The 57,671-nt window shown below is 74.1% G+C and carries 50 protein-coding genes and 1 pseudogene (2 of these 51 running past the window's edge); 17 read left to right on the plus strand and 34 right to left on the minus strand.

The annotated features are described in order from the left end of the window. Window positions 1–379, plus strand: partial view of a glutathione S-transferase C-terminal domain-containing protein gene (locus EV376_RS02145; protein ID WP_130320471.1) — the 3' portion only. 683 nt of this gene lie to the left of the window's left edge; the window shows 379 of its 1,062 coding nt (coding positions 684–1,062); its start codon lies beyond the left edge, outside the window; it ends in the stop codon at window positions 377–379. Between the two features lie 20 nt (window positions 380–399). On the opposite strand, the gene EV376_RS02150 is transcribed toward EV376_RS02145, so the two are convergent. Further along, a complete protein-coding gene (locus EV376_RS02150; protein ID WP_130320472.1) occupies window positions 400–1,362 on the minus strand; it encodes a complex I subunit 1 family protein in 963 nt (320 codons plus the stop codon). A 350-nt stretch (window positions 1,363–1,712) separates the two neighbouring features. Beyond that, window positions 1,713–2,312, minus strand: a pseudogene (locus tag EV376_RS30650) (NADH-quinone oxidoreductase subunit C); the annotation flags it as partial. Between the two features lie 112 nt (window positions 2,313–2,424). Between EV376_RS30650 and EV376_RS02160 the strand changes: the two are divergent. Continuing rightward, window positions 2,425–3,471, plus strand: a complete 1,047-nt coding sequence (locus tag EV376_RS02160) for a glucose 1-dehydrogenase (protein ID WP_130320474.1) — start codon at window positions 2,425–2,427, stop codon at window positions 3,469–3,471. A gap of 25 nt (window positions 3,472–3,496) precedes the next feature. Here the strand turns inward: EV376_RS02160 and EV376_RS02165 are convergent, their stop codons facing one another. The 5 genes from EV376_RS02165 to EV376_RS02185 all read right to left on the minus strand — a co-directional run bounded on the left by EV376_RS02165 (window position 3,497) and on the right by EV376_RS02185 (window position 8,883). After that, window positions 3,497–4,804: a DUF2252 domain-containing protein gene (locus EV376_RS02165; protein ID WP_130320475.1), complete on the minus strand. Its 1,308-nt coding sequence runs from the start codon at window positions 4,802–4,804 to the stop codon at window positions 3,497–3,499. 42 nt (window positions 4,805–4,846) lie between these two features. After that, entirely contained in the window at window positions 4,847–5,428 is a 582-nt protein-coding gene (locus EV376_RS02170) for a NuoB/complex I 20 kDa subunit family protein (RefSeq protein WP_130320476.1), read from the minus strand. Window positions 5,429–5,597: 169 nt separating this feature from the next. Continuing rightward, window positions 5,598–7,061: an aminotransferase class V-fold PLP-dependent enzyme gene (locus tag EV376_RS02175; protein ID WP_130320477.1), complete on the minus strand. Its 1,464-nt coding sequence runs from the start codon at window positions 7,059–7,061 to the stop codon at window positions 5,598–5,600. Beyond that, complete coding sequence (locus EV376_RS02180; protein WP_130320478.1) at window positions 7,058–8,536, minus strand: MFS transporter; 1,479 nt, start codon at window positions 8,534–8,536, stop codon at window positions 7,058–7,060. Before EV376_RS02180 ends, EV376_RS02175 begins: the two co-directional genes overlap by 4 nt. A 20-nt stretch (window positions 8,537–8,556) precedes the next feature. Next, entirely contained in the window at window positions 8,557–8,883 is a 327-nt protein-coding gene (locus EV376_RS02185) for an MGMT family protein (protein ID WP_130320479.1), read from the minus strand. A 13-nt stretch (window positions 8,884–8,896) separates the two neighbouring features. Between EV376_RS02185 and proB the strand changes: the two genes are divergently transcribed. After that, window positions 8,897–10,054, plus strand: a complete 1,158-nt coding sequence (gene proB, locus EV376_RS02190; protein ID WP_130320480.1) for a glutamate 5-kinase — start codon at window positions 8,897–8,899, stop codon at window positions 10,052–10,054. A gap of 65 nt (window positions 10,055–10,119) precedes the next feature. Continuing rightward, complete coding sequence (locus tag EV376_RS02195; RefSeq protein WP_130320481.1) at window positions 10,120–11,361, plus strand: glutamate-5-semialdehyde dehydrogenase; 1,242 nt, start codon at window positions 10,120–10,122, stop codon at window positions 11,359–11,361. Between the two features lie 76 nt (window positions 11,362–11,437). Here the strand turns inward: EV376_RS02195 and EV376_RS02200 are convergent, their stop codons facing one another. The 6 genes from EV376_RS02200 to EV376_RS02225 form a co-directional block, all read right to left on the minus strand. Then, complete coding sequence (locus tag EV376_RS02200; RefSeq protein WP_486482493.1) at window positions 11,438–12,325, minus strand: prenyltransferase/squalene oxidase repeat-containing protein; 888 nt, start codon at window positions 12,323–12,325, stop codon at window positions 11,438–11,440. Between the two features lie 62 nt (window positions 12,326–12,387). Next, complete coding sequence (gene moeZ / locus EV376_RS02205; protein ID WP_207228009.1) at window positions 12,388–13,608, minus strand: adenylyltransferase/sulfurtransferase MoeZ; 1,221 nt, start codon at window positions 13,606–13,608, stop codon at window positions 12,388–12,390. Window positions 13,609–13,684: 76 nt separating this feature from the next. Next, window positions 13,685–14,473, minus strand: a complete 789-nt coding sequence (locus tag EV376_RS02210) for a DUF3152 domain-containing protein (protein WP_130320483.1) — start codon at window positions 14,471–14,473, stop codon at window positions 13,685–13,687. Window positions 14,474–14,544: 71 nt separating this feature from the next. Further along, complete coding sequence (locus EV376_RS02215; RefSeq protein ID WP_130320484.1) at window positions 14,545–15,336, minus strand: DUF3152 domain-containing protein; 792 nt, start codon at window positions 15,334–15,336, stop codon at window positions 14,545–14,547. Window positions 15,337–15,635: 299 nt separating this feature from the next. Beyond that, window positions 15,636–16,610, minus strand: coding sequence for an alpha/beta fold hydrolase (locus EV376_RS02220; RefSeq protein ID WP_130320485.1), 975 nt, complete (start codon window positions 16,608–16,610; stop codon window positions 15,636–15,638). Between the two features lie 54 nt (window positions 16,611–16,664). Continuing rightward, complete coding sequence (locus EV376_RS02225; RefSeq protein WP_486482853.1) at window positions 16,665–18,620, minus strand: hypothetical protein; 1,956 nt, start codon at window positions 18,618–18,620, stop codon at window positions 16,665–16,667. A gap of 1,126 nt (window positions 18,621–19,746) precedes the next feature. Between EV376_RS02225 and EV376_RS02230 the strand changes: the two genes are divergently transcribed. Beyond that, entirely contained in the window at window positions 19,747–20,385 is a 639-nt protein-coding gene (locus tag EV376_RS02230; protein ID WP_130320487.1) for a TetR/AcrR family transcriptional regulator, read from the plus strand. A 64-nt stretch (window positions 20,386–20,449) separates the two neighbouring features. Beyond that, window positions 20,450–20,677, plus strand: coding sequence for a DUF3107 domain-containing protein (locus EV376_RS02235; protein WP_130320488.1), 228 nt, complete (start codon window positions 20,450–20,452; stop codon window positions 20,675–20,677). 49 nt (window positions 20,678–20,726) lie between these two features. On the opposite strand, the gene EV376_RS02240 is transcribed toward EV376_RS02235, so the two are convergent. After that, the gene (locus EV376_RS02240; RefSeq protein WP_130320489.1) at window positions 20,727–21,386 is read right to left on the minus strand and encodes a ferritin-like fold-containing protein; all 660 of its coding nucleotides are present in this window, start codon (window positions 21,384–21,386) and stop codon (window positions 20,727–20,729) included. A gap of 295 nt (window positions 21,387–21,681) precedes the next feature. On the opposite strand from EV376_RS02240, the gene EV376_RS02245 reads away from it, so the two are divergent. From EV376_RS02245 to EV376_RS02255, 3 genes are all read left to right on the plus strand, one after another. Further along, window positions 21,682–23,337: a DEAD/DEAH box helicase gene (locus EV376_RS02245; RefSeq protein ID WP_130320490.1), complete on the plus strand. Its 1,656-nt coding sequence runs from the start codon at window positions 21,682–21,684 to the stop codon at window positions 23,335–23,337. Between the two features lie 167 nt (window positions 23,338–23,504). Beyond that, the gene (locus EV376_RS02250) at window positions 23,505–24,683 is read left to right on the plus strand and encodes a class I SAM-dependent methyltransferase (RefSeq protein ID WP_130320491.1); all 1,179 of its coding nucleotides are present in this window, start codon (window positions 23,505–23,507) and stop codon (window positions 24,681–24,683) included. A gap of 159 nt (window positions 24,684–24,842) precedes the next feature. Continuing rightward, window positions 24,843–25,259, plus strand: coding sequence for a helix-turn-helix domain-containing protein (locus tag EV376_RS02255; RefSeq protein WP_130320492.1), 417 nt, complete (start codon window positions 24,843–24,845; stop codon window positions 25,257–25,259). A 4-nt stretch (window positions 25,260–25,263) separates the two neighbouring features. Here the strand turns inward: EV376_RS02255 and EV376_RS02260 are convergent, their stop codons facing one another. After that, window positions 25,264–26,211: a hypothetical protein gene (locus tag EV376_RS02260; RefSeq protein WP_130320493.1), complete on the minus strand. Its 948-nt coding sequence runs from the start codon at window positions 26,209–26,211 to the stop codon at window positions 25,264–25,266. Between the two features lie 199 nt (window positions 26,212–26,410). Continuing rightward, window positions 26,411–28,564, minus strand: a complete 2,154-nt coding sequence (locus EV376_RS02265) for a DEAD/DEAH box helicase (RefSeq protein WP_130320494.1) — start codon at window positions 28,562–28,564, stop codon at window positions 26,411–26,413. 150 nt (window positions 28,565–28,714) lie between these two features. On the opposite strand from EV376_RS02265, the gene EV376_RS02270 reads away from it, so the two are divergent. Then, window positions 28,715–29,509, plus strand: coding sequence for a hypothetical protein (locus EV376_RS02270; RefSeq protein ID WP_130320495.1), 795 nt, complete (start codon window positions 28,715–28,717; stop codon window positions 29,507–29,509). 49 nt (window positions 29,510–29,558) lie between these two features. Here EV376_RS02270 and EV376_RS02275 read toward each other — a convergent pair whose 3' ends face one another. From EV376_RS02275 to EV376_RS02300, 6 genes are all read right to left on the minus strand, one after another. Continuing rightward, window positions 29,559–30,305 (minus strand): SDR family oxidoreductase, encoded by a 747-nt coding sequence (locus EV376_RS02275; protein WP_130320496.1) that lies wholly within the window; start codon window positions 30,303–30,305, stop codon window positions 29,559–29,561. Between the two features lie 128 nt (window positions 30,306–30,433). Further along, complete coding sequence (locus EV376_RS02280; protein ID WP_130320497.1) at window positions 30,434–31,552, minus strand: branched-chain amino acid ABC transporter permease; 1,119 nt, start codon at window positions 31,550–31,552, stop codon at window positions 30,434–30,436. Beyond that, a complete protein-coding gene (locus tag EV376_RS02285) occupies window positions 31,549–32,439 on the minus strand; it encodes a branched-chain amino acid ABC transporter permease (protein ID WP_130320498.1) in 891 nt (296 codons plus the stop codon). Before EV376_RS02285 ends, EV376_RS02280 begins: the two co-directional genes overlap by 4 nt. Continuing rightward, window positions 32,439–33,167, minus strand: coding sequence for a branched-chain amino acid ABC transporter ATP-binding protein (locus EV376_RS02290; protein ID WP_130320499.1), 729 nt, complete (start codon window positions 33,165–33,167; stop codon window positions 32,439–32,441). Before EV376_RS02290 ends, EV376_RS02285 begins: the two co-directional genes overlap by 1 nt. Next, on the minus strand, window positions 33,164–33,907 hold the full coding sequence (locus EV376_RS02295; RefSeq protein WP_130320500.1) for an ABC transporter ATP-binding protein: 744 nt from the start codon (window positions 33,905–33,907) through the stop codon (window positions 33,164–33,166). The genes EV376_RS02290 and EV376_RS02295 overlap by 4 nt, the downstream gene beginning before the upstream one ends. 5 nt (window positions 33,908–33,912) lie before the next feature. Continuing rightward, entirely contained in the window at window positions 33,913–35,118 is a 1,206-nt protein-coding gene (locus tag EV376_RS02300) for a substrate-binding domain-containing protein (protein WP_130320501.1), read from the minus strand. 1,608 nt (window positions 35,119–36,726) lie between these two features. On the opposite strand from EV376_RS02300, the gene EV376_RS02305 reads away from it, so the two are divergent. Together EV376_RS02305 and EV376_RS02310 are read left to right on the plus strand one after the other, a co-directional pair. After that, window positions 36,727–38,061, plus strand: coding sequence for a potassium transporter TrkG (locus EV376_RS02305; protein WP_130320502.1), 1,335 nt, complete (start codon window positions 36,727–36,729; stop codon window positions 38,059–38,061). Further along, the gene (locus EV376_RS02310) at window positions 38,051–38,719 is read left to right on the plus strand and encodes a potassium channel family protein (RefSeq protein WP_130320503.1); all 669 of its coding nucleotides are present in this window, start codon (window positions 38,051–38,053) and stop codon (window positions 38,717–38,719) included. The genes EV376_RS02305 and EV376_RS02310 overlap by 11 nt, the downstream gene beginning before the upstream one ends. Before the next feature lie 11 nt (window positions 38,720–38,730). Here the strand turns inward: EV376_RS02310 and EV376_RS02315 are convergent, their stop codons facing one another. From EV376_RS02315 to EV376_RS02345, 7 genes are all read right to left on the minus strand, one after another. After that, window positions 38,731–40,377 carry a serine/threonine-protein kinase gene (locus EV376_RS02315; RefSeq protein ID WP_130320504.1) on the minus strand — a complete coding sequence of 549 codons (1,647 nt, stop codon included), beginning with the start codon at window positions 40,375–40,377 and terminating at the stop codon, window positions 38,731–38,733. A gap of 71 nt (window positions 40,378–40,448) precedes the next feature. Then, complete coding sequence (locus EV376_RS02320) at window positions 40,449–42,002, minus strand: fused MFS/spermidine synthase (RefSeq protein WP_130320505.1); 1,554 nt, start codon at window positions 42,000–42,002, stop codon at window positions 40,449–40,451. Window positions 42,003–42,038: 36 nt separating this feature from the next. Continuing rightward, window positions 42,039–43,040 (minus strand): VldE C-terminal domain-containing protein, encoded by a 1,002-nt coding sequence (locus EV376_RS02325; RefSeq protein WP_130320506.1) that lies wholly within the window; start codon window positions 43,038–43,040, stop codon window positions 42,039–42,041. A gap of 179 nt (window positions 43,041–43,219) precedes the next feature. Then, on the minus strand, window positions 43,220–44,032 hold the full coding sequence (locus EV376_RS02330) for an inositol monophosphatase family protein (protein ID WP_130320507.1): 813 nt from the start codon (window positions 44,030–44,032) through the stop codon (window positions 43,220–43,222). Further along, the gene (locus EV376_RS02335; RefSeq protein WP_130320508.1) at window positions 44,025–44,477 is read right to left on the minus strand and encodes a response regulator; all 453 of its coding nucleotides are present in this window, start codon (window positions 44,475–44,477) and stop codon (window positions 44,025–44,027) included. Before EV376_RS02335 ends, EV376_RS02330 begins: the two co-directional genes overlap by 8 nt. Then, entirely contained in the window at window positions 44,474–46,258 is a 1,785-nt protein-coding gene (locus tag EV376_RS02340; RefSeq protein ID WP_130320509.1) for a sensor histidine kinase, read from the minus strand. The genes EV376_RS02335 and EV376_RS02340 overlap by 4 nt, the downstream gene beginning before the upstream one ends. Beyond that, on the minus strand, window positions 46,255–47,505 hold the full coding sequence (locus EV376_RS02345; RefSeq protein WP_207228011.1) for a fused response regulator/phosphatase: 1,251 nt from the start codon (window positions 47,503–47,505) through the stop codon (window positions 46,255–46,257). Before EV376_RS02345 ends, EV376_RS02340 begins: the two co-directional genes overlap by 4 nt. 263 nt (window positions 47,506–47,768) lie before the next feature. Between EV376_RS02345 and EV376_RS02350 the strand changes: the two genes are divergently transcribed. Next, on the plus strand, window positions 47,769–50,180 hold the full coding sequence (locus EV376_RS02350; protein WP_130328491.1) for a M28 family peptidase: 2,412 nt from the start codon (window positions 47,769–47,771) through the stop codon (window positions 50,178–50,180). Window positions 50,181–50,243: 63 nt separating this feature from the next. Here EV376_RS02350 and EV376_RS02355 read toward each other — a convergent pair whose 3' ends face one another. Together EV376_RS02355 and EV376_RS02360 are read right to left on the minus strand one after the other, a co-directional pair. Further along, window positions 50,244–51,137, minus strand: a complete 894-nt coding sequence (locus EV376_RS02355; RefSeq protein ID WP_130320510.1) for a hypothetical protein — start codon at window positions 51,135–51,137, stop codon at window positions 50,244–50,246. A gap of 203 nt (window positions 51,138–51,340) precedes the next feature. After that, entirely contained in the window at window positions 51,341–51,595 is a 255-nt protein-coding gene (locus tag EV376_RS02360) for a Smr/MutS family protein (RefSeq protein ID WP_130320511.1), read from the minus strand. Window positions 51,596–51,698: 103 nt separating this feature from the next. Here EV376_RS02360 and EV376_RS02365 point away from each other — a divergent pair, with 103 nt between their 5' ends. Continuing rightward, window positions 51,699–52,436 (plus strand): class I SAM-dependent methyltransferase, encoded by a 738-nt coding sequence (locus EV376_RS02365; protein ID WP_130320512.1) that lies wholly within the window; start codon window positions 51,699–51,701, stop codon window positions 52,434–52,436. Between the two features lie 58 nt (window positions 52,437–52,494). Here EV376_RS02365 and EV376_RS02370 read toward each other — a convergent pair whose 3' ends face one another. Together EV376_RS02370 and EV376_RS02375 are read right to left on the minus strand one after the other, a co-directional pair. Next, a complete protein-coding gene (locus EV376_RS02370; RefSeq protein WP_130320513.1) occupies window positions 52,495–52,857 on the minus strand; it encodes a tetratricopeptide repeat protein in 363 nt (120 codons plus the stop codon). A 92-nt stretch (window positions 52,858–52,949) separates the two neighbouring features. Next, window positions 52,950–53,711, minus strand: a complete 762-nt coding sequence (locus EV376_RS02375; protein ID WP_130320514.1) for an ROK family protein — start codon at window positions 53,709–53,711, stop codon at window positions 52,950–52,952. A 151-nt stretch (window positions 53,712–53,862) separates the two neighbouring features. On the opposite strand from EV376_RS02375, the gene EV376_RS02380 reads away from it, so the two are divergent. Together EV376_RS02380 and EV376_RS02385 are read left to right on the plus strand one after the other, a co-directional pair. Further along, window positions 53,863–55,500, plus strand: a complete 1,638-nt coding sequence (locus tag EV376_RS02380) for an ABC-F family ATP-binding cassette domain-containing protein (protein ID WP_130320515.1) — start codon at window positions 53,863–53,865, stop codon at window positions 55,498–55,500. 150 nt (window positions 55,501–55,650) lie between these two features. After that, window positions 55,651–56,376: a BON domain-containing class I SAM-dependent methyltransferase gene (locus EV376_RS02385; protein ID WP_130320516.1), complete on the plus strand. Its 726-nt coding sequence runs from the start codon at window positions 55,651–55,653 to the stop codon at window positions 56,374–56,376. Window positions 56,377–56,433: 57 nt separating this feature from the next. Here EV376_RS02385 and EV376_RS02390 read toward each other — a convergent pair whose 3' ends face one another. After that, a complete protein-coding gene (locus EV376_RS02390; RefSeq protein WP_130320517.1) occupies window positions 56,434–57,456 on the minus strand; it encodes a LacI family DNA-binding transcriptional regulator in 1,023 nt (340 codons plus the stop codon). Window positions 57,457–57,605: 149 nt separating this feature from the next. Here EV376_RS02390 and arfA point away from each other — a divergent pair, with 149 nt between their 5' ends. Further along, window positions 57,606–57,671 carry the start of an arabinosylfuranosidase ArfA gene (arfA, locus tag EV376_RS02395; protein ID WP_130320518.1) on the plus strand. The gene runs 1,449 nt beyond the window's last position, so only the first 66 of its 1,515 coding nucleotides appear in the window; it begins with the start codon at window positions 57,606–57,608; its stop codon lies off the right edge, out of view.

Consider the following 57,671-nt stretch of genomic DNA (forward strand, 5'->3'; position numbering starts at 1 on the left):
GGTCGGCGACACGATCACCGAGGCGGACGTGCGCCTGTTCACGACGCTGGTCCGCTTCGACCCGGTCTACCACGGCCACTTCAAGTGCAACCGGAACAAGCTGACCGAGCTGCCGGTGCTGTGGGCGTACGCCCGGGACCTGTTCCAGACTCCCGGCTTCGGCGACACGATCGACTTCGACGACATCAAGCGGCACTACTACGAGGTGCACCGGGACATCAACCCGACCGGCATCGTCCCGCTCGGCCCCGACCTGTCCAACTGGCTGACCCCGCACGGCCGCGAGGACCTGGGCGGTCGCCCCTTCGGCGACGGCACCCCACCCCCGCCACCCCCGCCGGCGGAACGCGTCGACCCGGCACACACCCCGCTGGGCTGACCACCCGCACCCGGCGACGGTCAGAGGGCGACGCGGACCGCTGCCGTGAGGACGAGTTGCGCCAGCGACGCGGGGACCAGGACCAGCCAGCAGAGGCGCTGGAGCTGGTCCTCGCGCAGGCGCGGGTAGGTCACCCGGAGCCAGATGATCACGAAGCTGACAGCGGCCACCTTGAGCAGCGTCCACAGCCAACCGAGCTGGGCGTCGGCGAACGGGCCCTGCCAGCCGCCGAGGAACAGCACCGTGGTGAGCGCGGCGATCACCACGATGCCCACGTACTCGGCGAGCAGGAAGAACGCGAACCGCAGCCCGGTGTACTCGGTCAGGTACCCGAACACCAGCTCCGAGTCCGCGATGGGCATGTCGAACGGGGGACGCCGGATCTCGGCCAGCCCGGCGACGAAGAAGACGACCATCGCCGGGGCCTGCCAGAGCAGCCACCACGGCTCCCACGCCTCGACGATGCCGGGGAGGCTCAGCGTGCCGGCCGCCATCGCCACCGACGCGGCGGCGAGCACCAGCGGCAGCTCGTAACCGAGCAGCTGGGCGGCGCCGCGCAGCCCGCCGAGCAGGCTGTACTTGTTGGCCGACGCCCAGGCCGACATCAGCACGGCCACCACGCCGACGCCGACCACGGCCAGCACGAAGAACAGCCCGATGTCCAGTGGTTGCGCGACCAGGTCGCCCGGCCCGAGCGGGATCACCAGCAGCACCAGCAGGTAGGGCACCAGGGCGACGACGGGGGCCAGCCGGAACACCGGGCGGTCCGCCTGCCGGGGCGTCACGTCCTCCTTCTGCACGAACTTCACGCCGTCGGCGACGAGTTGGGCCCAGCCGTGGAAGGCGCCGGCGTACATCGGGCCGAGCCGGCCCTGCATGTGCGCCATCACCTTGTGCTCGGCCTGGCCGACCAGCAGCGGCAGGGTCAGGAAGGCGACCAGCACGCCACCCACCCGCAGCAGCAGCTCCAGCCAGAGCGGCATCAGGACGCACCTCCGTCGTCGTCGGCCCGCTCGGTGGCCGCCGGGCCGCGGGCCGACGGCCGGTCGGCCGGCGGACCCGAGCGGGCCGGACCGTCGCCCGGCCCGCCGGTGGCGCCGGGCAGCGGACCGGTGCCCGGCGCGGCCGGCCGGTCGCCGCGCGCGGCCGGCTCGGCCTGCGACCCGGCGTCGGGGGGACCGGCCGCCGCGTCGGCCCGACGCGGGTCGGCCGGTGCCGGCCCGTCGGCGGTGTCGGTCGGGCGCGGGGTACGCGGCGGGCGGGCGCCCGGAGCGGGTCGGGCGGGCCGTTCCCGGGCCGGCCGGGCCGGCACCCCGCCGCGCGGGCCCTCTCCGGCGCCGGCGGCTCCGGCCGGTGTGGGCGTCGTGCCCCACTCGCCGGGGGCGGGTACGCCGGGCGGGCGGATCGGGCGGCGGCCACCACCGGCCTCGGACTCGCCGGGCTCCTTCGCGCCCGGCCACGGCTTGGCCACCCGGGAGGCCAGGACGAACTCCTTGCGCAGCGGGTGTCCCTCGAACTCGGGGGGCAGCAGCAGCGGCTTCAGGTCGGCGTGCCCGGCGAAGTCGATGCCGAACATCTCGTGTGTCTCGCGCTCGTGCCACGCCGCGCCGGGGTAGACCCCGACCACCGAGGGGACCGTCGGCGTCTCGCGGGGCACCCGGGTGCGCAGCAGCAGGCCGTGCCGGTGCGTGGTGGACCACACGTGGGCCACCACGTCGAAGCCGCCGGCCAGCTCGTCGACGGCGGACAGCCAGTCGAAGAAGTCGCACGCCAGGTCGCCGTCGTCGCGGGCCGCGCGCAGCGCCTCGACCCAGCTCGCCGCCGGTACGTCGACGGTGGCGCGGGCGTGCGCCTGGCCACCGGAGACCGACGTGGTGACCTCGGCCGGTGCGAGCAGCGCGGCCAACCGCTGGCCGACCTCGTCCGGAGTCATGCCGCTGATCCTACGGACCCGCCCGGCGCCCGGCCCGGGCCCGGAGCCTCCGGTCGGCGGGATCTCGCCCATTCGCCGTCGCCGGGTCCGCGCGCGGGCGAAGATGAGAGCCGTGCGGGCTGTGACTGTCACCCCTGGCGTGGCCGACTCCCTGCGGCTGGTCGAGGACCATCCGGAGCCGGCGCACGAGGAGGGCGCGATCCTGGTCGAGTCGCTGGCGGTGGGGATCTGCGGCACCGACCACGAGATCATCGAAGGCCACTACGGCGAGGCGCCGCCCGGGACCGACCAGCTCGTGCTGGGCCACGAGTCGCTCGGCCGGGTGCTGGAGGACCCGACGGGCACGCTGGAACCCGGGGACCTGGTGGCGGCGATCGTCCGCCACCCGGACCCGGTGCCCTGCCCGAACTGCGCGGTGGACGAGTGGGACATGTGCCGCAACGGACGGTTCACCGAGCACGGCATCAAGGCGCTGCCGGGCTTCGCCCGGGAACGGTGGCGGGTCCAGCCCCGGTTCGCGGTCGGGCTGGACCCGGCGCTGTCGCGGGTGGGCATGCTGCTGGAGCCGACCAGTGTGGTCGCCAAGGCCTGGGACCACATCGACCGGATCGGGCACCGCGCCGAGTGGCAGCCGCAGAGCGTCCTGGTCACCGGCGCGGGGCCGATCGGGCTCCTGGCCGCCCTGCTGGCCAGCCAGCGCGGCCTCGCCGTGCACGTGCTCGACCTGGCCACCGAGGGTCCGAAACCGAAGCTGGCCACGGCGCTCGGTGCCACGTACCACTCGACGCCGGTCAACGACCTCGACTTCGAGCCGGACGTCGTCCTGGAGTGCACCGGCGCGCCGTCCGTCGTCCTCGACGTGATGTGCAAGGTCGGGCCGAACGGTGTGGTGTGCCTGACCGGCGTCTCCAGCGGCGGCCGGAAGATCACCTTCGACGCCGGCGCCCTCAACCGCACCCTCGTGCTGGAGAACAACGTGGTCTTCGGGTCGGTGAACGCCAACCGCCGGCACTGGGACCTGGCGGCCGCCGCGCTGGGCAAGGCCGACCCGGCGTGGCTGAGCTCGCTGGTCACCCGCCGGGTGCCGGTCGACGCGTACGCCGAGGCGTACACCAACCAGCCGGACGACATCAAGGTGGTGCTCGAGTTCGCCTCCTGAGCGTGCCCGCCCGCCCGTCCCTCCGTCACAGCCGTCCGTTGCGGAACACGTCCACGAAGAGCTGGTGGTCGGCCCGGGTACGGGCGCCGTACGTGTGCGCGAAGGCGACCAGGTGCTCGACGAACCCGTCGGTGTCGTCCCCCACCGCGGCGACGATCGCCTCCTCGGTGGAGTAGTCGACCAGGTCGTGGCTGGACTCGTCGTCGGCCACCGAGTGCATCCGGGCGACCGCGTGGCCGAGGTGGCCGAGGACGCCGGCCAGCTCCTCCGGCTCGTTGACGTCGGCCCAGTCCAGGTCCGCGGCGTACGGGGAGACCTCGGCGACGAGCTGCCCCACCCCGTCCAGCTCGGTGAAGCCCAGCCACGGGTCCGCGTACGCCTGGAGGGCCCGCTGCGACTCGGCCGTGCGGTGCCCCTGGTGCCGGAAGTAGCCACGGACCGTCTCGTCGGTGATGTGCCGCGCCACGGCCGGCACCTGCGCCTGCTTCATGTAGAGAACGACGTCGTTCTCCAGGGCCTGGGTGTGCCCCTCCAGCAGCAGGTTGTAGGAGGGCAGCCCGGCGGAGCCGATGCCCACCCCCTTGCGGAGCACCACGTCCTTGATCTGGGCGGCCACCGGGCGCAGCTGCGCGGCCGACGGCGGCCGGGTGGACAGGTACGCCTCGTAGGCGGCACAGACCCGGTCCCGGGTGTCCCGGTCGATCTCGAAGACACCGTCGCCCAGGGAGAACCGCCGCTCGTAGTTGTCGATGGTGGTCTGTGCGGCCAGCAGCTCCACCCGGGTGTTGAGCCGGGCCTGCTGGAGCACCCGCAGCAGCACGCCGTCGGCGGTGTCCAGCGTGATCGAGCCGATCGCGTCGTCGCCGCCGGTGGCGATGCCGCGCAGCTCGGCCAGGTAGCACCGGGCGAACACGCCGACCAGGTCGCTGATCGCCGCGTCGGAGAGCGCCTTGGCGTAGCCGAGCAGCGCGACGCTCGCCGCGAAGCGCTTCAGGTCCCACGAGAAGGGACCGACGTACGCCTCGTCGAAGTCGTTGACGTTGAACACGAGCTGCCCGGAGGCGTTCATGTAGGTGCCGAAGTTCTCCGCGTGCAGGTCGCCGTGGATCCACACCCGGCTGGTCCGCTCGTCCAGGAACGCGCCGTCGGCGAAGTCGCCGCGCTGGTCGGCGTAGAAGAGCGCGGCGCTGCCCCGGTAGAAGGCGAACGGTGACGCCGCCATCTTGCGGAACTTGCGGCGGAACGCCGCCGGGTCGGCGGCCATCGACTCACCGAACTCCCCGGTGAGCACCTCGACGATGAAGGCGGAACGCTGCTCCGCGGCTTGGGTCATGGAGGGCACGCTAGCGCCCGCGCACCACCCGGACGTCGGCCGTCAGGACGAGGCGGGCGGACGGATCGGCGGGGCGGTGAGCGACTCCGCGGAGCGTGGCGCGGGCCCGTCGGCGGGCGGCGCGGCCACCGGCGGCGCGAGCCCGTCCGGGCGGGAGACGCCACCGATGCCGGACCCCTCGGCGGCGATCTTCTCCTGCAGCCGCAGGATGCCGTGCAGCAGCGCCTCCGGGCGGGGCGGGCAGCCCGGCACGTACACGTCGACCGGGATGAGCTGGTCGACACCCTTGGTCACCGAGTACGAGTCCCAGTACGGACCGCCGCAGTTGGAGCAGGCGCCGAACGAGATGACGTACTTCGGCTCCGGCATCTGGTCGTACAGGCGCTTGATCGCGGGCGCCATCTTGTCGGTGACCGTGCCGGAGACCACCATGAGATCGGCCTGCCGGGGGCCGTGTGCGAACGGGATCACGCCGAGACGCATGAAGTCGTGCCGGCTCATGCTGGTGGCGATGAACTCGATCGCACAGCAGGCGAGGCCGAAGTTGAAGACCCAGAGCGAATAGCGCCGGCCCCAGTTCAGCACGAACCGGATCGGCTCGCCCAGCACCGCCGGCAGCTGCACCTCGGGCCTCCCTCGCCTGTCTCCGATCAGACAGTCAACCACAGCGGACCGGCGACAACCCGCGCAACCGCCCAGGGCATCGACGCGGGTGAGGGAGGTCGGGCCGGGTGGCGGTGGTCAGGGCGTAGACCGGGCGGCGGTGGTCAGGGCGTAGACCGGGCGGCGGCCGTCAGGGCGCGGACCAGGTCGGGCGCTGGAGCAGGCCGACGAACTCGACGAGCAGCCGTTCGCGTAGCGCGGGCGGGGCGGCGTCGAGGAGCGTGTTCACCGTCGCCATCCGGTCCGGAAGCGGTCCGCCGCCGCCGAGGCCGAGGCCGGCGGCGAGCCCGGCGACCAGGTCCGGGGTGAGCGCCTCGGGGGTCAGCGAGCCGGCGAGGGCGCGCAGCTCCGGGGGGAGCACGACCGGACCGGCCGCCCGGGTCGCGGCGACGGCCTCGGCCAGGTCCGGACCGAAGCCGGCGACCTGCGGCGCGACCGACGCGGTGACCGTGAGGTGCACGCTCGGCGGCAGGTCGGCGTACGACAGCTGCGGCTGGGTGTGCCAGCCCCGGACCGCCAGCTCGTCGACGAGCACGAACAGGTCGAGCTCCGGATCGGTGGTGGTGAAGCAGACCACGCTGGATTCCGGCTCGGCCATCAGCCGCAGCCCGGGGACGCCCCGCACGGCGTCCGCCAGCCCGGCCACCGCGTCCCGGGTCAGCCTCGCCAGCCGCAGGTACCCGTCCTCGCCGAGGTGACGCAGGGTGGCGTACGCGGCGGCGATCGGCCCGCCGGACCGGGTCGAGGCGATCACCGGGTTGATCATCGTGTAGCCGGGCCAGTCGGCGTACGCGAAGTACTGCGGCGCCCGCAGCGCCGGGTCGCGGTGCAGCAGGACCGAGACGCCCTTCGGGGCGTACGCGTACTTGTGCAGGTCCACCGAGATCGAGGTGACCCCGGGGACGGCGAAGTCGAACGGCGGCACCGGTTCGCCGAGGCGACGCAGCCAGGGCAGGGTCCAGCCGCCGAAGCACGCGTCGACGTGGCAGCGCACCCCGGCGCGGGCGGCGACCTCGGCGATCCCCTCGACCGGGTCGACGACGCCGTGCGCGTACGACGGCGCGGAGGCGGCGACCAGCACGGTCCCGGGCCGGATCGCGGCGGCGACGGCGGCCGGGTCGGGGCGCAGCGTCTCCGCCGACACCGGCACGGTGTCCACGGCCACCCGCAGGTAGTGCCCGGCCTTGGCGAACGCGGCGTGGGCGCTGGCCGGCAGGACGATCCGGGGTTCGGTGATCTCCGGGTGGGCGTCGCGGGCCGCCTTGACCGCGAGGATCAGCGACTCGGTGCCGCCGCTGGTGACGCTGCCGACCACGTCCGGCGCCGTGGTGCCCGGCCCGCCGCCGAGCAGCCGCGCGGCGGCGCCGACCAGCGCGTTCTCCATCGCGAGCAGGGACGGGAAGGCGGTCGGGTCGAGCCCGTTGACGTGGGCGCTCAGGGCGTGCGCAGCGGTGGTGAGCTCGTCCAGCCCGGGCACGGCCGGGTCGTAGACGTACGCGAACAGCCGCCCACCATGAGTCGGCCGGTCCGCCCCCCGCAGCCCCCGGATCTCTTGAAGCACCCGCTCGGCGGGCACCCCGCTCTCGTCGATCATGGAGTTGTGGTGCCCTTTCTGGGACGATCAGCGGCTTCCGTCCCCACCACGACTCCATGATCGTCGGGAGCTGGGGTGGGGGTTGGGGCGGTGGGGGTCAGGTTGTAGGGGCGGAGGAGGAGGGTGGCTGTCGCCACCAGGAGGGCCGGGAGGACCGTGAAGCCGAGGAGGATGCCGAGGCGGGCGCTGTCCGGCTGGGCCGCCGCCAAGCCGGTGTCGGAGGAGACGTAGCCGGAGACCTGGAGCACGAGACCGAAGATGCCCGGCCCCAGCGCCAGGCCGAACGTCTCCCCCGCCGTCCACACGCCGGTGAACACGCCCGCCTGCCGCCGTCCGGTGCGCGCCTCGTCGTACGCGATGCAGTCGGGGAGCATGGCGAGCGCGAAGACCTGCTGGCCCGCGTACCCGACCCCGATCAGCGCGACCAGCAGGTAGATCCCGACGGCCGGGAGCACCTCGGCGGCGACCAGGGCCAGCGCGCCGACGGCGAAGATGAGTGACGCGGCGACCAGGCCGGCGAGCTTGCCGAACCGCCGCCCGACGCGGCTCCACAGCGGCATGACCAGCAGCGCCGGCCCGACGAAGCAGACGAACAGGACGGTCGGCCCGCCCTCCGGGTCGCGGAGGATCTGGGTGGCGAAGTAGTCCACCCCGGCCAGGATCGTCGCCACCCCGGCGGACTGGATCACGAAGCAGGCCAGCAGCGCCCGGAACGCCCGGTTGCGCCCCGCGACCGCGAGCTGCGCCCGCAGCGTCGGCTCGTTCTCGGTCACCGTGCCGGTCGGTGCGGAGCGGGTGCCGAGGAACGCACCGACCGCCCCGAGCACGATCAGCCCGGCGACGAAGAGGCCCATCCAGCGGTGCCCCGCGAGGCCGCCACCGCCCGCGTCCCGGACCAGCGGGGCCACCGCGCCGGAGACCAGGATGGCCAGCGCCAGCACCGCGATCCGCCAGGTCATCAGCCGGGTACGTTCGGCGTAGTCCCCGGTCAGCTCGGCCGGCATCGCGACGTACGGGACCTGGAAGAAGGCGAACGCGGTGGCGGTGACGAGGAAGGCCAGCGCCACGTACAGGCCGGCCGCGGGACCGCTGCCGAACGGCGCGGCGAAGATGGCCGCGAAGAGCAGGCCGAGCGCCAGGCCGGCACCCAGCAGGTACGGCCGGCGGGCACCCCACCGGGAGCGGGTGCGGTCGGAGATCCGGCCGGCGACCGGGTTGACCAGCACGTCCCACGCCTTCGGCAGCAGCACGAGCAGGGCCGCCACGCCGGCGGCCACGCCCAGGGTGTCGGTCAGGTACGGCAGCAGGAGCAGCCCGGGGACGGTGCCGAAGGCGCCGGTGGCGAAGGAGCCGAGCGCGTACCCGCCGTGCACCCGGCGGGGCAGCCCACCGGCCGGCACGGGCTTCCCGGCGAGCGCGGGGCCGCCGGACGGGCCGGCGGCGATCGGACCGGTCCCAGCCGGCGGCGCGTCCATGGCGCCGAATGTTACTCACGTTATGGCGGGGGCCACATCCCCTCTTCCGGCGACCAGCTCGCCACCCGCATGTCCACGCCGCCGCCGCGCAGCGGCGTCCCCTCGGCGAGCAACCGGGCCCGCGCCTCCCGCTCGTGACCCGGCGGCAACCGCCCGGCGGAGTTCACCACCCGGTGCCAGGGCACCCCGCCGCCGTGCCGGGCCATGATCGAACCGACCAGCCGCGCCGACGCCCGCCCCGAGCGCTTCGCGAGCGCGTCGGCCACCGCCCCGTACGACATCACCCGGCCGGGCGGGATGCGCTCGACCAGCTCCAGCACCGCCTCGACGTACTCCTCCGGTCCCACGACCCGCCACGATATGGGAACGCGGCCGGGCACCGCCGGAGCGACCACGCAGAATGGGCGGGTGCGCGACATGGTGACGACGGCCCGGCGGGTGGTCGTCAAGATCGGATCGTCCTCGTTGACCACCGCCACGGGCGGCCTGGACGACGGGCGGGTCGACGTGCTCGTGGACACCCTCGCCGCGCTCGCCGGCCGGGGCCGGGAGGTCGTGCTGGTGTCCTCCGGCGCGATCGCCGCCGGGCTCGCCCCGCTGGGGCTGGCCCGCCGCCCGCGCGACCTGGCCACCCAGCAGGCCGCCGCGAGCGTCGGGCAGGGGCTGCTGATGGGGCGGTACACGGCGGCCTTCGCCCGGCACCGCCGCACCGTCGGGCAGGTCCTGCTCACCGTCGACGACGTGACCCGGCGGGCGCACTACCGCAACGCCTACCGGACGCTGCGCAAGCTGCTCGACCTGCGCGCGGTGCCGATCGTCAACGAGAACGACACGGTCGCCACCGAGGAGATCAGGTTCGGCGACAACGACCGGCTCGCCGCCCTGGTGGCCGCCCTGGTCCACGCCGACCTGCTGGTCCTGCTCTCCGACGTCGACGCGCTCTGGAGCGGCGATCCGACCCGCCCGGGCTCGACCCGGATCACCGAGGTACGCGACGAACAGGACCTGGTTGGGGTGGCGATCGGCGGCGCCGGCCGGGCCGGCGTCGGCACCGGCGGCATGGTCACCAAGGTCGAGGCGGCCCGGATCGCCACCGGCTTCGGGATCCCGGTGGTCCTCACCTCCGCCGGGTTGGCCGCCGAGGCGCTGGCCGGAGCCCCGGTCGGCACCCTCTTCCACCCCAGCCGCCAGCGGCCCGCCGCCCGGCTGTTCTGGCTCGCCCACGCCACCGCGCCCCGGGGCCGGCTGCACCTGGACCCGGGGGCCGTGCAGGCCGTGGTGGGGCGCCGCAAGTCGCTGCTGCCCGCCGGGATCACCGCCGTGGACGGGGCGTTCACCGCCGGCGACCCGGTCGACCTGGTGGACACCGAGGGCGCGCCGGTCGCCCGGGGACTGGTCAACTACGACGCGGTGGAGCTGCCGGGACTGCTCGGCCGCTCCACCGCGGAACTCGCCGCGGCCCTCGGCCCGGCGTACGAACGGGAGGTCGTCCACCGCGACGACCTGGTGCTGTTGTAAGCAGGGGCCCCTTCTCGACGCCGGGCGTTGGGAAAGGGACCCCTCCTGACCCCGAGGAGTGCAGGATGAGCGTCGTCGAGCAGGCACGACGGGCCCGGACGGCGGCGGAGACCCTGGCGGTCGCCACCCGTACGGTCAAGGACGCCGCGCTTCACGCGATGGCCGACGCGCTGGTGGCGCGTACCCCGGAGATCCTCACCGCGAACGCCGCGGACCTGGCGGCCGGACGCGCGGCCGGGCTGAGCGCGGCGGTCCTCGACCGGCTCGCCCTCGACGAGGCGCGGGTGGTCGGCATCGCCGACGCGCTGCGCCAGATGGCCACGCTGCCGGACCCGGTCGGCGAGGTCGTCCGGGGCTCGGCCCTGCCGAACGGCCTGGAGCTGCGCCAGATCCGGGTGCCGTTCGGGGTGGTCGGCATCATCTACGAGGGCCGGCCGAACGTCACCGTGGACGCGGCCGGCATCTGCCTGAAGTCCGGCAACGCGGCGCTGCTGCGGGGCTCCTCCACCGCCGCGAACTCGAACGCCGCGCTGGTCGCGGTGCTGCGGGACGCGGTCACCGGCGCCGGCCTGCCGGCGGACGCGGTGCAGCTGCTCGACGCCTCCACGCGCGACTCGGTGAAGGAGCTGATGCGGGCCCGGGGCCTGGTCGACGTGCTGATCCCGCGCGGCGGCGCGTCGCTCATCCGCACCGTGGTCGAGGAGTCGACGGTCCCGGTCATCGAGACCGGCGTGGGCAACTGCCACGTCTACGTCGACGCCGCCGCGGACGTGTCGAAGGCCGTGTCGATCACGCTGAACGCCAAGACGCAGCGCCTCTCCACCTGCAACACCGCCGAGTCGCTGCTGGTGCACGCCGCCGTCGCGGACGCGTTCCTGCCGCCGATGCTGGCCGCGTTCGCCGAGGCCGGGGTGACCGTGCACGGCTCCCCGGAGGTGGCGCGGCACTCGGCTGCCGTCGTGCCGGCCACCGACGAGGACTTCGCCACCGAGTACCTGTCCGCGGACATCTCGGTCGCCGTCGTCGATTCGCTGGACGCGGCGGTCGCGCACATCCGGCGGTACGGCACGGGACACACCGAGGCGATCGTCACCGACTCGCAGGCCGCCGCCCGGGAGTTCGTGGCCCGGGTGGACGCGGCGGCGGTGATGGTGAACGCCTCCACCCGGTTCACCGACGGCGGCGAGTTCGGCTTCGGCGCCGAGATCGGCATCTCCACCCAGAAGCTGCACGCCCGGGGCCCGATGGGGCTGCCGGAGCTGACCAGCACGAAGTACGTGGTGACCGGCGACGGCCATCTGCGCTGAGGACGCGCGCCGGCCCGGTGGCCGAGGTCGCACGCCGGCGCCGCGCGACGGCCCCGTGCGCCGAGGTCGCGCGGCGTCAGCGGCAGGCGCGGATCGCCGTCAGCGTCGCGTGGACGTCGAACTGATGCCCGTCGTCGCTCTCCCAGCCACCGTCGCTGCGCTGGGTCTCGGCCAGCCGGCGGCGGGCGCGGACCAGGATCCAGTCCTGATCGTCGACCCCGACCCGGCGCAGCGTCGCGGCCAGCCACGCCACGTCGGTCGGGGACATGTCGGCGATCCGCTCGGCGAGCGCCACCTGGATCCGGGCGGACTCCTGGAACATCTCCTGGCGGAACAGCACCGCCGCGCTCAACCAGCCGGCGGCCAGGAACGACGGCCAGGTCCCGTCCGGGTTCAGCCGGCTGACCAGGGACTGCGCGGCGGCCTGCACGACGCCCGCGTACACCCCGCCGACCCGGTGGTCCAGCGGCCCGGCGGCGCGCGCGTCGAGCCCGGCGACGGTCAGCCAGAACGCCGCGTTCGCCGTCAGGAAGAAGCCGGCCTCCGGGTCGCCCGGGCGGGCCCACTCGGGGGCGGTGTCCGCCAGCGCGGCGTCCTCCTCCCAGCCGCCGTCGGGCAGCTGGCGGAAGGCGAGCCAGTCGAGCGCCCGCCGGGCCGCGGGCCGGCCGAGCGCGCCGAGGTCGTCCAGCTCCGCGAGGCGGAAGCAGGTGGCGTCGACGGACGGCACCTTCCCGTCGAGGTACGCGGGCCAGCCGCCGTCCGGCAGTTGACCGCTCTCGGCAACCTCGATCACGTCCTCCGTCGGCGACGTGCCGGTGCGCAGCCGGGAGAGCCGGGCACGGTCCACCACGTCACCGTGCGCCACCACGAAGCCGATCGCGGCGTCGATGTCCACCACGGCGGACACGCTACCTGTGCAAACGTGCCTTCGCCTCGGTGGATCGGCCACCCGACGCCACCCCACCGCACAGGCGCGGGACGTGTTAAGAAGGGGCCCCGCCGCTACCGGAGGGGCCCCTTCTCACGTCAGTACGCGGGGAGGGACGGGTCGATCTGCTTGATCCAGGAGAGCACGCCGCCCTGGACGTGCACGGCGTCCCGGAAGCCGGCCGCCTTCAGGGCGGCGAGCGCCTCGGCGGAGCGGACGCCGGACTTGCAGTGCAGCACGACCTGCTTGTCCTGCGGGAACCTCGCCAGCGCCTCGCCGGAGATGATCTCGCCCTTGGGGATCAGCGTGGCGCCCGGGATGCGCACGATCTCGTACTCGGCCGGCTCGCGGACGTCGACCAGGAAGATCTCCTTGCCGGCGTCCTGCCACTCCTTCAGCTCCAGCGCGGTGATCGTCGATTCGACCACCGCCTCCTGGGCCTCCACCGACACGGCGCCGCAGAAGTCCTCGTAGTCCTCCAGCAGGTCGGTGACCGTCGGGTTCTCGCCGCAGAGGACGCAGTTCGGATCCTTCCGGACCTTGATCTTGCGGTAGCTCATCTCCAGGGCGTCGTAGACCATGAGCCGGCCGACCAGCGGCTCGCCGATGCCGGCGAGCAGCTTGATCGCCTCGTTCACCTGGATCGAGCCGATCGACGCGCAGAGCACGCCGAGCACGCCGCCCTCGGCGCAGGACGGGACCATGCCGGGCGGCGGGGGCTCCGGGTAGAGGCAGCGGTAGCAGGGGCCGTGCTCGGCCCAGAACACCGACGCCTGGCCGTCGAACCGGTAGATCGAGCCCCAGACGTACGGCTTGCCGAGCAGCACCGCGGCGTCGTTGACCATGTACCGGGTGGCGAAGTTGTCGGTGCCGTCGACGATCAGGTCGTACCGGGCGAAGATCTCGCGGACGTTGTCCCGGTCCAGCGAGGTGTTGTGGATCTCCACGTTGACCAGCGGGTTGATCTCCCGGATGCTGGCCGCGGCCGACTCCGCCTTGGAGCGGCCGACGTCGGAGACGCCGTGGATGACCTGGCGCTGGAGGTTGGACTCGTCGACGGTGTCGAAGTCGATGATGCCGAGCGTGCCGACGCCGGCGGCGGCCAGGTAGAGGAGGGCCGGCGAGCCGAGGCCACCGGCGCCGACACAGAGCACCCGGGCGTTCTTCAGCCGCTTCTGGCCCTCGACCCCGACATCCGGAATGATCAGGTGGCGCGAGTAGCGGCGGATCTCGTCAACGGTCAGCTCGGCGGCGGGCTCGACGAGCGGGGGCAGCGACACGGTGGACTCCCCGGGATCGGCGGTGGCGAACCGCGCCATTGTCGCTCGCCCGGAGGCCCATCGGCCATGAGGAGTGACACGTCGCCCGAACTGCGGGAGCGGGAATAACGGCGGCTCAGGTGCCCGGCACCGGCTCGCCCGCGTACCGCCGCCCGTCCAGGTACGGCCAGGGGTTGGCGACGCAGCCGTCCAACCCGTACGTCTGCTGCTGCATGACCGGTGCGGGCAGCCCGGGCTCCGGGCAGGCCTCGTGCCACTCCCCGAGCTCGTGCCCGACCTCGTGGTTGATCACGTAGGTGCGGTAGACGGAGACCGGCGCCCCGTAGTCCGGCACCGCCTCCGTCCAGCGCGCCAGGTTGATGACCACCTGACCGGGGAGCCGGCACGAGGTGTAGCCCTCGGTGCTGAGGCCGCCCTCCGCGCACATCCGCTCCGACGTGTCCGGGGTGGCCAGGTACAGGGTGAAGTCGGCGCGGTCGGCGTCGTCGACCCGCTGGACGCGCAGGTCGCCGGAGCCGATCCAGCTGCGGCGGTCGCCGAGCACCTCGTCGACGGTCGCGGCGACGGCGGCGGGGTCCTGGCCGGTGCCGCGCTCCACGGCGACCCGGTACCGGCGCAGCGGTCCGTCGTCGCCGCGTACGTCGGTCTCGCCGGCGGCGGTGACGAAGCTGCCCGATCCGGCCCGCGGGTGGACACCGGCCCTCGGGTAGGCGCCGGCCTGCGGCCGTTCGGCCGCCCCGTACGCCGTGCGGCCCGGCGGATCCGGGCGATCGCCGGCGCGGGCCAGCGCCACCGCGCCCGTCGCGGCGAGCAGCAGCACCGGAGCGAGCAGCAGGGCGGGCCGGCGCCGGATGCGGGCGAGGATCGACCGCAGTGCCGGGCCGGGAGGGGACAAGCTGGCCATGCCATCAGCATCTCAGACCAATCGGGCAATACGCCGCGATTGCCCGCGCAACGCCTGGGGCCCGCCTGATCTCAGACCGGCGGGCCGGAGTACCGCCGTCCGTTCCGGTACGGCCACGGGTTGGCGACACAGCCGTCCAGGAAGAGCGTCTGCTGCATCATCACCGGCGCCGGCCGCCCCCGACCGGGGCAGCGCTCGTGCCGGTTACCCAACTGATGGCCGACCTCGTGGTTCACCACGTACAGCCGGTAGACCGAGAGCGGCACCTTCAGCGTCACGAAATGCGGGACGGACAGCCGCCACCGGTCCAGGTTGACGATGACCTTCCCGGGTGCCCGGCAGGAGGTGTACGGCCGGCCGCCGACCCGGATGTTCACCCCGCCGGCGAGACACATCCGGCCCGCCGTCTGCGCGGTGGCCAGATAGATCGTGAAGTCGTGGGCGGAGTCACCCGGCACCTGCTGCAGCCGCAACCGGCCGCTGTCCACCCAGCTCCCCGGCCCGGCGAGCGCCGCCTCGACGGCGGCGCCGAACTCGGCCGGATCCTCCTCCGCCCCGGCCTCCACGGCGACCCGGTAGCGGCGCAGCACCCCCGCCTCCCCCAGCACCGGGCCGATCCGGTCGTCGTACCCGAAGGTGCCCCGCCCCGCCAACGGCACCGGCCCGGCCAGCTTGAGCACCGGGGGTGCCGACGGCGTGGCCGTCACCGCCGACGGCGAAGGGGACGGGGACGGGGACGCGCTCGGCGCGGCGGACGTCGGCGCCGGCTCGGCCGCACTCGTGACCACCTCGGCGCCGACATCCACGCCCCGGTGGTCCACCACCACCGCCATGGCCGCGACGACCGCCAGCACGAGCGTCATCGCCTCCACCACCCGGCGGGCACGGTTCCGTCGGCGCCGGTGCCGGCCGCTCGCCTCCCCGGCCAGGCCGGGCCGCACGGACCCGGCGGTACGCCCACGGGGAGCCGGTACCCGACCACCGGACCGGGCCGGCTGCACCACGGCTCGCCCGGCGGGCCGGGCCGGGCGCACCACAGCCCGACCACCCGACCGCGCCGCCGGCGGCACCGCCGCGCGGTCGTCGGCAGCCCGGGGCGCCGGAGCGGAGGTATGCGGGTGCGTCGAGTAGCTGGCGTCGTTCCGGGCGCGGGGCATCGGGCTCAGCCTGCCATGTCGGCCTGCTTCGCACCGTCCCCCGTTCCGGTGACCAGCGGCAGCACGGCGCGCGCCACCAGGCGCGGAACCTCCAACTGGGCCACATGGCCGACCCCGTCGAGCAACAGCAGCCGGCTGTCCGGGATGACCCGCGCGGTCTGCGGCGCGACCCGCACGTCGACCAGGCGGTCGTCCCGCCCGCCGACCACCAGGGTCGGTGCCCCGACCATGCCGGCCAGCCGCCACAGCGACCCGGAGCCGGGCAGGTACGACCGCAGGAAGCTGGAGACCAGCCCGCGGAACGTCCGCACGTAGGCGGCGGCGTAGTGCTCGGCCTCGTAGCGGACCCGGATCTCCTCCAACGCCTCCTGCCGGCGCTGCTCGCTGATCCGGCTCAGGTCCGCGACGCACGCCTCCATGACCTGCTGGGCCATCACCTCCGGCGCGAGCTGGGCCAGCCGCCAGGCGGCCAGCCGCTCGCCCCGGGGGATCGCCAGCAGCGGCAGCATCCGGCCCTGCAACGACCGCCGGAAGTCGAGGAACGGCAGGGCCGGCGAGATCAGGGTGAGCGTACGGACCAGGTCCGGCCGCAGCGCCGCCACCTGGACCGAGATCGCCCCGCCCAGCGAGTTGCCGAACAGGTGCACCGGCCCGCGGTCGGAATGCTCGATCCAGCGGATCACCCGTTCGGCGAACGAGGGGATCGTGTAGCGCCGGCCCGGCTCGCTGCGGCCGAAGCCGGGCAGGTCGATGGCCTGCCCGTCCAGCCGGTTGGCCAGCAGGCCGGCCAGGTCGGTCCAGTTCTGCGAGGATCCGCCGAGGCCGTGCACGTAGAGCGCCGGCTCCGCGCCGGGTGCGGTGGCCGGCGTCTCCCGGACGTACGTGACGGTGCCGTCGAGGCGTACCTCCCGGCCGGGCCAGGGCGGCGGGACGGAGTGCGGGGGAAGCAGGTCGTCCGGCCAGAGGGTGGCGCGCTTCATGATCCCAGTCTGCCCCGGGGTGCCGCGGGCCGGCAGCGCGTCCGGTGGCACGGATCAGGCGAGCAGCGCCTCGAGACGGCGGTTCACCGCAGCCAGGGTCGCCCGGACCACCGCCTGCCGTGGGTCGCCGGCGACCAGCGCGGAGCCGGCGAGCTGCTCGACCCAGCCGTCGCAGACCAGCAGAACCACCACCGTGGCCACCTCGCAGTTGCCGAACGGCACCACTGCGGCGTGCTCGACGAAGCAGCGCCCCCGGTCGGGCTCCGGTCCGGGGCCGCGCAGCAACTCGTCCACCGCGGCCGCGGCGGCCACCGCGCACAGGCGCAGCACGTACCCGTCGACGGCCGGCCCGGTCGCGTAACCGGTCGCCGGCGCGCCGGCGGAGATCAGCCGGACCTCCACGGTGGCGTCGAGCCCGAACGTGCTGACCTGCACGTGGTCGAGGACCACCCGCGGCCCCGGCCGGCCGCCGGTGTCGAGCGGGCGGGACGGCGCCGTCTCCGTGGAGGTGACCTGCCCCCCGGTGTACGACGCGCCGAGCGTCGCCGGGCTGCCGGTGGCCCCGGCCGGCGCGGCCGGGAGCGTCGCCGGGCCGTCCACGGTGGCCCGGCCCCGGTGCGGCCCACCGGACTGCCGCCGCCGGCGCGGGGTCTCCGGCACGGCCGTGTCCCGGCGCTCGGTGCGCGACGGGAGTGCCTCCGGCCGGCCGGCCGGAGACCGGGCACCGGACTCGACGCCCGACCGTCCCTCGGCGGGCCGGGGCTCGCCGCCGGCCGGCTCGGCGGCCCGTCGACGGACCGGCGGCACCGGCTCGGCGGGCAGGCCGGGCACGTTCTGCGGGGCGGCCGCGAGGCCCATCCGCTCCTGGAGGAGCCGGGCGACGTGCCGGCTCACCTCGGCCGGGTCGGCGCCGTCGGAGAGGTCCAGCCGGAGACTGTGCGCTCCGGCGGGAGTACGGCGCAGCTCGGCGTCGCGGACGCCGGCCACCCCGCGTACGGCAGCGAGGATGGCGGCCACGTCGAAGCCCTCGGGGCGGTCGCGGAGCGGGGCGGCGGGCTCGTCGTCCCGGCGCAGGTGGGTGGCGATGCGGGCGAGTTCCGGGGTCTCGGCGGGTGGCTCCACTGCTGGCGGCTCCGGCACGACTGGCACGTCCGGCTCGGCGGGAACGCGCTGCGGCAACACCGCCGACGCAGGGTCCGGCAGCCGGCCGGCGCCGGACGGCTCGGCCGTCGGTGCCGGTTCCGGGGCGGACCGGCGGGCCGCGTACGGGGGTGCGCTCGTCGGAGCGGGCGCGGACGGGGCACGGCCGCCACCGGCGGCGCCGCTCGTGGCGGGACCGGCGGTGGGACCGCTGATGGCGGGGTTGGCGGCGGCCGCTCCGCCGGTCGGGCCCGAGACAACCGAATTGTCCGGACGCAGCCGGAACGGTCGACGGCTCTCCAGCGGGACGTCGCCGGCCTCGGGAGCGCCCGCGGCAGCCGGCGAGAGCGCCTCGGGCGGTGCCGCCGGTGCGGTGCGGGACGGCTCGGAAGCCCAGGCGGGCCGGTCGACCGCCGGAGCGGGCGAACTCCGGCCGGCCGGCCCGGTGGACTGCTCGTACGCCGTCCGGACGTCGGAGCGGCGGCCCGGCTCCGCGACGGGCGCGGAGGGCGGCTCGGCGCGCACCGGCTCGTACGCCCGCTGCGGCTCGGCCGCCCAGGCGGGCCGGTCCTCCCGGCTCCGGCGGCCCTCGCCGGCCTCGGGCAGCTCCGTCTCCGGGCGGGACCGCCGCGCGGGCGGCGCCCACCTTTCCCCGGGGTTCTCCCGTTCGGCCGGCTGGGACTCGTCCCGCGCCCGGCGGCCCGTTGCCTCCGGTTCCGCGTGGGAGCCCCGCCCGGGCGGGTCGGCGTCGTCCCGGGCCTGCCGGCCGGACGTCTCCGGCTCGACCCGGGCCCACGGTGGCGCCCACTCGCTCCCCCAGCTCGGGCCCGACCAGTCCGGCTCGGGGAGTGGCGTGCGGCGGTCGACCACCGGCGCCGAGCCGGGCTCCGCGGGAGGCGCGGTGAACCGGGACGGGTCGGCGTCCTCGGCGGTGCCGGGGACGCGCTCGGGCCCGGACACCCCGTCGCCGGGCGTCCAGCGGCGGGGCGTGCGCTCCTCGTACGCCGGCTCCCCGCCACCGGTGGGAACGTCGGTGGCGGAGCGGACCGGGTCGGGACGCTGCCCGGCGAAGGGGCGGTCGCCGGCGGCGGCGGAACGCTCGGTGCCGTCGCCGGGGGCGACCGGCGGCGGGAACGGGTCGCGGGCCGCCGGCTCGGACGGGTACCGGCGCGGGTCGGTGGCCGCCGGCCCGGGCGAGAATGCCTGGTCCCAGCCGCGCGGCTCCGCTCCGGCCGACGGCGTGGGCGACCGGTCGGCGGTTGGCGCGTGGAAGCCGGGCGGCACCTCGAAGCCGCTCGCGGCCGTGCCGACCGGCGGGATCTCGACCGCGGGCGGTGCCGACGTCGGGAGCCCGGTCTCGGCCCAGCGGGACGCGCGGCCCAGCTGGTCGTCGGAGGCGTGCCGGGCCGGGCCCGGTCCCGGCTCGGTCGGCCCGGGCGACTGCTCGACGGTGGGCGCGGGGCGCGGGGCGGGCACCGACAGGCGATCGCCGTCGGCGTCCCGGCGCGGCTCGCCGGGGATCCCGGGCGGAGCGCTCACCGGGGCCTGCCGGCTGGCCGGCGCCGCCGCCGGGGTGTGCGGGTGCCCGTTGGTGCGGTGGCCGTTGACGGCGGGCCGGGACGCTTCGCCCGGCGCGCCGGGCAGGGGTGCGGGCAGGTCGCCGTGCCGCGGCGAGGAGGCGGCCCAACCGGCGGGCGGATCGGACCGCTGCCCGGGCGCGGACCGGTCCGGCGGCCAACCTCCCGTGGGGGGCACCCATCCGCCGCCGGAGCGGGAGCTGTCCTCCTGCGGACCCGTCCCGTCACCGTGCTCTCCCGGGGTGGCGGCACCGGGTTGCCCTGCATCACTCACCGCGCGCTCCTTGGTCGCCCCCGCTGAGGCTACCGTGTGGTGACAGTGGCGATAAGTTACAGCGGCGGGCCAATTCCGCGACGGGCGAACAGCCCTGACCGGTACGGGTGATATGCCGGCTCGTACATAGAACTCGGAGGTTCCCATGACCGCTGTGGGGAACGGTGCCCAGACCGCCGGCCGACCCACCCGCCTGCCCCGTTCCGCCCGTCGCAAGCAGCTGCTCGCCGCAGCTCAGGAGGTGTTCGTCGCGCAGGGCTACCACGCCGCCGCGATGGACGACATCGCCGAGCGGGCCGGCGTCTCCAAGCCGGTGCTCTACCAGCACTTCCCCGGCAAGATGGAGCTCTACCTGGCGCTGCTCGACACGCACTGCGACGCCATCGTCGCCAAGGTGCAGGACGCGATGAGCAGCACCACCGACAACAAGGAGCGGGTCAGCGCCTCCGTCCGCGCGTACTTCGATTTCGTGGACCACGAGAGCGAGGCGTTCCGACTGGTCTTCGAGTCGGACCTGCGCAACGACCCGGCCGTCCGGCAGCGGGTCGAGCGGGTCGAGCAGGGCTGCATAGCGGCGATCACCGACACGATCATCTCGGACACCGGCGTGAGCCGGCCGCACGCCGAGTTGCTCGCGTCGGGTCTGGTCGGCGCGGCCGAGACCGCGGCGCAGTTCTGGCTGGCGGGCGGCCGGCAGGTGCCCAAGGCGGAGGCGGAGGCGCTGGTCGCGGCGCTCTCGTGGCGGGGCATCGCGAGCTTCCCGCTGCAAGGTGAGTCAGCCTGACCGCCACCCCGGTGATCGGATAGCCTTCCCAGGGCGGCACTTTCGCCCCAGGTGAGGAGGCACAGTGGAGGTCAAGATCGGCGTGCAGTACGCGCCGCGCGAGCTGGTTCTCGAGAGTTCGCAGTCGCCGTCCCAGGTCGAGGAGATCGTGACCGAGGCGATCGGCAAGAACACCGGCACGCTGTCGCTCACCGACGAGAAGGGCCGGCGGGTCATCGTGCCGGTCGACAAGGTCGCCTACGTCGAGATCGCCGAGGCGTCCCCGCGGGCGGTCGGGTTCACCGTCCGCTGATCCGGCTCCACGCCACGGCAGGTGCGGGCGCGCCTGTCGTGGCGTCCGGTCAGTTGTTCAGGCCGGCGGCCGCCATCCGCTCGGTGTGTGCCGCGGTGAGCCGGCGGAACAGGCCCTGCACGTCCACCTGCTCCCCGCGGGCGATGAGGGCGGTCAGCGCGCCCTGGTCGGCGGAGGCGACGCGGCCGGCCTGCGACAGCGCCTCGCCCACCAGCCGCCGCGCCCACATGGACAGCCGGTTCGCGACCCGGGGGTCGGCCTCGATGGCCGCCCGGATCTCGGCGGCGGCGAACTCCGCGTAGCGCGACTCGTGCAGCACCTCGAGCACCAGCCCGCGATCCGGTTCGGCCAGCGCTCCGGCGATCTCCCGGATGAAGTCGTCGGTGATGCCGTCGCCGACGTACGCCTTGGTCACCGCCTCGGCCCAGTCCCTCGGCTCGGTCGAGTCGTGGTACGCCTGCAGCGGCGCCACGTACGCGGCCATCGCGTCGTCGGGGAGCACGCCCAGCGCCGCCAGCCGGTCGGCCAGCCTCCGGTAGTTGCGGATCTCCGCGGCGGCCATCTCGCTCAGCGCGGCCCGACGGCGCAGGTCCGGGGCGAGCCGGGCGTCGGCCGCCATCCGGTCGAAGGCGAGGAGTTCGCCGAGGGCGACCAGGCCGAGCAGGTCGACGAGGGCGGAATCGGGCACGGGGGCGGTCGGGGCGGACACCAGCGCAGAGTACCGTCCGCCGGCGAACCGGCCCGGAGGTGACCGGGGTCACCCGGCAACGGCGGCCGGAGTGGCACCCGCACCGGAATCAGGACGTCGTCCAGGGGGTTCAGGTAGACTGGAGCAGTTGCCGTGGGCGCCGACCGACGTTCGATCTGGTCGCAGCCGGTCCCACGGCGCGCGTGCGGCCCGGTCCGGCTCGGCATTCTGTCGCCCACCGTGTGGCCCGCGCCATACCGTCCGCGCCCTGAGGACTCAACGGGGCGCACCCACGAGAGGGCACCCCCACAACCATATGAGCGAGCTGACGCAGGACCTCATGGACGGCCAGGAACTGGCCGCCACCGCTCCGGTGCGACCGGAGGCACCCACCTTCGCCGAGCTGGGCGCACGGCAGGAGACCGTCGACGCCCTGGCCGCGGCCGGCATCACCCGCGCCTTCGCCATCCAGGAGTACGCGCTGCCGATCGGGCTGCGCGGCGTCGACCTGATCGGCCAGGCCCCGACCGGCACCGGCAAGACGCTCGGTTTCGGCATCCCGCTCCTGGAGCGGGTCTTCGCCCCGTCCGAGGGCGGCGACGGGCAGCCCCAGGCGCTGGTCGTCGTCCCCACCCGCGAGCTGGGCATCCAGGTCGCCAAGGACCTCCAGGCCGCGGGCAGCACCCGGGGCGTGCGGGTGCTGCCGATCTACGGCGGCATCGCGTACGAGCCGCAGATCGACGCGCTCCGCAAGGGCGTCGAGATCCTGGTCGGCACCCCCGGCCGGCTGCTCGACCTGGCCAAGCAGAAGCACCTGAAGCTGGACCGGGTGCACGCGCTCGTCCTCGACGAGGCGGACCGCATGCTCGACCTGGGCTTCCTCGACGACGTCGAGAAGATCCTGGCGATGCTGCCGGAGGACCGGCAGACGATGCTCTTCTCGGCCACCATGCCGGATCCGATCGTCGCCCTGTCCCGGCGCTTCCTGCGCCGGCCGGTGACGATCCACGCCGGGCACACCGCCGAGACCGGCCCGTCGCCGCAGACCCAGCAGCTGGCCTACCGCACCCACTCGCTCAACAAGGTCGAGATCGTGGCGCGCATCCTCCAGGCCGAGGGTCGTGGGCTGACCATGATCTTCACTCGGACCAAGCGGGCCGCCGACCGGGTCGCGGAGGACCTGGACTTCCGCGGCTTCGCCGTCGCCGCCGTGCACGGCGACCTGGGGCAGGGCGCGCGCGAGCGGGCGCTGCGGGCGTTCCGCGCCGGCAAGATCGACACCCTGGTCGCCACCGACGTCGCCGCCCGCGGCATCGACGTCAGCGGCGTCACCCACGTCATCAACTACGACTGCCCCGAGGACCAGGACACGTACACCCACCGCATCGGCCGCACCGGCCGGGCGGGGGCGAGCGGCGTCGCGGTGACCTTCGTCGACTGGGACGACATGCCCCGCTGGCGGATCATCGACAAGACGCTCGGCCTGGACATGCCGGAGCCGCCGGAGACGTACCACACCTCCCCGCACCTCTACACGGACCTGGACATCTCCCCCGAGATCACCGGGACCCTGCCGACCGACGCGCGCACCCGGGCCGGGCTCTCCGCCGAGGTCGAGGAGGACCTCGGCGGACGGTCCCGCCGGGGCGACGGCCGGGGCTCGCGGCGCGGTGAGGGCCGTGGTCGGGAGCGCCGCCGGAGCCGGGACGCCGAGGGCGGTGGCGGTCCGACCGCCGAGCCGACCGACGCCGCGGGCGACGAGGAACGCGCACCGCGCCGCCGCCGGCGCCGCCGGGCGGGCGAGGTGGTCGCCGCCGGCGAGCCGACCGCGGTGATCTCCGCCGAGGGCACCGCCGACGCCGACCCTGCCGCCGCCGAAGGCACTGGGGCTCCGAAGCCGCGCCGCCGCCGGCGCCGCCGTGGTGGCGGTGGTTCGGGCACCGGTACGCCGGCCGAGGCCACCGCCGACTGACCCACGCGCGCACCGACGTCCCCCGTTGTCCTCATCGGCGGGGGACGTCGCATACCCCGCGTTTTGCGCCCCCCGGCCGACCCCCCTGTGCGGATCGAACGTCTGTGCTCGCGTCGGCCGGGATGTCGACCGCCGGCGCAGCCGCCCGACCCAGGGAGAATCAAGCCATGCCCGAGCCGTTGGACGCCGCTCTCGCCGAGGTCCGCGGACTGCTGCTCGGTCCCGCGCTGACCCGGGCGGTCGCCGCCGGCCGTCGCCGCGGGCAGCGCCCCTCGGTGGTCCGGGCGGAACTGCGGCCGGTCACCCTGAAGAACGGCCCGCGCCTCCAGATCGCCACATCCGACGGGAGCCGCCCGTACACCAGCAACGTCGCTCCCGGCGCGGAGGCGGACGCGGCGGTGGACGCGCTGCTCGCCGAGCCGTTCGGCAACTGGCACGTGGAGACCGCGGAGACGACGCTGCAACTGCGGGTCACCAAGTCCGGCGAGGCTCAGGTGCACCGGGCGGCGGCCACCCGGCCGGCGGCCGAACCGGGCGGGCACGACCGGGCGAAGGACTACCTGCTCGACCCCGGTGACCCGATCTTCGCCGAGATCGGCGGGTCGGCAGCCAAGCGACGGCAGGTGGACGCGTTCCTGCGGGCGCTCGCCGCGACGCTGCCGGACGAGGTGACCGGTCCCCTGCGGGTGGTCGACCTGGGGTGCGGGAACGCGTACCTGACGTTCGCCGCGTACCGCTGGCTGACCCGGCGGGGCCTCGACGTCCACCTCGTCGGCGTCGACGTACGCGAGGACCAGCGGCAGCGCAACACCGAACTCGCCCAGCGGCTGGGCTGGGCCGAGCGGGTGCGGTTCGTGGCGGGCACGATCGCCGACGCGGTGGTCGAACCCGCCCCCGACCTGGTGCTGGCGCTGCACGCCTGCGACACCGCCACGGACGAGGCACTGGCCCGGGCGGTGCGTTGGGGATCCCGCTGGGTGCTCGCCGCACCGTGCTGCCACCACGACGTCGCCGCGCAGCTGCGCTCCCGGCCGGCCCCGCCGCCGTACGACCTGCTGACCCGGCAGGGCATCCTGCGGGAACGTTTCGCGGACGTGTTCACCGACGCGGTACGGGCCGGGCTGCTGCGGCTGCACGGCTACCGGGCCGAGGTGGTCGAGTTCGTCGACTCCCGGCACACACCGCGGAACCTGCTCATCCGCGCCCGGCGGACCGGCGCCGCACCGACCGACGCCCAGCGGGCGGAGTACCGGGCGCTGGTGGATCAGTGGGGCGTCGTGCCCCGCCTGGCGGCGCTGCTCGGCGAGCCGGCCGGGCCGCGCGCCGAACGACGGGCCGACGCCTGACAATCCTTGCCGACTCTCGGCGCGTCGCCGGAACTGATTGACGAACAGGTCCCGCCGGCGGGACGGTCTGGTCGATCAGTCAATTGCTTCCGGCGGCCGGCGTACTACCCTCGAACTGCGCACCGGCCGGGTGCCGGTTGGGAGGGAAGACCCGCTGGGATGGCTTCGGGAGAGGTAACGCCGCAGGCGGCGTTCGCACGCTTCGTGCGGCGCGCCATCGACGACGCCCGGGAGGAGCGCGGCTGGACGGTGACGGACCTGGCGTCTCACACGGGTGTCGGTCGCTCCACCGTCTTCCGCTGGCTCGCCGGCGACTGGCAGGACTACCCCGAACTTGCCAAGGTGCGGGGCTTCTGCGCCGCGCTCGATCTGCCCGTCGCGGCCGCGTTCCGCGCCCTCGGCCTGCCGGACGCCGGCCCCGCGCCGCGCCGCCGCAGCGACGACGGGCCGGTCGACGCGGACGTCCGGGTGATCCTCCAGCGACTCGCCGACCCCACGGTGCCCGCCGAGGAGAAGCACCACATCCGGGACCTGCTGCGCTATCTGGCGCGCCGGCCGATCCGCCGGGTCGGCTGACCGGTCAGGGAACGTCGACGGTGAACTCGGCGGTCCGCACCACGCCGGCCACCTGGAAGTCCAGGTAGAGGCGGTACCGGCCGGAACCGGGAACGGTCAGCCAGAACCGCACCGCCCCGTCGACCAACTCCGGTTCCGGGTGCACATGTAGGTAGCCGAGGTCGCCCGACCGGAGCGCGACCAGGTGGCCGTACGCGCCGAGGTACCGCTCCAGCGCGGCGGTGCCGCCGTCGGCGGCGATCCGGAAGGTCAACGGCACCGACAGGCCCGCCTGCGGGGTGCCCTGGTAGTCGACGGCGAACCCGCCCACCGTCGTCGTCGTGGCCGCCGCCGGCAGGGCGCGCGGCTCGTAGTCGCCGGCCGCGACGAGGTCGGTCCCCAGGGTCACCGCGGTCTGCCGGCCGTCGTCGGCGAGCGCGGTGAAGTCGGCGTACGCCCGCCAGACGCCCGGCCGCGGCAGCGTCAGCGGCACCGACCAGGTGCCGTCGGCCGCCATCGTCGGGTGCAGATGCTGGTAGCCGGTGAGATCACGACGGACCACGATCAGGTGCATCGGCTTCTCGTGCACCACGGCGAAGCGGGTCACCGGCCGGCGCTGCGCGTCCCGGATCTGGAACCTCAGCTCGCCGGACCGGCCGGCGGCGAAGTCCACGGTCGACGGCGCGATCGTGTACCCGGCCGCGCTGAGCGACAGCCCGGTGGCCTGGGCCGCCATGCCCTGATCGGCGCCGTGGTCGTGGGCACCGGTGCCGGGCGCGTGGGTGTGGTCGGCCAGCGGGCCGTCGTAGCCGACCGCCGTGGTGGCCTGGCCGGCGTTGATCCGCCCGAGCCCGAACCCGAGCAGCACGGCGAGGACCAGCCCGCCGACCACCAGCGCCAGCCGGAGCGTGCTCCGGTCCGGCGCGGCGGAGACACGCTCGGCGCGCGCGGCGTCGGGCGGCTGCTCGGTCATGCCGCCCACGCTACCGCCGGCGGCCGGGGCGGTCGGGGGGTGCCGGCCGGGCGTGGCGACCGTCGCAATCCGCCGCGCCCGGGAACTTTCCGCGCCGCCCGGACGACGGTACGGGCAGCTCAGCGACCCGCGTCCCGGGGCGGAGCGCGCCGGTCGGTCCGCGGCGGTGGCGCCCCGCGGCGAGGCAGCCACGCCCGGCTCAGCCGGCGACGGCCAGGGCGAGCGGCAGCACGTCGGGCGCGCCGGCCCGGCGCAGTTCCCGGGCGACCACGGTCATCGTCCAGCCCGAGTCGACCAGGTCGTCGACGAGCAGCACCGGCCCGTCCAGTCCGCCGAGGGCGCCGGTCAGCTCCGGTGGCAGGGTCACCGCGCCGTGCAGGGCGCGTACCCGTTGGGCACTGTTGCCGCGCGGGCCACCCGCGGTCGACACGGCGGCGGCACCGAGCAGCGGCAGCCGGCCCACCGCGGCGATCCGCCCGGCGAGCGAGGTGACCAGCCGGGGTCGGCGGCGCGACCCGACCGCGACCACCCCGACCGGGCGGCGCGGCCACGGGTCGGCACCGTGTGCCCAGGCCTTGAGCACCTCGACCACGGCGGCGGCCACGTCGTCCGGCACGTCGACGTCGGCCGCGTCCGGCCCGACCAGCTCGCGTAGCCGCCCGCCCCAGCCGAGGTCGGACAGGCGACCGACGGCCCGGCCGGGCAACGCCTGCTCGGCGGGCGCGATGCGCCCCTTCAGGGGTACGCCCACCGTCTCCAGGCCCGTCGGCCAGAGCTTCTTCGGCGGGATCTCGACACCGGGGCGGCCGAGGAAGGTCTGCGCTGCCCGCAGGGCGGCGTCCGAGACCTCGATGCCGAAGATCGGGCCGGCGCACCGGTCGCACCGGCCGCAGTCGGCCGCACTGGCGTCGTCCAGGCACTCGCGTAGGTAGCGCAAGCGGCAGCCCGGCGTGGTCGCGTACTCCCGCATCGCCTGTTGCTCGGCGGTGCGGGCGGCCGCGACGCGCCGCAACCGGGCCTCGTCGTAGGTCCACGGCTCGCCGGTGGCCACCCACCCGCCGCGCACCCGGCGGACCGCACCGTCGACGTCCAATACCTTGAGCATCAGCTCAAGCCGGGCCCGGCGCAGGTCCACGAGCGGTTCCAGAGCCTGGGTGGAGAGCGGGCGGTCGGTGGGCAGGGCGGCCAGCACCGACCGCACCTGCTCCTCGGGCGGGAACGCGAGCGAGGCGAAGTATCGCCAGATGGCGGCGTCCTCGGCGCCGGGCAGGAGCAGCACCTCGGCGTGCGCGACGGCGCGGCCGGCGCGGCCGACCTGCTGATAGTACGCGATGGGTGAGGGCGGCGCGCCGAGGTGCACCACGAAGCCGAGGTCGGGCTTGTCGAAGCCCATCCCCAGGGCGCTGGTGGCGACCAGCGCCTTGATCTTGTTGTCGAGCAGGTCCTGCTCGGCGGCGCGGCGGTCCGCGTCCTCCGCCTGCCCGGTGTACGAGGCGACGGCGTAGCCCCGCGAGCGCAGGAACTCGGCGGTCTCGCCCGCCGCCGCGACGGTCAGCGTGTAGACGATGCCGGAGCCGGGCAGCTCGTCGAGGTGATCGGCGAGCCAGGCCAGCCGGTGCGCCGGGCCGGGCAGGTCGACCACCCCGAGTCGCAGCGACTCGCGGTCCAGGCTGCCCCGCAGGACGAGGGCCTGCGCCGACGTCCCGGGTTGCGACGTCGACGCAGGCCCGACGTCGCCGAGCTGGTCGGCGACGTCCTGGGTGACCCGGGCGTTGGCGGTGGCCGTGGTGGCGAGCACCGGCGTGCCCGGCGGCAGGTTGCCGAGGAACGTCCGCAAGCGGCGGTAGTCGGGACGGAAGTCGTGCCCCCAGTCCGAGACACAGTGCGCCTCGTCGACCACGAGCAGCCCGGTGGTGGCCGCGAGTTGGGGCAGGACCGTGTCGCGGAAGTCCGGGTTGTTGAGCCGCTCCGGACTGATCAGGAGGACGTCGACCGCCCCGGCGTGGATCTCACCGGTGATCTCGTCCCACTCGTCGAGGTTGGCCGAGTTGATGGTGCGGGCCCGGATGCCGGCCCGGGCGGCGGAGTCGACCTGGTTGCGCATCAGCGCCAGCAACGGCGACACGATCACCGTCGGGCCGGGCCCGCCGGACTCCCGCAGCAGCGCGGTCGCCACGAAGTAGACCGCCGACTTGCCCCAGCCGGTGCGCTGTACGCAGAGCACCCGCCGCCGGTCGACGACCAGCGCCTCGATGGCCCGCCACTGGTCGTCGCGGAGCCGCGCGTGCTCGCCGGCCAACCGCCGCAGCACCGCCTCGGCCCGCTCGCGTACCGCCGTCCGATCCTGGCCCATCCGGCATTTCTACCAGCGTCGGTCCAGCATCGGCCGGCCACGTCGGGTCCTGCTGCCGGGGCTCGTGTCCGACGGCCGGCAGCGGTCCGGCAGCCCCGGCGTGCCAGTATCGGCCCTGGCAACCGTCCTGCACGAGAGAGAGATCATCTGATGACGCAGCGAACCGGTACCGCCGCACCGGCCCGCCGGGCCGGCACCGCAGTGACGGCCGTGCTGGCGGCCGCAGCCCTGCTGACCGGGTGCACCGGCACGGACGGGGGCTCGGCCCCGCCGGACCCGAAGGCCGACCTGCTGGCCGCCGTGCCGGACGAGAAGGATCCGGCGTTCCTGTTCAGCGGCACGGACGCGAACGGCACCGTCAACGGTTCGGTGGATCCCACCAGCAAGGGCATCGAGCTGACCGTCACCGAGAAGGACGCCGAGGCCGGCTTCACGATGGAGATGTCGTTCCGGGTCATCGACGAGCGGTCCTGGGTGAAGGTGGACTTCAGCGGCGCCGAGGAGCTGCACGAGCTCCTCAAGCTGCCGAAGACCTGGATGGAACTGGACCGGGCGAAGCTCGGCGACGCGGCGAGCGTGCCGGGGTACGAGGGCGCGGACCCGGGCAACGCCGGCCCGATCATCGCCACCGCCACCAGCGTGGCCAAGCAGGCCGACGGGACGTACACCGGGACGGTCGACATCACCGGCAAGGACGCGGTCGACGCCCTGGAGAGCATCGACGTCGCGGCGCTCGGCGACGCCGCCAAGGCCGTGCCGTTCAGCGCGGCGGTCGGGGCGGACGGCAACCTCGCCTCGCTGACCCTCGACATCCCGGCCGCCGGGAAGCAGAAGGCGATGAAGTACGTCGTGAAGTACCACGACTTCGGCAAGGCGCCGGCGATCGTCGCACCGGAGGATGCCCAGGCGGCACCGGCGTCGGCGTACGAGTTGTTCACCAGCTGACGCACGGGCACGGCCGAACGGGCGGCAGCGACCTCGCGCGTCTCCGGGTTCAGCGGCCCAGAACGGACCCGCCGTTGACGCCGAGGACCTGGCCGGTGACGTAGCCAGCGGCCGGGCCGGCGAGGTAGCGGACCGCCGCCGCGATGTCGTCCGGGGTGCCGGCCCGCCCGACCAGGGTGGCCGCCACCCGCTTGGCGTGCCCCTCGGGCGTCATCCGGTCACCGAAGAACTCGGTGTCGGTGACGTACCCGGGGCTGACCACGTTGACCGTGATCCCCTCCGGGCCGAGCTCCGCGGCCAGGTCGTACGCCCAGCCGTGCAGCGCGGCCTTCGCCGCCGAGTACGGCCCGCCGCCGCCACGCTGCGCGGCGATCGAGCTGAGCAGGATCACCCGCCCGCCGGGGCGGCGCAGCCGCGGGCGGAGCGCCTCGGTGAGGAGCACGGCGGTGAGCACGTTCGCGTCGAGGTTGGCCCGCCAGTGCGCGGCGACCCCGGCGAGCGTGCCGTTGTCCCCGCCGAGGTAGCCGCCGGCGTTGTTGACCACGGCGTCCACCGGCCGGTCCCCGACCGCCTCGACCACCCGGGACACCTGCTCCGGATCGGTCAGGTCGGCGACGACCGGCGCCACCGCGCCCGGCCGGGCGAGATCCCAGGAGATGCGGTCCGCCGCCGCCCGCAGCACTTCCTCCCGCCGTCCCACGACCAGCACGTCGAATCCGTCCACGGCGAGCACCCGGGCGATGGCCGCCCCGATCCCGGTCCCACCACCGCTCACCACCGCGACCCGATCGCCCATGGTGCCGTCCTCCCAACCTCGGAACCCCGCCGATCATGAAGTTATCGCTCTCGCGCACGGCGTGTCGCGACTATAACTTCATGATCGGCGGGGTGGTGCCGCATGCGTTGCCGGTCAGCCGTCTGCGGTCAGCGGCGGGTACGGAGAGAGCGGCGCAGGAGGGCCAGGCGGGGGGCCAGGCTGGCCACGCCGCCGGGGAAGAAGTACACGGCCAGGATGAACACCGTGCCCAGCACGAACAGCGGCTGGGACAGCGGGCGGCTCAGGAACGCCGGCAGGGCGTCCACCGCGTCGCTGGTGCCGAAGGCGACCAGCCGGTGGTCCAGGTACATGTAGAGGATGCCGCCGAGCACCGGGCCCCAACGGGTACCGGGCCCGCCGAGCACCACCATGACCAGCAGCGACAGCGTCAGCTCGGTGGAGGTGATGTGCGGCGAGGCGCCGCCGACGATCAGGCAGTAGACCACCCCGCCGCCGGCCGCGAGCCCGCCGGCGAGTGTGAACGCCACCAGCTTGAACCGGTACGGGTCGAGGCCGAGCACCCCGATCCGCCGCTCGTCGTCGCGCAGGCCGGCGAGGACCCGCCCGGTCGGCGAGCCGCTCACCCGGTGCACCACGAACACGACGACGACCAGGTACGCCAGCGCCAGCCAGTACAGGTTGACCGTGTTCGTCACCCCGACCAGCGCCGCCGGCAGCCCGGAGACGTCCAGCGGCAGGCCCTCCTCGCCGCCGGTCAGCCCGCCGAAGTCGCGGGCCACCAGGATCGCGCCGACCTGCGCGAACGCCAGCGTCACCATGGCGAAGGCGATCCCGACGGTACGCAGCGCCACCGCGCCGATCAGCGCGGCGAGGACGGTCCCTCCGCTGATGGCGAACAGCGCGGCCTGCCACAGCGGCAGCCCGGCCTTGGTGATGAGGATGTCGGTGCCGTACACGCCGGCGGCGAAGTAGAGGGCGTGCCCGAACGAGAGCATTCCGGTCCGCCCGAAGAGCAGGTCGTACCCGGCGGCGAGCCCGCCGAACACCAGGCAGACGGCGAGCAGCTGCAGGGTCCCCGGCGAGTTCAGGGCGCCCTCGAAGATGCCCGGCAGGTGCAGCGTCGAGTACGGCAGCATCAGCGCCACGGCCAGCGCGACCAGCGGCAGGAACGGTCGGATCCGGTGCAGCCGCCCGTCGCCCGGCGTCAGCTCGTCGGGTACCGCCGCCGGAGGTGCCGGAACCTCGGGACTCTTGACCTCGGTCATGCCGTTGCCACCTTTCCGGCGATGCCCTGCGGGCGCAGCAGCAGCACCACGGCGAGCAGCCCGACCACACAGATGTCGCCCAGCCCGGAGGTGCCGTAGTAGTTGACGAACTGTTGCAGCAGCCCCACCGCGACGGCCGCGTACGCGGACCCGACGACCGAGCCCATGCCGCCGATCACCACCACGATGAACGCGAAGATCAGCAGCGATCCGCCCTGCCCGGGCGAGACCGTGCCGAAGTAGACGCTCCCGAGCGCGCCGGCCAGCGCCGCGGCCGCCCCACCGATCGCGAAGACCAGCGTGAACGCCTTGCGTACGTCGATGCCGAGCGCGGTCACCATCTCCCGGTTCTCCACCCCGGCCCGGATGATCAGGCCGTAGCGGGTCCACTGGAGGAAGGCGAGGATCGCGCCGAGCACCAGCACCGCCGCGATGATCAGCAGCAGGCCACCGTTGGGCACGTGGGCCCCGAGCACGTTGGTGACCTGACGGGTCCACTCCGGGCGGGGGAAGGTACGCGGGTCGGCACCCCAGGTCGCCTGGAGCAGCGCCACGCCGGCCAGGGAGAGACCGACGGTGACCAGGACCTGCTCGATGGTGCGCGAGTAGAGCGGCCGGATCAGCACCAGCTCGACCAGGATCGCGACGAGCGTGCCGGCGAGGACGCCGAACGCCACGGCGACCACGAAGCCGAACCCGTCCCCGCCGGCGCCGGGCAGGTTGCCCGCCGCCCACCAGGTGGCGTACGCGCCGACGCCGAGGAACAGCCCGTGCGCGAAGTTGAGCACGTCGGCCAGACCGAAGACCAGGGACAGGCCGGAGGCGACCAGGAAGTAGAGCGCCGCCAGGCCGAGGCCGGTCAGCGTCAACAGGATGATCGTGTCCATCAGTGGTGCACCTCCGCGGAACCCACGCCGAGCAGGGACTTCGTGAGCGCGGTCGCCAAGAGGAGTTCCTGGGCGTCGCCGGCCCAGGCGACCCGGCCGGCGGCGAGCACCACCGCGTCCCGGGCCAGCCGCCGTACGACCGCCAGGTTCTGCTCGACCAGCAGCACCGGCACCGATTCGGCCACCCGCTCCAACACCTCGGCCACCTCGGTGACCACCTTCGGCGCGAGGCCCTTGGTCGGCTCGTCGATCAGCAGCAGCCGGTTGTCGTTGAGGAGCACCCGGCCGATCGCGAGCATCTGCTGCTGGCCACCGGAGAGCGAACCGGCCCGCTGCCGGCTGCGCCGCTCCAGTTCGGGGAAGAGCGCATACACGCGGTCGTACGCCGGGGTGGTGCCCCGCCGCTCGGCGAGCCGCAGGTTCTCGGCGACGGTGAGGGCGGAGAAGACGCAGCGGTCCTCCGGCACGTAGCCCAGCCCGCCGCGGACCAGCCGGTGGGTGGGTCGGGCCAGGAGGCTCTGGGCGCCCATCCGGATGGTGCCGCGCACCTCACCGGCGCGCGGAGTGAGCCCGACGATGGCGCGCAGCGTGGTGGTCTTGCCGACGCCGTTGCGCCCGAGCAGCACGGTGACGCCGGTCGGGGCCACCGTGAACGACACGCCCTGGAGGATGTGCAGCCCGGAGATCCGGACCGACAGGTCCTCGACACTGAGTACCGGCTCGCTCACAGCGACTCCCCCAGATATGCCTCCTGCACGGTCGGGTTCGCCATGACCGTCTCCGGGGTGTCGCAGGCGAGCAGCGCGCCGTGGTGCATCACGGCGATCCGGTCGGCCAGTTCCAGGATGACGTCCATGTGGTGCTCGACCATCAGCACCGACCGGCCGCTGTCGCCGGTCAGGGAGCGGATCACCTGCACCAGCTCGGGCACGTCCTCGGCGCTGACCCCGGCCATCGGCTCGTCCAGCAGCATCACGCGCGGCTCGCCGGCGAGCAGCAGGGCGATCTCCAACTTGCGTTTCTCGCCGTGGGCGAGGGTGCCGGCGAGCGCCGCGCCCCGGTGGGCGAGGCCGACGCGGTCCAGCGCCGCGTCGGCGGCGGCGGCGACCTCCCGGTCGGCCGCCGCCCGCCGCCACAGCTTCATCGAGCCCCCGCGGTACGCCTGCACGGCGAGCCGGACGTTCTCCCGCACGCTGAGCGAGCCGAAGACCGAGGACGCCTGGAAGGTACGGCCAAGCCCGAGGCGGGCCCGCTTGTACGGCGGGAGGGCGCTGATGTCCTGCCCGTCGAGGGTGACCCGACCTTCCGTGGCCCGGCGCAGGCCGGTGATCAGGTTGAACAGTGAGGTCTTGCCGGCGCCGTTGGGCCCGATGACCCCGAGGAACTCCCCGGGCGCCAGATCGAGGTAGACGCTGTCGACGATGGCGACCTCACCGATCCGCCAGGTCAGACCGCGGGTGGCGAGCATTTCCGTCAGCCCTTCATCGCCACGACCGGCGGCGCGCTCTCGTCACCGGTGAGCGTCTTCTGGGCGGTCGCGGTGAACGCCTGGCCGCTGCCCTCGAGCTTCGCCTGGAACATCGGCTGGAGCAGGGCGTGGTCCTCCTTGCGGATGGTCATCTGGCCCTTCACGCCCTCGAAGCTCCACCCCTCCAGAGCGGTAATCATCTTCTCGACGTCGTCACCGCCCTCCTCGATGGCGCGGACGACCATCTGGGCGGCGTGGAAGCCGTCCGGGTGGAACAGGTCGAGCGTGCCGCCCGGAATCTTCGCCTTGGCGGCCTTGGTCGCCTCGTTGTCGGTGGCGCCGTCGAAGTAGTGCGACAGGAACGAGATCTTGGTGCCGGCCGCGCCGAAGGTCGGCCAGGAGGCGCGGATGTCCAGGCCGGTGACGACCGTGGTGGAGGTCAGCACGCCCTGCTGGTCGAGGGTCTGCCACATCGCGGGGGCGGTGGTGCCGGCCCAGGCCACGAAGAGCAGGTCCGGCTTGGCGGCCTTGATCTGGCTGGCGAACGGGGTGAACTCGGTCGCGCTGGCCGGTGCCCGGACGCTGCTGACACTGGCGCCGGCGCCGCCGATGACCGCCTTCACGGCCGCCTCGTTGGCGTCACCGAAAGCGCCGTCCTGCGCGAAGACGACCACCTTCTTGCCGGCCGCGTCGCCGATGAACGACTTCGCGGTCACCACGTCCTGGTACGACTGCCGGCCGGAGCGGAACGTGTACTTGTTCGCGCCGGTCACGCCGTCCGTGGCGGCCGGGCCGGAGATGAACAGCACCTTGTTCTGCGCGGCGATGGGTGCGACCTGGAGGGCCACGCCGGAGGCCGTCGAGCCAGCGATGATCTTGTGTCCCTTGCCGATCAGGTCCTTGGCCGCGGAGACCGCCTTCGCCGGGTCACCGGCGTCGTCGACCTCGGTCAGCTCGACGGCCCGGTCACCGACCTTGTTGGTGCCCTTGGTGGCGAAGTCGAGGCCGGCCTTGAACCCCTCGATGTACTGCTTTCCGTAGCTGGCCAGCGCTCCCGACTGGGAGTACACCAGGCCAACCTTGACCGGTGCGGCGTTGTCGCCGCCGCCGGAGGCGGTTTCCTGCGGGCTGCCACAGGCCGTGGCGGCGAGCGCCGCGGCCATGATCGTGGCGGCGGAGAGGAACGCCCGCCGCGTCGTCCGGACCGTCATTGCGACTCCACGTGGGGACTCGGAGGTGGGGGAACTCATATGACGGCTCACGCTAAGAGTGACGTCACGCACGGGCTATGTGGCCGAAACACACAAGTAACAGGGGGTGGATGGCCGTACGTTACAACGCCGCTGTCCGGACGGCGACGGCCCGGCCGGGGCGACGGCCGGGACCGACACGGCGCGGCCCGCACGTGTGTCTCCCCCCGCCACCACCCTCCCCCTCCCGGCGTACGCCCCCAGCCGTCCCGTCACCGTGCCCCACCCGACCGGACGACCTCGCGGATGCCCGACCCGGGACGTCGGCCGCCACCCGCGCACCCGCCCCGGGCGGAGCCGGCGGACCCGGCCCCGGCAACCGTCTCGCTGCCAGGCAGCACCCGCCACTAACCGTCGCGCCGTCGCGGGCCTCCGCCACTAACCGTCCCGCCGCCCGGAGCACCCGCCACTGCGGCACCGCCCGCCAGCCCCCGGCAAAACCTTCCCGCCCACGCCAGTGCACTTCGGGGTGCTTTGGAGCTGATGTCGTAGCTGGATCGCGGCGCGATCCGGCAGATCCGGTGCTCGGGACCGGCCGGTGATCGCGACGGCGACGCACCCGGTCCCCCCAGCGCTGACCGAGTCGCTCACCGACGTGGCGGGGTGCAGGGGCCGTCGCGGTCGGCCCCACCGAGGTGCAGAAGCAGTCGCGATCGGCGGGCCACAGAGGCCCTCGCGATCGATCAGGCCGGGCGCACGAGACCTCGCGGTCGACCCGCACAGGTGCAGCAGCCGTCGCGGTCGGCCGAACGGGTGCAGGAGCCCTCGCGGCCGATCGCGCCGGGCGCACGAGACCTCGCGGTCGACCCGCACAGGTGCAGCAGCCGTCGCGGTCGGCCGAACGGGTGCAGGAGCCCTCGCGGCCGATCGCGCCGGGCGCACGAGCCCTCGCGGTCGACCCGCACAGGTGCAGCAGCCGTCGCGGTCGGCCGAACGGGCGCAGGAGCCCTCGCAGCCGATCGCGCCGGGCGCACGAGACCTCGCGGTCGACCCGCACAGGTGCAGCAGCCGTCGCGGTCGGCCGAACGGGTGCAGGAGCCCTCGCAGCCGATCGCGCCGGGCGCACGAGCCCTCGCGGTCGACCCGCACAGGTGCAGCAGCCGTCGCGGTCGGCCGAACGGGCGCAGGAGCCCTCGCAGCCGATCGCGCCGGGCGCACGAGACCTCGCGGTCGACCCGCACAGGTGCAGCAGCCGTCGCGGTCGGCCGAACGGGCGCAGGGGCCGTCGCGGTCGACCCCAGCGGCGTGCGGGGGGCCTCGCGGTCGGCCCCGGCCGGGGGTGTGGAGGCCGTCGCGGCCGGCCCCCGGCGAGGTGCGGGAGCCGTCGTGCTCGGCCGGGCGGGCGCGGCGGCCGGCGCCGTCGAGGCGGGCGTCACAGGAGACCCGATGGCGTACGAACCGGCGCGAGCTGGCTCGGGGGCGATCGCGATCCATCGGGGACATCAGCCCCAAAGCCCATGACTGGCCGACTCGCCGCCGGCGTCGCGCCGCCCGCCCTTCCGGGTCAGGGAAGGCGAGACGGATGCCGTTTCCACCTCCACCGGGTGACCGAAAACGGAAGATTGTCTGGTGCGTTGGCTGATGCGTCGCCCCGTCCGGCTGGTGCCGATCGGGTTCGCCGTGGCGATCCTGATCGGCACCGTCGTGCTCATGCTGCCGTGGGCGACGAGTCAGCAGCGGTACACGCCGTTCATGACCGCGTTCTTCACCGCGACCTCAGCCATTTCGGTGACCGGCATGGCCGTGGTGGACACCCCGAACTACTGGACCGAGTTCGGGCTGGCGATGATCACCGTGCTCACCCAGATCGGCGGGCTCGGCATCCTCAGCGGCGCGACCCTGGTCATCCTGGCGGTGGCCCACCGGCTCGGGCTGCGCAACCGGCTGCTCGTGCAGGCCGAGACCGCCGAGTTCGGTCTGGGTGACATCCGGCGCCTGCTGTTACGGATCGCCGCCACCTCGCTGGCCTGCGAGGCGGTCATCACCGCGATTCTCACCCTGCGGCTGTGGGGCCGCTACGACTACCCGATCGGCCGGGCGCTGTGGAGCAGCGTCTTCCACTCCGTCCAGGCCTTCAACAACGGCGGCTTCGCCCTCTACACCGACAACCTGATCGGCTTCTCGGACGACGCCTGGCTGACCCTGCCCCTCGCGCTCGGGGCGATCGTCGGCGGCCTCGGCTTTCCGGCACTCTTCGAGGCCGTCCGCGAGTGGCGGCATCCGACCGGCTGGGCGGTCGCCACCAAACTCACCATCTGGGGCAGTGTGGCGCTGCTGCTGCTCGGCTTCCTCGCCCTGCTGACCGCCGAGTGGTCCAACCCCTGGACGCTCGGCATCCACTCCTGGCCGGAGAAGGTCCTCATCGCGTTCACCCAGAACGCGTTCATCCGCACCGGCGGCTTCAACGTGGTCAACATCGAGGCGCTCGACGAGGAGAGCGTGCCGATGATCATCGCGTTGATGTTCATCGGTGGCGGCAGCGCCAGCACCGCCGGCGGCATCAAGGTGAGCACCTTCTTCCTGCTCGCCTTCGTCATCTGGGCGGAGGTGCGCGGCGAGCCGGACGTCACGATCGGGCACCGCCGGGTGGCCACCGCAAGCCAGCGTCAGGCCATCACGGTGGCGCTGCTCGGGGTCGCGCTGGTCGTCGCCGGCACGGTCACGCTGATCCTGCTGACCGAGGGCATCCCCTACCACGCGGCGCTGTTCGAGGTGACCTCCGCCTTCACCACCACCGGGCTGTCCCTCGGCGTCGCGGCCAACCTGCCCGACAGCGCGCAGCTCGCGCTCGTCGTCCTCATGTACATCGGCCGCGTCGGGCCGCTGACCCTCGGGTCGGCGCTCGCCCTGAACACCCGACGGCGGCTCTACCGATACCCCGAGGAGCAACCCATTGTCGGCTAGGAGCGAGGAACGCAGCGGCATCGTCGTGATCGGGCTGGGCCGGTTCGGATCCCACCTGGCCGAATCGCTGATCCGGCAGAACCATCAGGTGCTCGCGATCGACCGGGACGCCGCTCCGGTGCAGCGCTGGTCGGCCCAGCTCGACCGGGTCGTACAGGCGGACGCCACCCAGGAAGGTGTCCTGCAGCAACTCGGGGTCGCCGACACCGAGCGCGCGGTGGTGGCGATCGGCGACTCGGTGGAGGCCAGCGTGCTCACCGTGCTGTCGCTGGTCGAACTGGGCGTGCCGCAGATCTGGGCCCGGGCGACGTCGAGCAAACACGCCAAGATCCTGTCATCCGTCGGCGCCCACCACGTGATCTTCCCGGAACGGGAGTCCGGCGAGCGGGTGGCCCACCTGATCGTCAGCAAGATGCTCGACTTCATCGAGTTCGGCGACGACTTCGCCATCGCCAAGGTGCTCGCCCCGCCGAGCATGACCGGGCAACCGCTCGCCGAGTTGCAACCGGCCGACCGCTACGGCGTCCGGGTGGTCGGGGTCCGGCTGCCGGACGAACAGTTCCGGTACGCGACCGACGACACCGTGACGGTGCCGGGGAGCATGCTGATCGTGGAGGGCAGCATCGAGAACGTGCAGCGGTTCGCCGGGCTCAGCTGAACGCCCGGCGCTCAGCCGTCATCGTCCTCGCGGCTTCCCCCCTCTTTTTTTCCACCACCCTTGCCCTTCCCCTTGCCGTCGTCGTCCTTCTTGGCCTTCGGTGCCGGCCCCTTGCCCCGGGCCGAGCTGGCCTTCTTCGGCGGGGCCTTCTTGGCGGGCGGCTTCGTGGCGGGCGGCTTCGTGGCGGGCGCGGTGCTCGGCGCCGTACCGGCCACCCCGCTCACCTGGACCCCGCACCGCTGGTCGGCGATGCGGAACTCCACCGGCAGCGGGTTGACCCCGGTGTACCGCCCGTTCAGCGTGAACGTCCCGGTGCCGCCGGGCGCCAACGCGGCCGCTCCGGGCGGCGGCTGGAGGCGTACCGTCCGGCCCTCCTGGCGGACCGGTACCGGGGCCGCCTTCGTCACCGTCTGCTGGCCGGGGAACGCGAAGGTGAGCTGCCAGTCACGCAGCTCCCGGCGGCCGGTGTTGGTGACCTTCACCTCGGCCGAGAAGTCCTTGCCGGAGTCGGTGCGCAGCGCGTACGCGACGGTGCAGGAGATCTTCTCCTCCGCGCCCATCCGCGCCTCGGTCGGCCGGTCGATGCCACCGCTGGCCGGACTGCGGGCGGTCACCCCCCACATCGCGGCCGTCACCGCGACCAGCCCGGCGGCGGCAACTCCGGCCTCCACCCGGCGGCGGCGGGCCACCGTCCGGCGGTTACGGGTCCGGGAGAAGGGCAGCGCGTCGGTCGCCGTCGACCACGGCAGGATCGTGGTACCGAGATTCGCCACCGTCGTCGGGTCGTCGCCGCCCGGGCCCGGCGACACCGGCAGCGCCGCGATCATCCCCGCGGCCGCGGCGAGCGTACGCGCGACCTCGGCGGTGGCCGGCCGGTCGTCGGGGCGCTTCGCGAGGCAGCGGCGCACCAGCCCGGCCACACCCTCGGGAAGCCCCGGAACCGGCGGCATCGGGTCCGGGTCGTTGTACATGTGGGCGCGCAGCATCTGCGTGGTGGTGTCGGCCTGCCAGGGCAGCCGCCCGGTGAGCATGCGATAGAGGAGCAGGCCCACCGCGTACACGTCGGTGGCGGGCGAGACCTCGCCGTTGTCCAGCCGCTCCGGCGCGAGGTACGCGGGCGTGCCGAGCAGCGCGCCGTCCGGGCCCTTCTCCTTCTCCCCCACCAGCGCCGAGATGCCGAAGTCGACCACCTTCACGCCCGTCGCGGTCAGCATGACGTTGCCCGGGGTCACGTCCCGGTGCACCACACCCCGCGAGTGCGCGGTGGCCAACGCCGAGGCCACCTCCGCGCCGATCGTCACCGCGTCCCGCCAGGGCAGCTTCCCGCGCCGCAGCCGCCCGGTCAGCGACTCGCCGTCGATCAGCTCCATGACGACGTACGGCACTGTGAGCCCGACCTGCTCGGACTCGCCGTAGTCGTACACGTTGGTGATGTTGGGGTGGCAGAGCCGCGCCGCGGCCTGGGCCTCGACGCGGATCCGGTGCCGGAAGGCGCGGTCGCTGGCCAGCCGGGAGGCGAGGACCTTCACCGCCACCTGGCGGCCGAGCACCTCGTCGTAGCCCCGCCAGACCACAGACATGCCGCCCGCACCGAGCTGTTCGATCAGCCGGTACCGGTCACCGAGCAGTTGCGTGCCGTCACGGACCCCTCCACCCATGGGGATCGTTGTTGCCCCAGACCGGCCGGGCTACACCTTTCGGATCGGATTCGGCGCGCGATGTCACCCGATCAGGCGGTCGCGAGCAGCTGGTCCGTCGGGGCGTAGTCGTCGGTCAGCACCAGCGCGTCGGCGACGAACTCCGCCAGCGCCTCGTCGCTGAGCAGGGTGACCCCCGGGTCCACCTGGTCGAGCCGGCCGCGGACGGCGTCCAGCGGCAGTGGCGCGTCCGAGGCGATGATCAGGAAGTTGGAGCCCTGCTCACCGGCGAGCGCGGCGGGCGGGGCGACCAGGGCGACGTGCCCGAACTCCGCGGCCACCGTGGCCAGCTCGCTGCGGATGAACCGCATCGGCGGGTAGTCGATGACGTTCTGCACGTACACGCCGCCGGGGCGGGTGACCCGGCGGATCTCGGCGGCCATCTCGCGGGTGGCCAGGTGCCAGGGCACCACGAGGTGCCCGAAGGCGTCCCCCACCACCAGGTCGCGGCTGTCCGACGGCTCGTCGGCGACCAGCATCCGCGCGTCGCCCACCACCGCGCGCAGGTCCGGCCCCTGGCGTACGCCGAGCTTCTCCTCGCCCAGCTCGACCAGCCCACCGTCGATCTCGAACACCACGTTGTCGGTGCCCGGCCGGGTGGCGGTGAGGTACCGGGGCACGGTGAACCCACCCCCGCCGAGGTGCAGCGCGTCCAACCGCCGCCCGGCCGGCGCCGCCACGTCGGCGACCGCGCCGATCCACTTGGTGTACGCGTACTCCAGATGGGTCGGGTCGGCCAGGTCCACGTACGAGTGCTCCGCCGAGTTGAGCAGCAGGGTGCGTCCGCTCTCCCGGCCCGGGTCGGTCTCGATCCGGGCACAGTGGTAGGCGGTCTCGATGTCGCACGGGTTCGGCGCGACGGCGGTCAGGCCGGCGCCGAGCAGCCCGAGCACCGCCAGGGACGCGCTGACCCGGGCCGGGCCGGTCAGCTGGGCGCCGGCACCCCGGCGCAGCCACACGCCGAGGGCCAGGCCGGTGACGCCGAGGGAAACCGCCAGGCCGAGCAGGATCACCGTGCTGGGCAGGGAGGCCACCAGCACGAACCCGGTGACCAGGGTGGCGGTGACCGCGCCGAGTGTGCCGATCGAGGAGAGCCGGCCGACCACCTGCCCGGTGCGGCGCAGGTCGGCGAGCTGCAGCTTGACCACCATCGGGGTGACCGCCGACAGCAACATCGCCGGGACGAACACGGCCAGCGCGACGAGCAGGAGGATCGCGGACGCCGCCCCACCGCGCAGCACCTCACCGGCGTACCGGACGGCGGGCAGCGTCACCGCCGTGGCGATGCCGGCCAGCACCAGGGCCGGAGCCAGCAGGGTGCGCGGGTCGCGGCGGTCGGCCAGCCACCCGCCGGCCCACGCCCCGTACGCGATGGCGGCCAGCGCGATGCCGATGACCGAGCTGGTCACCTGGAGGGTCACCCCGACGTACGGGCCGACCAGGCGCAGCGCGGCGGTCTCCAGCACCAGGACCGCGCCGCTGGAGAAGAAGACCAGGAACGCGGCGAGCCCGTTGGGCAGGGCCCGGCCGGACACCGGCGCGGGCCGGGCCGGCGGGACCGTGACGTCGGACGATGCAGGGTTCACCCGCGCGATGGTACGCAGCGAAGCCGACCGGACGGGTCAGTACATCGAAACGTGAACATGGTTTGTGTGGTCGGCGGCGGGACTGCCGCCACCGCTGTACGCGCGCCAACCGGTGTTCGGCATCCAGATCTGCCGATACCAGATCACGTACATCACGCCGAGCCGGCTGGCGTTGCTCTTCAGGTACGCCGCCAGCCTGTCGCCGTACGCCTTGTCCCCGCCGGTCGCCGACACGTTCTCGAACCCGCCCGGCGCGGCCGAGAAGTCGCAGGCCTTCCCCTTCGGATGCTCGCCGCCACCGCCGCTGCGGAAGCAGGAGACGTGCCGCTTGAAGCCGGCCGCCTGCGACTGCTTGAGCATGTGGAACGTCCGCGGCGAGATGCAGCCCGAGGTGGTCGGGTCGTCCACCGAGCAGGACTCCGAGGGCCAGGAGCCGTCCGCGTTGCGCGGTGCCGGCTTGGCGCTGGCCGCCAGGTTGCCGAACCCGGAGCCGCCGCCCGAGCTGACCGCGGCGAGCGCGGCCTCGGCCGCCTTCTTGTTCTTCGCCAGCACGGCGACCTGCTTCTGCTGCTCGCGCACCTCGACGTCGAGCGCGATCTTGGCCTCGCTCGCCGCCTGCCGGGCCTCGGTCAGCTGACGGACCTTCCGGCCGTCCATCTGGGCCATCGTGTCCAGGCTCGCCACCCGCTCCAGGAACACGTCCGGTGACCGGCTCTCCAGCAGCATCGCCGCCGGGGTGAGCCGACCCAGCCGGTACGACTGCGCGGCCACCTCGCCGACCTGGGCGGTCAGGCTCACCATGCGTACCTCGATGGCGGTCAGCTCCGCGTTCAACGCCTTCTGCCGGCGCTTGGAGTTGTCCAGCTTGGCGGTCGCCTCGATGTGCGCCTTGGCGGCGGCCGTCAGCGCGTCCCGCAGCTTCTTGGTGCCGCCCTCGTTGGGCTCCGCGTACGCGGGCGCGGCACCGAGGAGAACCGCCACGGCGGCGAGAAGGGCGATCAGCGGGCCGCGACGCCCGCGGGGCAGGGTCGAACGCACGGTGCATCCTTCCGTCATCCGCCGGCCCCCGTGACTGTCACCTGCGCGGCGGTGGCCCCGCCGGCGCCGGACGGCGGCCTGCTGGCGGAGACCGCCGGACACGATACCGGACCGAGCGCCGCTGGCCAGGCCCCCGACCCGCTGGGCCGGCGAAGGTCGACGCTCCGTCGCGACGGCGGTCACGCTCCGCCGAGCAACGCGTCCCGGACCTCCGCCCAGACCCGTTCGTTCGCCGCGACGAGCAGGCCGTCGCCCTCGTCCGCGGGGTGGTACTCGGTGCCGTCGAACCGCCGGGCGACACCGCCGGCCGCCCGCACCAGGAGGGTGCCCGGCGCGTGGTCCCAGGGCAGGGTGCGCCAGAAGAGCACGAACTGCTGCTCGCCGGCGAGCACGTCCAGGTACTCCCGCCCGGCGCAGTGCTGGCCGGGGAGCAGCTCGCCCAGCCGCTCGCCGCCGGCCTCCACCCGCCGCCGTGAGGACCGCGGCAGGAAGCGGGACATGGCCGCCCCGCGCAGCCCACCGGCCTCGGCAGACACGCCGGTCGTCCGCACCGGGCGCCCGTCGACGTACGTCCCCTCGCCGGCCCGCGCGACCGCGAGGGTGCCCGCCAGCGGATCGAGCACCCAGGCGCCGGCCGGCTGCCCGTCGGTCAACAGCGCGACCATCAACGCGAACGGCGCCCGGCCGGCGGCGAAGTTGGCGGTGCCGTCGACCGGGTCCACCAGCCACACCTCGCCCGGCTGCCGCAGGTGCCGGAGCAGCCCGGGGTCGTCGGCGACGGCCTCCTCGCCGACCACCACCGACCCGGGCCGCAACCGGCGCAGGCCCGCCGAGATCAGCTCCTCGGCCTGCCGGTCGGCGACGGTGACGAGGTCACCGGGGGCCTTCTCCGCGACGTCGGCGTCGGCGAGCTTGCCGAACAACGGCAGCACGGCCTGGTCGGCGGCCTCGCGTAGGAGCGCACCGACGTCGTCGAGCAGGGTGTCAGCCACGCGGCGGAAGCTTGACCACGCTGACGAAGAACTCGTCGATCTGCCGCACCACCGAGATGAACCGGTCGAAGTCCACCGGCTTGGTCACGTACGCGTTCGCGTGGAGCTGGTAGCTGCGCAGGATGTCCTCGTCGGCCTGCGAGGTGGTGAGGACCACGACCGGGATCCGGCAGAGTTCCTCGTCCTTCTTTATCTCCGCGAGCACCTCGCGCCCGTCGCGGCGGGGCAGGTTCAGGTCGAGCAGGATCAGGTCGGGCAGCACCGCGTCGCCGTACGCGCCCTCCCGCCGCAGGTAGGCCAGGGCCTCGGCACCGTCGGACACCACGGTGAGGCGGTTGCGGAGCTTGTGCTCCTCGAACGCCTCCTGGGTCATCAGCACGTCGCCCGGATCGTCCTCGACCAGCAGCACCTCGATCGGGCTGTTGCCGTCCGCCGGCACGGTCATCCCACCGTCTCCCTCATGTCACCAGTTCTATCGCCTCCCGGCGCCCCGCCGGGGTCCTCCGGGCCGTCCGTCCGGCCGCCGTCGCCCGTCCCGCCACCGTCGCCCGTCCCGCCACCGTCGCCCGTCCGGCGATCGTCGCCCGTCCCGCCGCCGTCGCCCGGACCGGCCGCCGCCGTGGCCTCCCCCGACGCATCGGTCCCGTCGCCGTCGGCCCGGCTCTCCGCCGCCTCGACGTCCTGGGGCAGCGCGGGCAGCGTGAAGCGGATAGCCGTCCCCTCGGGGACGCTGGTGTCCACCCAGACCCGGCCGCCGTGGTACTCGACGATCTTCTTGACGATGGCCAGCCCGATCCCGGTGCCCGGGTACGCGTCCTTCGCGTGCAGCCGCTGGAAGATGACGAAGATCTTGTCGGCGAACTCCGGCTCTATCCCGATGCCGTTGTCCTGGCAGCTGATCTCCCACTCGTCGCCGACCAGCCGCGCCGAGACGTGCACCTTCGGCGGCACGTCGGGACGGCGGAACTTGATCGAGTTGCTGACCAGGTTCGCGAGCAGGTTCGTCAGCAGCGGTTCCTCACCCCGGATCACCGGCAGCTCGCCCCAGGTCAGCTCCGCGCCGGCGTACTGGCGGGCGGCCTCGGTCTGCCCGGCCACGTCGCCCATCACCTTGTTGAGGTCGACCTCGATGAAGCCGGCGGTGAGGCGCCCGATCCGGGAGAAGGCGAGCAGGTCGTTGATGAGGCGCTGCATGCGCTGCGCCCCGTCCACGGCGAAGCCGATGTACTGGTCGGCGCGCTCGTCCAGTTGGCCCGCGTACCGGCGCTGGAGCAGCTGGCAGAAGCTCGCCACCTTGCGCAGCGGCTCCTGCAGGTCGTGCGACGCGACGTACGCGAACTGCTCCAGATCGCGGTTGGAGCGGGTCAGCTCCTCGGCCTGCTTCTGGAGCTGGTCGTTGACCCACTCGATCCGCTCGCGGGCCTCGCGTACCTCGTCGAGCTCCCGGGCGATCTTCAGCCGCATCGCGTCCACGTCGTCGGCGAGGCCGACGAACTCCGGCGGACCCGAGCCGGCGATCCGGTGCCGGTAGTCGCCCTCGGCCACCTTCCGGACCTGCCCGGCGACGCCGGTCAGCGGCCGGATCACGATCCGGTCCAGCGAGACCAGCAGCACCGCTCCGGCGACCATCACCACGAGCGCCGCCACGATCAGCAGGACGACCAGCGTCGTGCTGGTGCGGTAGATGTTCCCCGCGCCCACCTCGCGCTCGGCCAGGATGCCCTCCTGGAGGGCGGCGAGCGAGGATCGGATCCCGTCGAAGCGCTGCCGGGTCTGGTCGCCGATCAGCGCTTGGCCGGCCGCCGCGCCGTTGTCGCGGGTCGCCTCGATGACCGGGTCCGCGACGGCGCGGCGCCAGTCGGCCGCCCGCGCCGCCACCTCGTCCAGCTGGGCCGCGAGTGCCGGGTAGGGACGGAGCAGCGCCCGCATGTTCCGGTGGAGGTCCTGCTCCCGCTCCAGGCTCGGAGCGTACGGCGCGAGGTTCTCCGGGTCGGCCGTGACGGCGTAGCCGCGGACGGCGGTCTCCTGGTTGACCAGGACCGCGAGCAGTTCCTGGGACTGGGCCCGGGCCGGGCCCCAGCGGTCCAGCACCTCGTGGGTGTACTGGCGGTTCTGCGCCGCCACCACGATGACGGCGGCGACCAGGATGCTGAGCAGCACGCCGACGACGGCGAGCAGCGCCACCACCCGGCGGCGGAGGGTCCAGCCGCGGACTTCCGTGCTCACCGGCCACCACCCCGGCTCACCATGAGCATGGCGACGTCGTCGGCGAGCGCACCGCCGTTGAGCTGCTCGGCGCGGCCGACCAGCCGGGCCGGCAGGTCGGGCAGCGGCACCCCGGCGGTGGCGGGTTCGGCGAGCAGGCCCACCAGACCGGCCACGTCCAGCCGCTCGTCGCCCTCGCCCACGCGCCCCTCGATCAGGCCGTCGGTGTACATCAGCAGGGACCAGTCCTCGGTCTCGAACTCCAGGTCGTACGCGACGGGCCGGCGCGGCCGCACGCCGAGCAGCAGCCCGCCGGGCGCCGGGACGGGCGCGACCCGCCCACCGGTGAGCAGCAGCGGCGGCGGGTGCCCGGCCAGCCGGACGGTGGCCCGGTTGGCGGCCAGATGCAGCCGCGTGGTGGCAACCGTCGCGAAGATCTCCTGGAGCCGGCGCTCGCTCATCAGCACCTGCTCCAGCGCCGGCAGGACCTCGTCGTCCGGCACGCCGGCGAGGACCAGCGCCCGCCAGGCCACCCGCAGCTCGACCCCGAGCGCGGCCTCGTCCACACCGTGCCCGCAGACGTCGCCGACGATCAGGTCGACCCGGTCGGGGCTGGTCTGCACCACGTCGAAGAAGTCGCCGCCGATGAGCGCCGCGTGCCGGCCGGGCCGGTAGAAGGTGTGCACCGCGACCTGGTCGGTGGTCATCAGCGGCTGCGGCAGCAGGCCGCGTTCCAGGCGGGCCGACTCGGCCTGGCGCAACTCCACCTCGCGGAGCCGGCGGGCGTTCTCGTCGGCGCGCTTGCGCTCGATCGCGTACCGCAGCGCGCGGGTCAGCAGCACCCCGTCGACCTGGCCCTTGACCAGGTAGTCCTGCGCGCCCTCGGCGACGGCCACGATGCCGAGGTGCTCGTCCGACCGGCCGGTGAGCACGCAGACCGCCGCCCCGCTGGCCATCTCCAGCACCTGGCGCAACCCGTCGATGCCCTGCGCGTCGGGCAACCCGAGGTCGAGCAGGACGCAGTCCACGCCCAGCACCCGCTGGCGGGCCTCGCTGAGACTGGTCGCCACCAGCAGGTCGATGCCCGAGTTGGCCTCGGCGAGCAGTTCGCCGACCAGGAAGGCGTCGCCCTCGTCGTCCTCCACCAGCAGCACGCGCAGCCGCTCGCCGGGCAGCACGCTGGCGCGATACCCGAGACCGCTGAGCGGGTCGGCCCGGGGCGCGGCGGACGGACCGGCCAGGCCGGTCCCCCGGTACGGCCGGGTCACCGCCGCGAGACGCGGGAGATCGCTGGTGATGTCGGGCTCCTTCCAAGTGCCCTGCTGATCCTGTATTAGACAACGGTCGCACACAACACGAGGGACTCGATGGGGCCGTCGATGCCCCGGATCACGGGAGCGCAAGTGATCTAACCGGCAAATCCGGCACCGGGACACCCCGATTCGCCGCACCGGGAGTCCCGTCGCCGCGGGCGTGGGTGCAGGATGATGCCACCCCCCATCCCCGAGGAGACCCCGTGGGCGTCCCGTCCATCCCGACCAGGAAACGCGGCACCGCCGGCGGACCGCCGCTCGCGCTCGCCGCCGAGCGCGCGCTGGCCCGCCCCGGCCGGCGCCCCGCGGCCGCCCTGGCCGCGCTCGTCGCGCTCGTCGCCGTCGGCGCCGCCGCCCTGATCGACCTGCGCCCGCCCGCGCCGCGCCCGGCCGACGCGCCGGCCGCGGAGTTCAGCGCCGCACGGGCGTACCAGCACGCAGAGGTCGTCGCCGCCCGCACCCACGTGGCCGGCAGCCCGGCCAACGACCAGGTTCGTGAGCACCTGCTCGGCGTCCTGCGCGGCCTCGGCCTGGAGACCGAGGTGCAGGACACGGTCGCCCCGGAGGCGGGCCAGCTCAGCGGCGCCGCGGGGGGCGCGACCCTGGCCCGGGTCCGCAACGTGGTGGCCCGGCTCCCCGGCACCGACCCGACCGGGAAGGTCTTCCTCGTCGCCCACTACGACTCGGTGCAGACCGGGCCGGGCGGCAACGACGACGCCGCCGGCACCTCGGCCATCCTGGAGGTCGCCCGGGCACTCACCGCCGGCCCGCGCCCCCGCAACGACGTGGTCGTCGTGCTCACCGACGCCGAGGAGGCGTGCCTGTGCGGCGCGTCCGCGTTCGCGTCGAGTCACCCGCTGGCCGCGGACGGCGGCGTGGTGCTCAACCTGGAGGCCCGGGGCTCGACCGGTCCAGTGATCATGTTCGAGACGTCCGAGCGGAACGCCGCGCTGGTGGACGCGTTCCGCCGGGCGGCTCCGCACCCGGTCGGCACCTCGTTCGCGGTCGAGATCTACCGGGCCCTGCCCAACGACACCGACTTCACGGCCTTCCTCGACCGGGCCGGCTTCGTCGGGCTCAACTCCGCGTACATCGACGGCGGCGCCATCTACCACACGCCGCTGGACACGCCGGCCGCCCTGGACCGGGCAAGCCTCCAGCACCACGGCGACAACGCCCTCGCCCTGGCCCGCGAGTTCGGCCGCCTCGACCTGGCCACGCTCGACGCCGGGCAGGACGCGACCTACTTCCCCGTGCCCGGCGGGCTGGTCCGCTACCCGGGCTGGCTGGTGCTGCCGCTGGCGCTGGTGGCGCTGGCCGGCGTGATCGCGCTCGGCTGGCTCGCCCGGCGCCGCGGCCGGGTCAGCACCGGCCGGCTGGCCGCCGGGTGCGGGCTGGGGCTGGTGCCGCTGGTGGTCGCGCCGCTCGCCGCGACCCTGCTCTGGGCGGGGATCACCGCGCTGCGCCCCGGCTACGCCGAGCTGCTCGACCCGTACCGGCCCACCTGGTACCGGCTCGCCGTCCTGGCGCTCGCCGCCGCCGTCCTGTTCACCTGGTACGCGCTGAGCCGCCGCCGGGTCGGCCCGGCCGCGCTCGCGTTCGGCGCGCTGGGGTGGCTGGCGGTGTTCGGCGTGCTGCTCGCGGTGCTGGTGCCCGGCGGGGCGTACCTCGCGACCCTGCCGGCGCTGGCCGGCGCGCTGGCCGGGCTGGCGGCGCTGGCCACCCGGATCGACGGCCCGTGGCCGGTGGTCGCGGTGACCCTGGCCGGCGCGGTCGGCGTGGCGATCCTGCTGCCCACCGTCGTGCTGCTCTTCCCGGCGCTCGGCATGGCGATGGGCGGCGTCGCCGCGCTCGTGGCGGTGCTGCTCGGCCTGGCCGTGCTGCCCGTGGTCGATCTGCTGCACCCGCAGGCCGGCGGGCAGCGCGGACTTGTCGCGCTGCGGGCCCGCCGGCTGGGCGCGCTGCCGGCCGCCGCCGCGACGCTGGCGGCGGTGGTGCTCGCCGGGGTCGGGCTCGCCGCCGACCGGTTCGACGCCGCGCACCCCGTGCCGACCCACCTGATGTACGCGCTGGACGCCGGCACCGGCCAGGCCCGCTGGCTCAGCCACGAGACCGGGCCGCAACCGTGGACGGGCGGGTACGTGACCGGCGACCCCGTTTCGGTCGGCGACGAGTTCCCGCTCTTCGGGGACGAGGAGCTGCTGACCGGCCCGGCGCAGGCCGCGGACCTGCCCGCGCCGAAGCTGGACGTGCTCGCCGACAGCACGACCGGCGCGGAACGCACGCTGCGGCTGCGGCTCACGCCGCAGCGCCCGGTCCGACTGGCCGCCCTCCACGTGGACACCGGCACGGCGACCGTGCTCCGCGCCGAGATCGCCGGCCGGTCGGTGCCGGTCGAGGCGCGCGACGGCCGGTGGGGCTTCGGCGTCGTCTTCCACGCCCCGCCGGCCGAGGGTCTGGAGGTGACGCTCACGGTGACGCCCAAGGCGGGCCAGGTCGCGCTGCGGGCGATGGATGCCAGCGACGGTCTGGACGGCCTGCCCGGTTTCCGCCCCCGCCCGCCGGGCGTCGGGGTGGTCGGCTCGCACAGCTCGGAGATGCTCGCGGTCGCCCGCACGTACCCACTGTGAGCGGCCGGGCCGCCCGGACCGGGCGGCCCCGGCCCACCATCGAGGAGACCCGACCGGCACGCCTCACGTCGCCGACCGGATCATCGGAGCCGGCTCCTCGGCACCGGCATCGCCCGGCGACGATCTCGTGGACCAGCGCCAGGAGATGCCGTACGCGCAGTCGGGGTCGGGCCGGTTCTTCGACCACTCGTAGACGACCTCGCCGGTGTCCGGATCCGTGACCGGCCGGCACTCGTCGCGTGCGACCTCCTGGCGCGTCGACCCGGACCTGGGCCGTTTCCAGACGACCTGCCACGCTTCGACGGGGGCGTCGTCGGCTGCGAACCGGACCCGGACCGAGAGCCGCTGGACCCGGCGTTCCTCCCCGCTCTCGCGGTAGTACGGCTTCATCGGCGCGTACGCGTCCTCGAAGACCTGCTTGATGCCCACCCAGACCCGGCGGTTACGGGCGATCGGCCCGAGCAGGTACACCCACCGGTGGATCCGCCCGTCCTCCTCGGCGATGGCCCCGTCGAGCAGCCGATGTTCCGGAAACAGCGACGTCGCCGGCTCGACGGTCCGGCTCTGGCCACTCCAATGGGAACGAATCCCGACGAGTCTCAGGTTGTGCCGGACGGCCCGGATGCGTTGCTGACGGTGGTACGTGTACCGGTGGTGGATCCGGCCACCCTCGCTCTGCACACGGGCGACGACGAGCATTCCGTCGAGTTCCTCGATGACGAAGTCCTGCGGTGTGTGGACGCACCGCACGTAGTAGATCAGGGCAGCTCCGGTGACGGTCACGGCCGCGGTGCCGGCCATCAGGGGCGTCGCGGCACCGGGCAGGGCCGCCCAGGTGATTCCCGCGCCGTACAGGGCGGCGAGGGCGGTGAACGCGAGCGCGACCAACTGCAGCAGGTCGGAGCTTCGCCCGGCGAGACGGGCTGGTGTGCTGTCCAGCAGCCGTTGCAGTCCCATCGTTCCTCCAGCCGCGGCGACGGTCGTCGCCGGTGGCTACCGGCGACGATCCGCGTCAGCTTCAGCGTCCGGATGGGCCGAGGATGATGCCAGAGGTGACGACGTTCAATCCGGACTCACTCAGCAGCCCTTCGGGCCGCAGGGCCGCCAGCCGGTTCACGCCCCCGCGCGTCCGGGCTGCGGCACCCGGGCGCACCGCGCCGTCATTTCCAGCGGAAGTGCACGAAGAGGCGGCCGAAGTTCTTCGAGTCCTTCTCGACCCGGTGGTAGAGCGCCTTGACGTCCTTCTGGTCGAGGAACCGCAGCACCCGCTTCTTGAGCTGCCCGGAACCCTTGCCGGGGATGATCTCCACCAGGGTGGCCTTCTTCGCCACCGCCTCGTCCATGATCCCGCGCAGGGCCCGGTCGATGTCGGTGCCCTTGTTGTAGATGTCGTGCAGGTCCAGCTTGAGCTTCACGGCCGGGCCTCCGCCGGGTCGGGTTCCATGGCCGCCCCATCCTAGGTCGGCGCGGCTCCGAAATCAGTGGACACCGTCGCCGCCCACCGGCGACCGTCGGGGGATGCGACAGGAGGATCTCTGGAACGCCGACGCCGCGCGACGCTACGACACCCCGGGCACCGGCATGTTCGCACCCGAGGTGCTGGAGCCGACCGTCGACCGGCTCGCCGCTCTCGCGGCCGGCGGCCGGGCCCTCGAGTTCGCCATCGGCACCGGCCGGGTCGCGGTCCCGCTCGCCGAGCGGGGGGTACCCGTCACGGGCATCGAACTGTCCGGCCCGATGATCGACCAGCTGCGGACGAAGGTGGACGAGGAGACGATCCCGGTGCTCCGGGGCGACATGGCCGTCGCCACCGCCCCCGGCACGTACACCCTCGTCTACCTCGTCTACAACACGATCTCCAACCTCCAGACCCAGGCCGAGCAGGTCGCCTGCTTCCGCAATGCGGCCCGCCACCTCGCGCCCGGTGGCCGGTTCGTGATCGAGCTGTGGGTACCGGAGCTGCGCAAGCTCCCGCCCGGCCAGCAGGCCACGGTCTGGCACTGCGAACCGGGCTACATCGGCCTGGACACGTACGACGTCCTGCACCAGCGGGCCGTGTCGCACCACGTCCGGTACGAGGAGGACGGCCGGGCGCAGGTGTTCTTCAGCCCGCACCGCTACATCTGGCCGGCCGAGCTGGACCTGATGGCCCAGCTCGCCGGGTTCGAGCTGGAGAGCCGGCACGCCGACTGGGCCGGAGCGGAGTTCACCGCGGACTCCCGGTCGCACGTGTCCGTCTACCGCCTGCCGGCCTGACCGGCCACGTACGGCAGGAGGGGCAGCCCCCTTGGCGGCTGCCCCTCCGGTTCCGCGTTCAGCGGCCGACCCGGGTCTCCACCCGGCGCAGCGCGGTCTGGTAGTCGTCGTTCTCGTGGTACATCGCCGCCGCGATGCGCAGGTGCCGCAGCGCGTCCGCCGGGCGGTTCAGCCGCTCCAGCGTCCGGCCCAGCACGTGGTGGGCGTAGTGGTCGCTCGGGTCCCGGTCGACCAGCTCGCGGAGCTGCTCCTCGGCCCGGTTGAGCTGGGCCGACTGGAAGTACGCCCGGGCCAGCAGCTGCCGCACGGCGCTGTTGCCGGGCTCGGCCTCGACGATCGGCTCGAGCAGCCGGGCCGCCTCGGTCGGGTCGCCGGCTTCGAAGAACAACGTCGCGCGCCGGTACTCGGCCAGAAGATCCATCCGACCCACCCCCTCGTGTCCCGTCGAGATTCCCCGACGCTGGCACAACATCAGAATTTCCGCGACTGTTCCCCGGGCGGCATCTGCGCCGGTCAGGTCGACCGGGCGGTAGCGAGGTCCCAGGCCCGGACACCCCCGACGATGCCCGCCGTGTTCGGCACCACCACCACGTCGTCGCCCATCCGCGCCAGCTGTTCCGGGCGGATCAGTCGGGAGTTGCCCCCGCCCAGGTAGAGCCGGTCCCAGCGGAACACCGGACGGAGGCCGTCCACCACCTGCCGGACCCGCCGGGACCAGAAGGCGTCCCCGAGCCGGCGCCGCTCCACCTCGCCGACGTAGGTGTCGTACGTGGTCCCCCAGCGGACCGGGGCGTGGGACAGCTCCAGGTGCGGCGCGAGCACCCCGCCGTCGAAGAGCGCGCTGCCCAGCCCGGTGCCGAGGGTCAGGACCAGTTCGCAGCCGGTCCCGGCGACGACGCCGGCCCCGTGAACCTCGGCGTCGTTGAGCACCAGCGCCGGCACACCGAACGCCTCGGCGAGAGCGCTGCGCACGTCGTACCCGGACCACTCGGCGACCAGGTCCGGGTCCGCCCGGCTGCGCGGGCCGGAGCGGGTGACGTAGTGCGGGGTGGCGACCACGACCCCGTGTCGGATCATGCCCGGCATGCCGACGGTGAGGCGGTCCGCCGGCGGCAGCCGCGACCCCAGGTCGAGCAGAGTCTTGACGAAGAGCGCGGGCGGAAAGGGGTACGGGGTGGGCACCCGCAGCGGCCGTGCCCGCATGGTCCCCGCGGCGTCCAGCACGGACGCCTTGATCCCGCCCCCACCGCAGTCGATCGCAAGAGTCGTCACCACGCCGAGCAGTGTGCCCCGTCCACCCGCCACCATCAGCATCGATCATGCACTGTCGGCCCGGGGTGTGCGGCTCTTGTTCGCAGTTGTCCGAGCAGAGAGTGCAGTATCGCGGAGGCTGGGGCGCGGGCGGGCCGGATAGGGTTGCCGGCTGATGAGTGGAAACCTGGTGGTCAAGGGGCTCGCGGCGGGGTTCGGTGAGCGCGTGCTGTTCGCCGGGCTGGATCTGGTGGTCTCGCCGGGGGACGTCGTCGGGCTGGTCGGGCCCAACGGGGCGGGGAAGTCGACGCTGCTGCGTACGCTCGCCGGGTTGCTGCCCGTGGAGGCCGGGACCGTCACGCTCAGCCCGCCCACCGCGAGCGTCGGTCACCTGCCCCAGGAGCCCGACCGGCGGCCGGGCGAGCGGGTCCGGGACTTCCTGGCCCGGCGCACCGGGGTGGCCGCGGCGCAGGCGGCCCTGGACGCGGCCACCGAGGCGCTGACCGCGGGGGTGCCCGGCGCCGGCGACGCGTACGCCGAGGCACTCGACCGGTGGCTCGCCCTCGGCGGGGCCGACCTGGCGGAACGCGCCGAGCAGGTCGCCGGTGAACTCGGGCTCGGCGTCTCCCTCGACGCCGAGATGACCGGCCTCTCCGGCGGCCAGGCGGCCCGCGCCGGGCTGGCGTCGCTGCTGCTCAGCCGGTACGACCTCTTCCTCCTCGACGAGCCCACCAACGACCTCGACCTGGCCGGGCTGGAGCGCCTGGAGGAGTTCGTCACCGGCCTGCGCGCCGGCACCGTCCTGGTCAGCCACGACCGGGAGTTCCTGACCCGCACCGTGACCCGGGTGCTGGAGCTGGACCTGCACCAGCAGCAGGTCAACCACTACGGCGGCGGCTACGCGGCCTACCTGGAGGAGCGGGAGGTGGCGCGGCGGCACGCCCGCGCCGAGTACGAGGAGTACGCCGAGACCCGCGCCGAACTGGAGGCGCGGGGCCGCATGCAGCGGGCGTGGATGGAGAAGGGCGTCCGCAACGCCCGCCGGAAGGCGACCGACAACGACAAGATCGGCCGCAAGACGCGCGCCGAGGCGAGCGAGAAGCAGGCGGCCAAGGCCCGGCAGACCGAGCGGCTGATCGAACGGCTGGAGGTGGTCGAGGAGCCGCGCAAGGAGTGGGAGCTGCGCATGGAGATCGCGGCCGCGCCCCGCGCGGGCGCCGTCGTGGCCACGCTCCGGGACGCCGTGGTACGCCGCGGCGCGTTCACCCTCGGGCCGGTGAACCTCCAGATCGACTGGGCCGACCGGGTGGCGGTCACCGGGGCGAACGGGTCCGGCAAGTCCACCCTGCTGGCCGCCCTGCTGGGCCGGCTGCCGCTGGACGCCGGGCAGTCCTCGCTCGGGCCCGGTGTCGTCGTCGGCGAGGTGGACCAGGCGCGCGGGCACTTCCTCGGCGACGCGCCGCTGCTGGACGCGTTCCGGCTGGCCGTACCCGACCTGTCACCGGCGGACGCGCGGACCCTGCTGGCCAAGTTCGGCCTGCGCGCGGCGCACGTCCTGCGGCCGGCGGCGACCCTCTCCCCCGGCGAGCGCACCCGGGCGGCGCTGGCGCTGCTGCAGGGGCGCGGGGTCAACCTGCTGGTGCTCGACGAGCCGACCAACCACCTCGACCTGCCGGCGATCGAGCAGTTGGAGTCCGCGCTGGCCGGCTACCCGGGCACGTTGCTGCTGGTCACGCACGACCGGCGGATGCTCGACGCGGTGCACGTCAACCGGCGGGTCCGGGTGGCGGGCGGGCGGATCACCGAGCACTGATCCGGGCGTGCCGGGCGAGAATGAGCGCAGGCCACCGCGCTGCCCGCCGCCGGGCCGCGGCCAACCGCACCGCCGGGCAGGCGACGACCACTCGAAGGGATGGGGCATACCGGGCGCTGATCTGGGTAACGGGCGGCCGGAGGTGGGCCGATGGTCGCGTTGGCACTGACCCCGCCCTCGGCCGAACGGCTGCGGGCGGTCGACGAGTTCCTCGCCGAGGCCTGGACGGACCAGGCCCGGCACGACGACCGCCTGCGGGACCTCGCCGTCGAAGTGCGCTTCGACCGGGGGGTGGCCCACCTGACCGGGGAGGTCGGCGGGCCGGACGACCTGCGTCTGGTGCGGGACCGTGTCGGCCGGCTCGCCGGGGTCCTGGCCGTGTGGTGCCGGGTCCGCGTCGGTGGCCGGGATCCGGTGGTGGTCGACCTGGGCTGCGGTGCGACCAAGCAGTGGCCGGGCAACCTGGGCCTGGACATCTTCCCGGCACCGGGCGTGGACGCGGTGGCGGACCTGTCGACGACGCTGCCGCTGGCCGACGACTCGGTGGACGCGCTCTTCGCCGTGCACATCCTGGAGCACCTGATCGACTTCCTGCCGCTGGTCGACGAGGCGCACCGCGTGCTGCGGCCGGGCGGCGTCCTGCACGTGATGAGCCCATGGTGGGGGCACGTCAACGCGGTCGCGGACCCCACTCACGTACGGCTGCTGGACGTCCAGACCATCAAGGGCATCTGCCTCCAGCGCCCACCGGGCACCCCGCGCTGGTATCCCCTGCACGCCGGCTGCGACGGCGCGTCCATCTTCGCCGACCTGACCCCGCTCCCACCGGACGCGGACGCCCCCACCAAACCCCACCTGGCCCGCTTCTTCGCGTAACCCCCACCAGCAAGTTGTCGCCGTCCGCATCGGCGCGTCAGCGTGGCAACTTCCTGATCAACCCGGGCCGGGGCGGGTGGGGGCGGTGGTTGATTCGCGCGGGGTCAGGGCCCAGGGGGCGGGGAGTTCGCGCGGGGGCAGCGCGCGGTCCCGCAGGCGGCTGGCGAGGAGCTCCACCGCCAGCCGGGCGATGCGTTCCTTGTCGGGGGAGATCGTGCTGAGCGTGGGGATCGAGAAGCGGCCGTCCTCGATGTCGTCGAAGCCGGCCACCGCGACGTCCTCCGGCACCCGGAGGCCGGCCTCGTGGAGGGTCCGCAGGGCGCCGAGGGCGAGGGTGTCGTTGAAGCAGAAGACGGCGTCGGGGCGTACCCCCGAGGCCAGCAGGGACCGCATCGCGGCCGCGCCCTCCGCGCGGTGCCAGGCCGGCGCGGGCGCCACCAGCGACTCGTCGTACGCGATGCCGGCGTCGGCGAGCGCGGCGGCGTAGCCGGCGAGCCGGAGCCGGGCGCTGGCGCCCTCGGCGGTGCGCTGCGAGCCGATGGCGGCGACCCGGTGGCGGCCCAGCCCGACCAGGTGGGCGGTCATCGCCCGGGCGGCCGCCACGTTGTCGATGCCCACGTGGTCGGCGGGACCGTGGTCGACGCGCTCGCCGAGCAGCACCATCGGGATGCCGTCGAGGCCGACCAGGTCGTCGGCGGTGAGCGCGAGCGGGCTGAAGATCAGGCCGTCGATCAGGTGGTCGCCGATGCCGGCGGCGGCGACCCGCTCCTGCTCCCGGCCGCCGCCGGTCTGGTCGATCAGCACCGTCCAGCCCAGTTCCGCGGCGGCGGTGACGACGTGCCGGGCCAACTCGGCGAAGTACGGGATGTCCAGCTCGGGCACGGCCAGGGCGATCACGCCGGTGCGCCCCTTGCGCAGGTTGCGGGCGGACAGGTTGGGCCGGTAGTTGAGTTCCGCTATCGCCTCCTCGACCCGGGCGCGGGTGTCCGGCCGGACGTGCACGTAGCCGTTGACCACGTTGGAGACGGTCTTCACCGACACGCCGGCCCGCTCCGCGACGTCCTTGAGCCTGTGCCGCACTACTTCCTCCCGGGAGACGCTGGCCCGCACTCTACCGCGTCACGAGCACGTCACGACCCCTTTACAACGTTGCTTACAACGTTGTAGAAAGCATCGAGGATGGGTGACCCGAATCACTCCGAAATGGTGACACGAAAGGTGGCACGCCCGTGCGGACCGCACAGCTCACGATCGACCCGGCCTTCACCATCGGCCCGGCGGACCGCCGGCTCTTC

This window comes from Micromonospora sp. CNZ295, from assembly GCF_004217535.1.

Excerpts from the sequence above, each read along its gene's own strand:
- EV376_RS02285 (WP_130320498.1), bottom strand. The coding sequence starts at position 32,439 with ATGGACACGATCATCCTGTTGACGCTGACCGGCCTCGGCCTGGCGGCG.
- EV376_RS02295 (WP_130320500.1), bottom strand. The coding sequence starts at position 33,907 with ATGCTCGCCACCCGCGGTCTGACCTGGCGGATCGGTGAGGTCGCCATC.
- EV376_RS02195 (WP_130320481.1), top strand. The coding sequence starts at position 10,120 with ATGAGCGTCGTCGAGCAGGCACGACGGGCCCGGACGGCGGCGGAGACC.
- EV376_RS02380 (WP_130320515.1), top strand. The coding sequence starts at position 53,863 with ATGAGTGGAAACCTGGTGGTCAAGGGGCTCGCGGCGGGGTTCGGTGAG.
- EV376_RS02275 (WP_130320496.1), bottom strand. The coding sequence starts at position 30,305 with ATGGGCGATCGGGTCGCGGTGGTGAGCGGTGGTGGGACCGGGATCGGG.
- EV376_RS02365 (WP_130320512.1), top strand. The coding sequence starts at position 51,699 with ATGCGACAGGAGGATCTCTGGAACGCCGACGCCGCGCGACGCTACGAC.
- EV376_RS02280 (WP_130320497.1), bottom strand. The coding sequence starts at position 31,552 with ATGACCGAGGTCAAGAGTCCCGAGGTTCCGGCACCTCCGGCGGCGGTA.
- EV376_RS02265 (WP_130320494.1), bottom strand. The coding sequence starts at position 28,564 with ATGGGCCAGGATCGGACGGCGGTACGCGAGCGGGCCGAGGCGGTGCTG.
- EV376_RS02255 (WP_130320492.1), top strand. The coding sequence starts at position 24,843 with ATGGCTTCGGGAGAGGTAACGCCGCAGGCGGCGTTCGCACGCTTCGTG.
- EV376_RS02210 (WP_130320483.1), bottom strand. The coding sequence starts at position 14,473 with ATGGCCAGCTTGTCCCCTCCCGGCCCGGCACTGCGGTCGATCCTCGCC.
- proB (WP_130320480.1), top strand. The coding sequence starts at position 8,897 with ATGGGAACGCGGCCGGGCACCGCCGGAGCGACCACGCAGAATGGGCGG.
- EV376_RS02220 (WP_130320485.1), bottom strand. The coding sequence starts at position 16,610 with ATGAAGCGCGCCACCCTCTGGCCGGACGACCTGCTTCCCCCGCACTCC.
- EV376_RS02250 (WP_130320491.1), top strand. The coding sequence starts at position 23,505 with ATGCCCGAGCCGTTGGACGCCGCTCTCGCCGAGGTCCGCGGACTGCTG.
- EV376_RS02165 (WP_130320475.1), bottom strand. The coding sequence starts at position 4,804 with ATGACCCAAGCCGCGGAGCAGCGTTCCGCCTTCATCGTCGAGGTGCTC.
- EV376_RS02180 (WP_130320478.1), bottom strand. The coding sequence starts at position 8,536 with ATGGACGCGCCGCCGGCTGGGACCGGTCCGATCGCCGCCGGCCCGTCC.
- EV376_RS02300 (WP_130320501.1), bottom strand. The coding sequence starts at position 35,118 with ATGACGGTCCGGACGACGCGGCGGGCGTTCCTCTCCGCCGCCACGATC.
- EV376_RS02370 (WP_130320513.1), bottom strand. The coding sequence starts at position 52,857 with ATGGATCTTCTGGCCGAGTACCGGCGCGCGACGTTGTTCTTCGAAGCC.
- EV376_RS02270 (WP_130320495.1), top strand. The coding sequence starts at position 28,715 with ATGACGCAGCGAACCGGTACCGCCGCACCGGCCCGCCGGGCCGGCACC.
- EV376_RS02215 (WP_130320484.1), bottom strand. The coding sequence starts at position 15,336 with ATGACGCTCGTGCTGGCGGTCGTCGCGGCCATGGCGGTGGTGGTGGAC.
- EV376_RS02335 (WP_130320508.1), bottom strand. The coding sequence starts at position 44,477 with ATGACCGTGCCGGCGGACGGCAACAGCCCGATCGAGGTGCTGCTGGTC.
- EV376_RS02385 (WP_130320516.1), top strand. The coding sequence starts at position 55,651 with ATGGTCGCGTTGGCACTGACCCCGCCCTCGGCCGAACGGCTGCGGGCG.
- EV376_RS02230 (WP_130320487.1), top strand. The coding sequence starts at position 19,747 with ATGACCGCTGTGGGGAACGGTGCCCAGACCGCCGGCCGACCCACCCGC.
- EV376_RS02260 (WP_130320493.1), bottom strand. The coding sequence starts at position 26,211 with ATGACCGAGCAGCCGCCCGACGCCGCGCGCGCCGAGCGTGTCTCCGCC.
- EV376_RS02175 (WP_130320477.1), bottom strand. The coding sequence starts at position 7,061 with ATGATCGACGAGAGCGGGGTGCCCGCCGAGCGGGTGCTTCAAGAGATC.
- moeZ (WP_207228009.1), bottom strand. The coding sequence starts at position 13,608 with ATGGCGCGGTTCGCCACCGCCGATCCCGGGGAGTCCACCGTGTCGCTG.
- EV376_RS02315 (WP_130320504.1), bottom strand. The coding sequence starts at position 40,377 with ATGGGTGGAGGGGTCCGTGACGGCACGCAACTGCTCGGTGACCGGTAC.
- EV376_RS02150 (WP_130320472.1), bottom strand. The coding sequence starts at position 1,362 with ATGCCGCTCTGGCTGGAGCTGCTGCTGCGGGTGGGTGGCGTGCTGGTC.
- EV376_RS02355 (WP_130320510.1), bottom strand. The coding sequence starts at position 51,137 with ATGGGACTGCAACGGCTGCTGGACAGCACACCAGCCCGTCTCGCCGGG.
- EV376_RS02245 (WP_130320490.1), top strand. The coding sequence starts at position 21,682 with ATGAGCGAGCTGACGCAGGACCTCATGGACGGCCAGGAACTGGCCGCC.